This is a genomic window from Pseudomonas sp. TAE6080, from assembly GCF_018732265.1.
GTDB classification, from domain to species: domain Bacteria; phylum Pseudomonadota; class Gammaproteobacteria; order Pseudomonadales; family Pseudomonadaceae; genus Aquipseudomonas; species Aquipseudomonas brenneri.
In genome coordinates, this window is record NZ_JAHIDY010000019.1 from 56,852 (window position 1) to 113,917 (window position 57,066).

General features: G+C 59.3%; 52 protein-coding genes and 6 pseudogenes (2 of these 58 only partly in view). 24 read left to right on the top strand and 34 right to left on the bottom strand.

What is annotated here, in order from left to right; genetic code table 11:
• A protein-coding gene (locus tag KL786_RS15730) for a response regulator transcription factor (protein ID WP_215518220.1) crosses the window boundary here: on the bottom strand, window positions 1-496 show its 5' portion. Its footprint begins 203 nt before the window's first position; 496 of the gene's 699 nt are visible here — the first part of the coding sequence; it begins with the start codon at window positions 494-496; its stop codon lies off the left edge, out of view.
• A 301-nt stretch (window positions 497-797) separates the two neighbouring features.
• Here KL786_RS15730 and KL786_RS15735 point away from each other — a divergent pair, with 301 nt between their 5' ends.
• Window positions 798-1,871 (top strand): L-dopachrome tautomerase-related protein, encoded by a 1,074-nt coding sequence (locus tag KL786_RS15735; RefSeq protein WP_252193749.1) that lies wholly within the window; start codon window positions 798-800, stop codon window positions 1,869-1,871.
• A 344-nt stretch (window positions 1,872-2,215) separates the two neighbouring features.
• Window positions 2,216-3,841, top strand: coding sequence for a hypothetical protein (locus KL786_RS15740; protein ID WP_215518222.1), 1,626 nt, complete (start codon window positions 2,216-2,218; stop codon window positions 3,839-3,841).
• An 89-nt stretch (window positions 3,842-3,930) separates the two neighbouring features.
• On the opposite strand, the gene KL786_RS15745 is transcribed toward KL786_RS15740, so the two are convergent.
• The 10 genes from KL786_RS15745 to KL786_RS15790 all read right to left on the bottom strand — a co-directional run bounded on the left by KL786_RS15745 (window position 3,931) and on the right by KL786_RS15790 (window position 12,717).
• Window positions 3,931-5,208, bottom strand: coding sequence for an OprD family porin (locus KL786_RS15745; RefSeq protein ID WP_215518223.1), 1,278 nt, complete (start codon window positions 5,206-5,208; stop codon window positions 3,931-3,933).
• A gap of 163 nt (window positions 5,209-5,371) precedes the next feature.
• Window positions 5,372-5,872 (bottom strand): flavin reductase, encoded by a 501-nt coding sequence (locus KL786_RS15750; protein WP_005787271.1) that lies wholly within the window; start codon window positions 5,870-5,872, stop codon window positions 5,372-5,374.
• A gap of 19 nt (window positions 5,873-5,891) precedes the next feature.
• The gene (locus KL786_RS15755; protein WP_215518224.1) at window positions 5,892-6,854 is read right to left on the bottom strand and encodes a PDR/VanB family oxidoreductase; all 963 of its coding nucleotides are present in this window, start codon (window positions 6,852-6,854) and stop codon (window positions 5,892-5,894) included.
• Between the two features lie 60 nt (window positions 6,855-6,914).
• Window positions 6,915-7,655: an SDR family NAD(P)-dependent oxidoreductase gene (locus tag KL786_RS15760; protein WP_215518225.1), complete on the bottom strand. Its 741-nt coding sequence runs from the start codon at window positions 7,653-7,655 to the stop codon at window positions 6,915-6,917.
• 10 nt (window positions 7,656-7,665) lie between these two features.
• Window positions 7,666-8,142: an aromatic-ring-hydroxylating dioxygenase subunit beta gene (locus KL786_RS15765; RefSeq protein WP_032863795.1), complete on the bottom strand. Its 477-nt coding sequence runs from the start codon at window positions 8,140-8,142 to the stop codon at window positions 7,666-7,668.
• 2 nt (window positions 8,143-8,144) lie between these two features.
• Window positions 8,145-9,431, bottom strand: a complete 1,287-nt coding sequence (locus KL786_RS15770; RefSeq protein WP_161904326.1) for an aromatic ring-hydroxylating oxygenase subunit alpha — start codon at window positions 9,429-9,431, stop codon at window positions 8,145-8,147.
• A 47-nt stretch (window positions 9,432-9,478) separates the two neighbouring features.
• Window positions 9,479-10,003 carry a nuclear transport factor 2 family protein gene (locus tag KL786_RS15775; protein ID WP_215518226.1) on the bottom strand — a complete coding sequence of 175 codons (525 nt, stop codon included), beginning with the start codon at window positions 10,001-10,003 and terminating at the stop codon, window positions 9,479-9,481.
• A gap of 9 nt (window positions 10,004-10,012) precedes the next feature.
• Window positions 10,013-10,372 (bottom strand): hypothetical protein, encoded by a 360-nt coding sequence (locus KL786_RS15780; RefSeq protein WP_005787259.1) that lies wholly within the window; start codon window positions 10,370-10,372, stop codon window positions 10,013-10,015.
• 31 nt (window positions 10,373-10,403) lie between these two features.
• Window positions 10,404-11,576, bottom strand: coding sequence for an acyl-CoA dehydrogenase family protein (locus tag KL786_RS15785; RefSeq protein WP_005787257.1), 1,173 nt, complete (start codon window positions 11,574-11,576; stop codon window positions 10,404-10,406).
• A 28-nt stretch (window positions 11,577-11,604) separates the two neighbouring features.
• Window positions 11,605-12,717 (bottom strand): amidase, encoded by a 1,113-nt coding sequence (locus tag KL786_RS15790; protein ID WP_215518227.1) that lies wholly within the window; start codon window positions 12,715-12,717, stop codon window positions 11,605-11,607.
• A gap of 705 nt (window positions 12,718-13,422) precedes the next feature.
• Between KL786_RS15790 and KL786_RS15795 the strand changes: the two genes are divergently transcribed.
• The 5 genes from KL786_RS15795 to KL786_RS15815 all read left to right on the top strand — a co-directional run bounded on the left by KL786_RS15795 (window position 13,423) and on the right by KL786_RS15815 (window position 18,835).
• Window positions 13,423-14,571 (top strand): ABC transporter substrate-binding protein, encoded by a 1,149-nt coding sequence (locus KL786_RS15795; protein ID WP_215518228.1) that lies wholly within the window; start codon window positions 13,423-13,425, stop codon window positions 14,569-14,571.
• 80 nt (window positions 14,572-14,651) lie between these two features.
• Window positions 14,652-15,689 carry a branched-chain amino acid ABC transporter permease gene (locus KL786_RS15800; protein ID WP_215518229.1) on the top strand — a complete coding sequence of 346 codons (1,038 nt, stop codon included), beginning with the start codon at window positions 14,652-14,654 and terminating at the stop codon, window positions 15,687-15,689.
• Entirely contained in the window at window positions 15,686-17,476 is a 1,791-nt protein-coding gene (locus KL786_RS15805; protein WP_032863776.1) for a branched-chain amino acid ABC transporter ATP-binding protein/permease, read from the top strand. The genes KL786_RS15800 and KL786_RS15805 overlap by 4 nt, the downstream gene beginning before the upstream one ends.
• Entirely contained in the window at window positions 17,473-18,249 is a 777-nt protein-coding gene (locus KL786_RS15810) for an ABC transporter ATP-binding protein (RefSeq protein ID WP_032863778.1), read from the top strand. Before KL786_RS15805 ends, KL786_RS15810 begins: the two co-directional genes overlap by 4 nt.
• Window positions 18,250-18,358: 109 nt before the next feature.
• Window positions 18,359-18,835, top strand: a complete 477-nt coding sequence (locus KL786_RS15815) for a MarR family winged helix-turn-helix transcriptional regulator (protein ID WP_032803452.1) — start codon at window positions 18,359-18,361, stop codon at window positions 18,833-18,835.
• A 112-nt stretch (window positions 18,836-18,947) separates the two neighbouring features.
• Here the strand turns inward: KL786_RS15815 and KL786_RS15820 are convergent, their stop codons facing one another.
• Both KL786_RS15820 and KL786_RS15825 read right to left on the bottom strand, forming a co-directional pair.
• Window positions 18,948-20,435, bottom strand: coding sequence for an aldehyde dehydrogenase family protein (locus KL786_RS15820; protein ID WP_215518230.1), 1,488 nt, complete (start codon window positions 20,433-20,435; stop codon window positions 18,948-18,950).
• Window positions 20,436-20,496: 61 nt separating this feature from the next.
• Window positions 20,497-21,843 carry an aminotransferase class III-fold pyridoxal phosphate-dependent enzyme gene (locus KL786_RS15825; protein ID WP_161904320.1) on the bottom strand — a complete coding sequence of 449 codons (1,347 nt, stop codon included), beginning with the start codon at window positions 21,841-21,843 and terminating at the stop codon, window positions 20,497-20,499.
• Window positions 21,844-22,042: 199 nt separating this feature from the next.
• Here KL786_RS15825 and KL786_RS15830 point away from each other — a divergent pair, with 199 nt between their 5' ends.
• The gene (locus KL786_RS15830; RefSeq protein ID WP_161904319.1) at window positions 22,043-22,972 is read left to right on the top strand and encodes a helix-turn-helix domain-containing protein; all 930 of its coding nucleotides are present in this window, start codon (window positions 22,043-22,045) and stop codon (window positions 22,970-22,972) included.
• Here the strand turns inward: KL786_RS15830 and KL786_RS15835 are convergent.
• Window positions 22,943-23,521, bottom strand: coding sequence for a TetR/AcrR family transcriptional regulator (locus KL786_RS15835; protein WP_032859638.1), 579 nt, complete (start codon window positions 23,519-23,521; stop codon window positions 22,943-22,945). The genes KL786_RS15830 and KL786_RS15835 overlap by 30 nt on opposite strands.
• Before the next feature lie 181 nt (window positions 23,522-23,702).
• Between KL786_RS15835 and KL786_RS15840 the strand changes: the two genes are divergently transcribed.
• Both KL786_RS15840 and KL786_RS15845 read left to right on the top strand, forming a co-directional pair.
• Window positions 23,703-24,854 carry an efflux RND transporter periplasmic adaptor subunit gene (locus KL786_RS15840; RefSeq protein ID WP_458730128.1) on the top strand — a complete coding sequence of 384 codons (1,152 nt, stop codon included), beginning with the start codon at window positions 23,703-23,705 and terminating at the stop codon, window positions 24,852-24,854.
• 30 nt (window positions 24,855-24,884) lie between these two features.
• A complete protein-coding gene (locus KL786_RS15845; RefSeq protein ID WP_215518232.1) occupies window positions 24,885-28,031 on the top strand; it encodes a multidrug efflux RND transporter permease subunit in 3,147 nt (1,048 codons plus the stop codon).
• 87 nt (window positions 28,032-28,118) lie between these two features.
• On the opposite strand, the gene KL786_RS15850 is transcribed toward KL786_RS15845, so the two are convergent.
• From KL786_RS15850 to KL786_RS15885, 8 genes are all read right to left on the bottom strand, one after another.
• Window positions 28,119-28,436: a hypothetical protein gene (locus KL786_RS15850; RefSeq protein WP_215518246.1), complete on the bottom strand. Its 318-nt coding sequence runs from the start codon at window positions 28,434-28,436 to the stop codon at window positions 28,119-28,121.
• Between the two features lie 5 nt (window positions 28,437-28,441).
• A complete protein-coding gene (locus tag KL786_RS15855; protein ID WP_167360817.1) occupies window positions 28,442-28,603 on the bottom strand; it encodes a hypothetical protein in 162 nt (53 codons plus the stop codon).
• 153 nt (window positions 28,604-28,756) lie between these two features.
• On the bottom strand, window positions 28,757-29,488 hold the full coding sequence (locus KL786_RS15860; RefSeq protein WP_215518233.1) for an SDR family oxidoreductase: 732 nt from the start codon (window positions 29,486-29,488) through the stop codon (window positions 28,757-28,759).
• Window positions 29,489-29,667: 179 nt separating this feature from the next.
• Window positions 29,668-30,636 (bottom strand): transaldolase, encoded by a 969-nt coding sequence (gene tal, locus KL786_RS15865; protein WP_215518234.1) that lies wholly within the window; start codon window positions 30,634-30,636, stop codon window positions 29,668-29,670.
• A gap of 66 nt (window positions 30,637-30,702) precedes the next feature.
• Window positions 30,703-32,244 (bottom strand): FGGY-family carbohydrate kinase, encoded by a 1,542-nt coding sequence (locus KL786_RS15870; RefSeq protein WP_215518235.1) that lies wholly within the window; start codon window positions 32,242-32,244, stop codon window positions 30,703-30,705.
• Window positions 32,245-32,351: 107 nt separating this feature from the next.
• Window positions 32,352-33,290, bottom strand: a complete 939-nt coding sequence (locus tag KL786_RS15875) for an ABC transporter permease (RefSeq protein WP_353844670.1) — start codon at window positions 33,288-33,290, stop codon at window positions 32,352-32,354.
• Window positions 33,291-33,321: 31 nt separating this feature from the next.
• Window positions 33,322-34,836: a sugar ABC transporter ATP-binding protein gene (locus tag KL786_RS15880; RefSeq protein WP_215518237.1), complete on the bottom strand. Its 1,515-nt coding sequence runs from the start codon at window positions 34,834-34,836 to the stop codon at window positions 33,322-33,324.
• A 74-nt stretch (window positions 34,837-34,910) separates the two neighbouring features.
• Entirely contained in the window at window positions 34,911-35,834 is a 924-nt protein-coding gene (locus KL786_RS15885) for an ABC transporter substrate-binding protein (RefSeq protein WP_215518238.1), read from the bottom strand.
• A gap of 260 nt (window positions 35,835-36,094) precedes the next feature.
• Between KL786_RS15885 and KL786_RS15890 the strand changes: the two genes are divergently transcribed.
• The 3 genes from KL786_RS15890 (at window position 36,095) to KL786_RS15900 (ending at window position 39,989) form a co-directional block, all read left to right on the top strand.
• Window positions 36,095-37,093 carry a LacI family DNA-binding transcriptional regulator gene (locus KL786_RS15890; RefSeq protein WP_215518239.1) on the top strand — a complete coding sequence of 333 codons (999 nt, stop codon included), beginning with the start codon at window positions 36,095-36,097 and terminating at the stop codon, window positions 37,091-37,093.
• Between the two features lie 200 nt (window positions 37,094-37,293).
• A complete protein-coding gene (locus KL786_RS15895; RefSeq protein ID WP_215518240.1) occupies window positions 37,294-38,022 on the top strand; it encodes an SDR family oxidoreductase in 729 nt (242 codons plus the stop codon).
• A gap of 512 nt (window positions 38,023-38,534) precedes the next feature.
• Window positions 38,535-39,989: a tyrosine-type recombinase/integrase gene (locus KL786_RS15900; RefSeq protein WP_032902046.1), complete on the top strand. Its 1,455-nt coding sequence runs from the start codon at window positions 38,535-38,537 to the stop codon at window positions 39,987-39,989.
• 8 nt (window positions 39,990-39,997) lie between these two features.
• Here KL786_RS15900 and KL786_RS15905 read toward each other — a convergent pair whose 3' ends face one another.
• Window positions 39,998-40,393, bottom strand: coding sequence for a cupin domain-containing protein (locus tag KL786_RS15905; protein WP_050587208.1), 396 nt, complete (start codon window positions 40,391-40,393; stop codon window positions 39,998-40,000).
• Between the two features lie 129 nt (window positions 40,394-40,522).
• Between KL786_RS15905 and KL786_RS15910 the strand changes: the two genes are divergently transcribed.
• Window positions 40,523-41,110, top strand: a complete 588-nt coding sequence (locus KL786_RS15910) for a TetR/AcrR family transcriptional regulator (RefSeq protein WP_077748055.1) — start codon at window positions 40,523-40,525, stop codon at window positions 41,108-41,110.
• On the opposite strand, the gene KL786_RS15915 is transcribed toward KL786_RS15910, so the two are convergent.
• Entirely contained in the window at window positions 41,107-41,682 is a 576-nt protein-coding gene (locus KL786_RS15915) for a TetR/AcrR family transcriptional regulator (protein WP_032902049.1), read from the bottom strand. The two genes, KL786_RS15910 and KL786_RS15915, sit on opposite strands and share 4 nt — an antisense overlap.
• A gap of 168 nt (window positions 41,683-41,850) precedes the next feature.
• On the opposite strand from KL786_RS15915, the gene KL786_RS15920 reads away from it, so the two are divergent.
• The 7 genes from KL786_RS15920 to KL786_RS15950 are packed head-to-tail and all read left to right on the top strand — an operon-like array spanning window position 41,851 to window position 49,119.
• Window positions 41,851-42,648 (top strand): crotonase/enoyl-CoA hydratase family protein, encoded by a 798-nt coding sequence (locus KL786_RS15920; protein WP_032902051.1) that lies wholly within the window; start codon window positions 41,851-41,853, stop codon window positions 42,646-42,648.
• Window positions 42,649-42,669: 21 nt separating this feature from the next.
• A complete protein-coding gene (locus tag KL786_RS15925) occupies window positions 42,670-44,445 on the top strand; it encodes an acyl-CoA dehydrogenase family protein (protein ID WP_050587209.1) in 1,776 nt (591 codons plus the stop codon).
• Window positions 44,446-44,457: 12 nt separating this feature from the next.
• Window positions 44,458-46,149 (top strand): AMP-binding protein, encoded by a 1,692-nt coding sequence (locus KL786_RS15930; protein WP_032902052.1) that lies wholly within the window; start codon window positions 44,458-44,460, stop codon window positions 46,147-46,149.
• On the top strand, window positions 46,146-47,066 hold the full coding sequence (locus KL786_RS15935; RefSeq protein WP_032902053.1) for an alpha/beta hydrolase family protein: 921 nt from the start codon (window positions 46,146-46,148) through the stop codon (window positions 47,064-47,066). Before KL786_RS15930 ends, KL786_RS15935 begins: the two co-directional genes overlap by 4 nt.
• On the top strand, window positions 47,066-47,800 hold the full coding sequence (locus KL786_RS15940; RefSeq protein ID WP_215518241.1) for a nitroreductase family protein: 735 nt from the start codon (window positions 47,066-47,068) through the stop codon (window positions 47,798-47,800). Before KL786_RS15935 ends, KL786_RS15940 begins: the two co-directional genes overlap by 1 nt.
• A 37-nt stretch (window positions 47,801-47,837) precedes the next feature.
• Window positions 47,838-48,671 (top strand): enoyl-CoA hydratase/isomerase family protein, encoded by an 834-nt coding sequence (locus KL786_RS15945; protein WP_215518242.1) that lies wholly within the window; start codon window positions 47,838-47,840, stop codon window positions 48,669-48,671.
• Between the two features lie 10 nt (window positions 48,672-48,681).
• A complete protein-coding gene (locus KL786_RS15950) occupies window positions 48,682-49,119 on the top strand; it encodes a hypothetical protein (protein ID WP_032902057.1) in 438 nt (145 codons plus the stop codon).
• A 347-nt stretch (window positions 49,120-49,466) separates the two neighbouring features.
• Here KL786_RS15950 and KL786_RS15955 read toward each other — a convergent pair.
• The 6 genes and pseudogenes from KL786_RS15955 to KL786_RS15980 form a co-directional block, all read right to left on the bottom strand.
• A pseudogene (locus KL786_RS15955) lies at window positions 49,467-49,631 on the bottom strand (PfkB family carbohydrate kinase); the annotation flags it as partial.
• A gap of 108 nt (window positions 49,632-49,739) precedes the next feature.
• Window positions 49,740-50,708, bottom strand: a complete 969-nt coding sequence (locus tag KL786_RS15960) for an LLM class oxidoreductase (protein WP_044275553.1) — start codon at window positions 50,706-50,708, stop codon at window positions 49,740-49,742.
• A 64-nt stretch (window positions 50,709-50,772) separates the two neighbouring features.
• Window positions 50,773-51,078, bottom strand: coding sequence for an ArsR/SmtB family transcription factor (locus KL786_RS15965; RefSeq protein WP_017735055.1), 306 nt, complete (start codon window positions 51,076-51,078; stop codon window positions 50,773-50,775).
• 106 nt (window positions 51,079-51,184) lie between these two features.
• The gene (locus KL786_RS15970; protein WP_032902060.1) at window positions 51,185-52,309 is read right to left on the bottom strand and encodes an alkene reductase; all 1,125 of its coding nucleotides are present in this window, start codon (window positions 52,307-52,309) and stop codon (window positions 51,185-51,187) included.
• A 166-nt stretch (window positions 52,310-52,475) separates the two neighbouring features.
• Window positions 52,476-52,778: a putative quinol monooxygenase gene (locus KL786_RS15975; RefSeq protein ID WP_032902063.1), complete on the bottom strand. Its 303-nt coding sequence runs from the start codon at window positions 52,776-52,778 to the stop codon at window positions 52,476-52,478.
• Between the two features lie 181 nt (window positions 52,779-52,959).
• Complete coding sequence (locus KL786_RS15980) at window positions 52,960-53,955, bottom strand: zinc-dependent alcohol dehydrogenase family protein (protein WP_032902064.1); 996 nt, start codon at window positions 53,953-53,955, stop codon at window positions 52,960-52,962.
• A gap of 289 nt (window positions 53,956-54,244) precedes the next feature.
• On the opposite strand from KL786_RS15980, the pseudogene KL786_RS29595 reads away from it, so the two are divergent.
• From KL786_RS29595 to KL786_RS29600, 3 pseudogenes are all read left to right on the top strand, one after another.
• A pseudogene (locus KL786_RS29595) lies at window positions 54,245-54,373 on the top strand (Na+/H+ antiporter NhaA); the annotation flags it as partial.
• A gap of 97 nt (window positions 54,374-54,470) precedes the next feature.
• Window positions 54,471-54,686, top strand: a pseudogene (locus tag KL786_RS15990) (chromate transporter); the annotation flags it as partial.
• A pseudogene (locus KL786_RS29600) lies at window positions 54,680-54,898 on the top strand (site-specific integrase); the annotation flags it as partial. The pseudogenes KL786_RS15990 and KL786_RS29600, both read left to right, overlap by 7 nt.
• A 46-nt stretch (window positions 54,899-54,944) precedes the next feature.
• On the opposite strand, the pseudogene KL786_RS15995 reads toward KL786_RS29600, so the two are convergent.
• The 4 genes and pseudogenes from KL786_RS15995 to ltrA form a co-directional block, all read right to left on the bottom strand.
• Window positions 54,945-55,182: pseudogene (locus KL786_RS15995) on the bottom strand (transposase); the annotation flags it as partial.
• A gap of 355 nt (window positions 55,183-55,537) precedes the next feature.
• A pseudogene (locus tag KL786_RS16000) lies at window positions 55,538-56,041 on the bottom strand (OprD family outer membrane porin); the annotation flags it as partial.
• Between the two features lie 146 nt (window positions 56,042-56,187).
• Window positions 56,188-56,808: an IS5 family transposase gene (locus KL786_RS16005; protein ID WP_498247407.1), complete on the bottom strand. Its 621-nt coding sequence runs from the start codon at window positions 56,806-56,808 to the stop codon at window positions 56,188-56,190.
• A protein-coding gene (ltrA, locus tag KL786_RS16010) for a group II intron reverse transcriptase/maturase (protein WP_010466266.1) crosses the window boundary here: on the bottom strand, window positions 56,718-57,066 show its 3' portion. It continues 920 nt past the right edge of the window; only the last 349 of its 1,269 coding nucleotides appear in the window; its start codon lies beyond the right edge, outside the window — the gene reads right to left on this strand; it ends in the stop codon at window positions 56,718-56,720. Before ltrA ends, KL786_RS16005 begins: the two co-directional genes overlap by 91 nt.

The following is a 57,066-nucleotide window of genomic DNA, read 5'->3' on the forward strand; positions in this document are numbered from 1 at the left end:
GGGTGGACAGCAAGCGGAACTCCGAAGCGGTCAGGCCTGCCGGGCAGCCGTTGAATAGAACATCACGGGCATTTACATCCAGGTCCAGCCATAGCGGCCTAGAGACAGGTGTACCGCGATCAAGCGCCACACGCCGCAGCAACGCGTCGATACGCACATCCAGCTCGGCGAGGCTGAAGGGCTTGGGCAAATAGTCATCCGCGCCCTGGCTGAAACCGGTGATGCGGTCCTGCTCGGCGCCCAGTGCCGACATCAGAATCACCGGTGTGCCCCGCTCGCTGCGCAAGCGCGCCAGCACATTCAGGCCGTTTTCGTTGGGCAGCATGATATCCAGCAGGATCAGCTCGACCGCTGGGTCCAGCGCCATGCTCAAGCCTTCATCACCGCGATGCGCGCTGCTCAAGGCGAAACCGCGTCGGCTCAAATGGGTACAAAGATGGGCGCACAGTTCAACGTCATCCTCGATGACCAGGATGCGTGCGGAAGAAGATGACATAGGCAGTGGATGATAACTGTTCACAATTAGACCAGTTTCTCACTCGGAGAAACATTGCGCAACGAACGTCGCGTGTTGTGATGCTCAAGTGCGGATTATCAATATTTTAAAGAAACTGAATGCGTTGAACTTGGGCTTTTTCAGGTAAACACTAACAATCAAGCTATCTCCTCGTTAGGTCATATACCGGATGCAGGAGAATCACCATGTCGAAAACCACCGTCAGCCAGTTCATGCACACCCTCCATCAACGCCTCACAGAGTTATGGGAAACCTGTGCCCGCGCCGGGGGCGCACGGCCATGACCCGCTTGCTGCTGGGCGCTACGATGCTGGCACTGCTTGTCGGGTGCAGCACCGTCAAACAGCCCGAGCTGGACGTCGCAGTCCAAAGCTCCGGGCAGATCTGGAATGCCGTGGCGCATTACAGCGGCCGCACGTTTCTCTCGGGGCCACGCTGGACCGGCACCCAGGGCCCGCAACTGACGGCTGTTGACCAGAATGGCCAGCACAGCGCCTATCCAAACAGCGCCTGGAACAACTGGGCGCCAGGATTGGATGCAACCAATGCCTTTGTGAACATCAATGCCCTGCGCTTGGAAGGCGACAAACTGTGGGTGGTGGATACCGGCTCGCCCGAGTTCGGCGGCAACCCCGTCAGCCAGGGCGCAAAGCTGGTGTGTATCGATCTGCCTACAAACAAGGTGGTTCGGACCTACTTCTTCGGGGCGGACATCGCCACAGCCGGCAGTTATGTGGATGACGTTCGCTTCAGCGCCGGCATGGCTTTGCTCACCGATGCGGGAAATGCCGGCATTATTGTGGTGGACCTGAAGACCGGCGCTGCCCGGCGTGTATTGAACCAACATGCATCGGTGGTCGCCCGGCCTGACCGGGACTTGATCCTCAGCAACCAGGTGGTCAAGGCTCCCGATGGTACCCCCCTGCGCGTCAACGCCGACCCGCTGGAAGTCAGCATTGATGGCATCTGGCTGTATTACGGCCCGCTGCAAGGTCCCTGGTCCAAGGTGCGTATCCAAGACCTTGCCAACCTGGCACTGAGCCCGCAACAACTGGCCGCGCGGGTTGAATTCTTTGCCGACATCCCCGCAACCGGTGGCTCGGTCATGGACGCACAGGGCAACCTGTACTTTTCCGACCTGGCCCATGATGCCATTCGCGTTCGCCGCACTGACGGGCAGATCGAAACCCTGATCGTGGACGAGCGATTGCATTGGGTTGACGCGCCGTTCCTGGACAAGGACGGAGTGCTGTGGCTGCCTACCCCACAAATGGACCGTGTTGCGCTGTTCAACAAAGGCAAATCCCTGGTGCGGTGGCCAGTGGGGGTTTATCGCTTATCGACACATCGCTGATCAGCACCCATGCAGATTGCTTGGCCCTTTCACATCCCTTTCACAGTCGGGCGCCTAGGGTGGCCCCAGCTCCTAGTGAAAACCTTTAAGCCCGCACTCCCCATCGCGGGCTTTTCTTTGCCTGCAATTTGGCTGCCGACACCTGCGCCCCCTCCTCTCTCATAACCGCGACAGGCTTTCACCAAGAAAGTTCCTGCTTTCGGCACCCTGCTGAGCAAATAACTGCCCAAATCAACGTATCAGCCCTGACACACGTCAGTGTTCGCTAGTAGAATCTCGCGCGATGTCATTTTGACACCCTGTTCAAATGAACATAAGGAAATTCTTCCAACATGGAGCCACGAATGCACGTCCGCTACAGAGATTCCTTCAGCAACAGCCGGGCGGGATCGGCCCTTGGCGTGATTGCCATGCTCATTCTCGCGGGAGCGGTTCTGACGCTCAGAAACCTCGAACCACTGACCAATTACTTTACCTACACCGAGGACGGAGTATGGTTGGGTTATGCCATGAGCAAAGGCTGGTGGTACACCATAGTTAACGCCAAAGCAGATTACTTCGTGTGGGGGAATCTACTGTTCGTTTATTTAGCGACCCTGGCATCTGATATATTTTGTGGCGACAAGCTAGTTTGTTACCCTCAGGCACTTTCCTTTTGGTCGTATTTTTTTTACTCGTCAGTGAGTGTCCTTTGCTATTACATAACGAAGGATTTACTTCCAGAAGCAATTCGATGGATTGTTTTCCTCGCCACTCTTATGATTCCTTTGGGTGACTCTTCGGGTGAGATATTCGGAAAGATATCCAACATCGGCTACTACTTTGTATTCATTACCACCCTGCTAGTTTTCGTAAAAAACAAAAAAAACACTGCCACACCACTCATCGACACCATACTGCTCTTATGCGCCGCAACAAACCCAGTCTGCTTAGTGCTGACTTTCGTGCTATCAACTTTCACTTTATTTGATCGTGACTACAAGAATTGGATTAAAAAATATGGGGCGGTCATATTTGGCTGCCTCGTCATTGGCGCACTGATTTTTTTCAGGATAGCTGCCTCCCCATCCAAAGGGGTGATTGGTAGCTTTAGGCTCGAAAGCCTAATCGAAGTAAGCCTCGCGAGAGCTTTCATTTATCCATTGGTCTTTCCTTTTTACAACCAGCTCTCCGACACCGTTGTTGTAATCCTCTCCCTGGCGCTCATGACCTTGCTAGGGGTATTACTGGCAAAGGAAAAATCGAGAGACGTCAAAACGCTTATATCGATGTGCACAATAGCTTATTTCATATACGCATTCTTTACAGTATATATGCGTAAAAGTCTGACAGAGGTTCTAGGTGGGTACGCCGGCACATTCCCCGACCGTTACTTTATGGGACTGAACATCATTGTTGTTTTTTCGCTCTTGGTGCTTGCTGGCTCAGCTCTGCGTGCAAGCAGGGCAGTTCGCATTATAGGTGCAGCAACACTGGCCTCTTTTACAACACTTTATATCGCCAATATCGCCTGGCTGATTGAAGGTGAAACAACAAGGATGCAATTTAGCGGAACTGTAAACTTTCAAGACCAGCTCTGCTCGGCCGCACTACAGCCAGCAGATACCGAGGGTAATGTCTCTGTTTCCTTATACCCTGCCGGCTGGTTCGCGACGATCCCTAAAGATAAGGTATCCGCAGCAACCGACAAAATTGAATGCGTAGCGGAAGACATCTCATTTTACGTTACCGACTCTAATTGGACAAAAGGCATCGCAAAAAAGTGGGCAGGATTTTATCTGCACAATACTCCAGAAAATTTAGCGACATTCAAGATCGGAAGCACTGTTCAATTCCCAGATAAGACAACACGAAAAATCATCAACATCACAACCAGCAACGAAACAATAAATGTATTTGTAGATGGCGATATACTTACAGCAAGAAAAGTAGGTTTCCCATTTAAGTTTATCGTGATAGAACAGATATAAATCCACGAAAAACCCCGGGCATCGCGGCCCGGGGGTTTCTTTTGGCTTAGCGCCAACTCAGCATGCCCATCACAAGATCTTAGACCTCCTCAAAACTTGAACACGTACGTCGTAATCAAGCGTGTCTCCGTATAATCCGGCCCCGCCGCGCTGCCGTTGCCATAACGGGTCTTGACGTCGTAACGGCGCCACTCCAACCCCAGGTTCTTGAAGGTCCCGGCCTGCACCACATAGCCAAGGGCCAGCCAGCGTTCGCTTTCCACGTTCTGGTCCAGGGCGTTATTGCCACGGTCGATGCCTGTCCCGCGGAAGTAGCGGGTCTTGAACTTCAACCCCGGGACGCCCATCGCTGCGAAGTTGTAGTCATAACTCACTGACCAGGAGCTTTCATTGGGCTTGACGTAAGACACCACGGACCAGTTCACCAGGTACGGCTGGGGTGCGTAGCCGTTGATGGTGGGGAAACCACTGTCACCGAGCATGCGCTGGTAGGCGACGCCAAAGGTATGGCCGCCCTTTTTCAAGGCGGTCATCAGGCCATAGGAGCGGTTGTCGATGTTTCCGTACAACGCCTTGCCATCTTCGCGGTTATCGAAATAACGCAGGTCGCTTTTCAAGGCATAGCCGCCGCCCAGGTCGAGGTCATGGCTCAAGCCGAAGTATTGCTGCTGGTAGATATCTTCCAACTGGCCATAGAAATACGTCGCCGATAACTGCGGGGTCAATGCATAAGTGGCACCGGCAAAGTTCAGGCCGTCGCTGCGGCGTTTTATATCCGGGCCATTAAACAGGTACATTTTTTCGCGGCCGGATGATTCCCGTGAACTGATCTGGTTGAAACGCCCGGCGGTCAATGTCCACTTATCAATGTCCTTGGACTCGATACTGACCCCATTAAATGTGGTCACCAGTTGCCGAGTATCGTCGTAATACGCCACCGGCAAGGTCGGGCGGTGCTCGCCCAACTTCAATTCGGTTTTCGAATAGCGGACTTTCGCCGCGAACGCCCCCCGGCCGTAGTCCTGCACCGGTTCGCCACGGCTGTCGTCGTACGGGATCACCGAGTCCGGCCCACGCCCGCCACCGCCGTCCAGGCGGTACGCATACTGCCCGTAGAGATCAAGGGCGAACTGCACAGGGCCTTCGGTGTAGCCTGAGGCGGCCTTGAAGTCGAAACCCTGGGTCCAACTGCCGACCCGGGACTTGGGTGCATCCGTCTGGTGAAAGTCCCGGTCCAGGTAGAAGTTACGCAGGCCCAGACTGATTTGACGGTCGTTGATAAAGTCGGCGTGGGCAAATAGCGGCGTCAGGCAGCCCAGCAGGCCGACGAACACGCAGTCGCGGGCCATTCTATTTTCAAGAGGCATCGGTGGTTCCTTTATATGCGCGCAAAACATTTGAGTGGGGCAGATCACTAATGGGCAGTTAATCCGCAGTCTTGTTTTTATAACCACTTGCTGCAAAAAGACGCATGCGTGCGGGGCACGCTTATTGTTGTTTTAGAGAACCGGACAAGTTAGTTGGCAACGATCAAGAAGCGGCCTTCGATGCGTCCCCCAGGCGATGATAGGCACGGTTGAAATACACCAGGCCTTCCTGGCTTTCGCCATTGCAGATACCCAGCACCTCACAGTAGAAAATCGTATGGGAGCCCACCTCATGGGCCTGGGCGATGCGACAATCGAAACTCACCAGTGACTCCTGCAAAATCGGCGCGCCACTTTCCAGGGTCACCCACTGGGCACAGGCAAAACGCTGCTCGGTGTTCATGTCACGGTTGGCAAACACCCCGGAAATCGCCTGGTGATCGGCGGTCAGTACGTTGACACTCAACACACCGTTGCTCTTGAAGTTGATATTGGACGTCGACGCCCGGTTCATGCACACCAGCAGGGTCGGCGGCTGATCCGTCACGCTGCATACCGCCGAGGCCGTAAAGCCGAAGCGCCCGGCTGCGCCATCGGTGGCGATCACCGAGACGGCGCCGCCGAGCAATGCCATTGCATTGCGAAAACCTGTTGTATCTACCATGGTCTTGCCCTCCGCCAATTCAGATGTCCAGCACCAGTTTTTTCGATTTGGCCCGCGAGCAACACACCAGGATCTGGTCATTGGCGGCCTTTTCGTCGTCGGTGAGGTAGACATCCCGATGGTCGGGCTCACCTTCCAGCACATCGCACAGACACGTCCCGCACACCCCCTGCTCGCAGGAGATTTCAATCTTGATACCGACACTGGCCAGGGCATCGAGGATGCTTTGGCCTTCTTGCACCTGCACCTGCTTGCCGCTGCGCGCGGCGACCACTTCAAAGCCCTGGCCGCTGCTATCGACCTCGACCTGGAAGTACTCACGATGGATATGGTCCTGGGCATGACCGGCCTTGGCCGCCTCACTGATGACCCAATCCATGAAGCCGGCCGGCCCGCAGACGTAGACATGAACCCCAGCGCCCGGCACCCCGAGCACCGCTTGCAGATCAAGCCGTTGCCCCTGGTCTTCGTCATCGAAATGGGTGTGTACCCGCGACGCGAATGACGCGTGCTGCAGCTCGTCAATAAAGCCGCAGAGGCTGCGTGACCGCGCGCAATAGTGCAGCTGGAATTCCCGCTCCAGGGCCTGCAAGGCATACGCCATGGCCACCATGGGCGTGATGCCGATACCACCGCCGATCAGGATCGAGCGTTGCGCATCGGCCGCCAGGGGAAACAGGTTGCGCGGCGCGCTGATCTGTACCACCTGGCCTTCGAGCAGTTGCTCGTGTACCGCCAGGGAGCCGCCGCGCGAGCCCGGATCTTTCAACACACCCAGGCGATAGACCCGGGAATTGGCCGGGTCGCCACACAGCGAGTACTGGCGGACCAGGCCCGCTTGCAGGTGAATGTCCACATGGGCCCCGGCCTCGAAGGCCGGCAACGCCTGGCCATCAGGGTCGGCCAGGTCGAGGACCACCACCCCCTGGCCCTGTTCCTGGCGTTTTTGCACCACCACTTTCAATAATGTTTGCACGCTCATATCGGCTCGTTCCGCTGGTTATTATTGGCCAAGGCCGATCACGGTCGGCCCGTTGTCGCATCAGCGCATGAATAGCCCGCCGTTGACGTCCCAAGTCGCTCCTGTGACGAAATAGGCATCCTGTTCCGCCAGTTGCACCACCAGGCGACCGATGTAATCGGCACTGCCCAGGCGCTTGACCGGGATCGCTTCGAGCAGTTGCTCCATGCGCTCGGGCGCGACCACGGCATGCACTGCCGGCGAGTCGATCGGCCCCGGGGCGATGGCATTGACCGTCACCCCGCGTGCCGCCAGTTCCTTGGCGAAGATCTTGGTCAGGGTGATGATCGCGCCCTTGGACGCCGCGTAATGCGCGCCGGTAGCAGTCCCGCCGTTCTGCCCGGCCAGGGACGCCATGTTGATGATTCGCCCATAGCCCTGGTCAGCCAGGTAAGCCCCCAATACCTGACAACCAATAAAGGTGCCGCGCTGGTTGATGTTGGTGACCCGCTCGAACTCCTCTGGGCTGATCTGCATCAACGGCGTTGCCAGGGTCATGGCCGCATTGTTGACCAACACATGCAGGGCACCGAAACGCTCGAGGGTCGCCGCCAGTGCCTGCTCGAAATCGGCCTTGCAGCCCACGTCTAGACGTAGCGCCAACACGCGCTCGCCGCTCGGGTCCAGGCGCCGGGCACTGGCGTTTGCCGCCGCCAGGGAAAGGTCGCTGAGCACCACCGCATACCCCGCCGCGTACAACTGGGCGGCGATGGCGTACCCCAGGCCCTGGGCAGCGCCCGTCACTAAGGCTATGTATGTCATGCCGGCGCCCTCACAGGATGTAACCGATACCGGCGAGGGTGTCGGTGGAGTTGATCAGGTGGATCAGCTTGCGCTGGATCTTGAAACTGTCGCCGTCACGCAGCAGCTCGAACGTGATATCGGCGGTGTAGTGCTTGAGCACGTCCTTGCGGCATTCGCGCAGGTTCTGTGCGCAGCGCACGGTGACGGTTTTGCCGTCATCGGCGAGCAGGCGAAACCGTGACAGCGTGCGCACGGTGCGCGCCCGTGGCGTGGTGGAAATCGACTCGCCGCTGGTCAGGCGTGTGACCCGCAACTGGCGCATGTGATGGTCGTCATAGGCATAGTTGAGGGTGTTCTCAAAGTCGGTTTCCAGCGGGTCGATGGGGATGATGTAGGTCGCATCCTGGGTCCAGAGCGCCAGCCATGATTCAAACTCACCGTGATCGAGCATGTCCGCTTCTTGCCAGATAAAGGCGCTGGCCTGGTTGAGCAGTTGTAGGTTGATCATTACTGGGTCTCCTGGGCCGACATCATTTTTTTCCACTGCTGATAGCCGGCGCGCATGCCGGTTTCGGCGCTGACATCACTGACCAGGCCATCGGCGCTGGCCTGCTCGCCCGCCAGGCCGCGATTGAGCATGACCCACAGGTCGGTGCCGGCGCTGGCGCCCTTCTGCACCCGCTCCCACGCCTCGGAGTCGTCTGGCGTGCCAAAGCCCATCGGCCCCTGGAAGTGCTCATGCAGGCGCAAGCGGTAGCGGTTGGCGACCGCCGGGCCGCCGTCCATAGTGATCACTGCGTGGTGGATCTCGGTCTCGTCCACGGCAATCGGTTGCAGCACCCGGAAGAACGCCATCGAGCACGCGATGTTGGGGAACAGATTGAGGTTGAACCCCGAGCCGCCCACGGCGCGGACGATGCGCCGCACTGCTTGCTCGTCATGCCCTTCTTCGCGCAGTTGCCCGGCCAGTTCTTCGAAACGCGCCGGGATCGGCAACTCAAGGTTGGCTTCCAGGTCGATCAGGTCGGGGATCATCACCATCACGCTATGGCCGTTGCCCAGGTCCTCGACATAACCGCTGCCGCCGACAAAATTGAGCATTTCTTCGGTCTGCTTATCCACCGACGACAGGAACGACTTGTGCACCAACGGGAAGTGGTAGGCGTCAGTGGTGTTTTCCAGCTGGATTTTCCAGTTGCCGGGGAAGCGGAAGCGGTGTTCACCGGCGACCTTGATCGGATAGCCACCGCCCTGTTTCATAAACAGGTCCATCCATTTTTTCGCCGCGCCGAGAAAGTCTTCCAACGGCTCGATGGCGTCGTTGAAGGTGGCGAAAATCATCCCCGCGTATTGCTCGACCCGCAGGCTCACCAAGGGGTGCTCGCCCTTGTCCAGCATGTCGGCGTAACTCTCCGGATGGGGCACGCCACGCAGCGAACCGTCGAGGGCGTAGCTCCAGCCGTGGTAGGGGCAGACGAAGCTGTTGGTCTTGCCCTTCTTGTGCTCGCACACCGTCGCGGCGCGGTGGCGGCAACGGTTGAGCAGCACATGGATCGCCTGCTTGCGGTCACGCACCACAATCACCGGCTGCTTGCCGACGAAGGTGGTCTTGTAGCTGCCCGCGTCGGGAATTTCACTGACGTGGCCGACCCAGATCCAGGTCTTGTAGAAAATCTTCTCCAGCTCCTGGTCGAAGACTTGCGCATCGGTGTACAGCGACGTGTGCACCCGGTCCGGCAGGACGCGTTCGGACGGGCAACTTTCAAGGTTCACGGCTTGAATCAGGTTATTCACGATGTCTCCTCGTCGACCCGCCGGGCCGACTCACTTGAATGCGGGTTTCACTCACCCGGCTTATGGGGCACCGGCAACCGGGCGCTGTGGTTCCACAGGCTCACGGGGCGGCTGAACAGGTTCTCGGTCTGGAAATGGGCGATCCGCCACTGGCCGTCCTCACACTCGAAGGTCACGCTCAGGCGTGCACTGTTCAAATGGGACGCGCCACTGGCAAAGGTCGAGGTCTGCAACATCACCCAGGCACCGCTGGCCTGCAGGCCCCGGACCTCAATCTGTTCGCTGGTCAGGAAGTGCACGTTGAGGGCAAAGTGCGCGGGCACGACCATGTAGGTGGCAAACATCCCGCGAATGGCCGCACGCCCGTGATAGCCACCAAAGGCCTCCTGGTACTTGCTGCCCTTGCCTTCCCAGATCGCGTTGGGGGTGAACAGGCCGGCCAGTTCGTCCAGGGGCGAGTGGGCGCCCAGGTCGTCGCACAGCTGCATGTAACGGTTCATGCAGGCACGGATGGCGCTGGCACTTTCCAGGGCGTCCAGGCGTTGTTCCAGGGCTTGGAGTGAGTCGTTCATGGCCGGGCCTCAGCGCTGGATAATCAGTTCGCGGCCGGTGCGGGCCTCGACCTTGCAGTACTTCCACAGCTTGTAGGTGCCGTCCCCCACCGGGGTGCTGCGAAACAGGTTGCAAGCCGCATGCACGCTGGCGATATCCGGCACGTCCGCCAGCAGGTAGGTGGTCCAGGGGTAGCCGGTGGACGGGCCGACCATGCTCTGGTCGTCATCCATGTTGCCGAACACCTTGACGCCCGGCAGGTCATGGATGCCATTCCACATCTGGCTGAACGCCGCCCAGACTTGCAGTTGCTCGTCCCGCGGGGCGTCGAAGAAATTCTGGTTGATGCCCATGCAAAACAGCACGCGCAAGGCTTTGGTATCGCTCATTGCAGTCACCTTTTTTCTTGAGAATTGAACGTCACAGGTAGCCGGGCAACGGCTTGTTGCCGAAGAAAATCGCACCGGCGCTTTGGTAAGTCATGTCGCCCATAAAGGCGTGCTGGGTGATGACCTGGGCGTCGTTGACGAAGCGCGACAGCGGGCTGCTGCGGTACACCCCGCTCATCCCCGAGAGCATCTGCGCGGTACGCGCCACATCAGCGGCCACGCGGGTGGCATGGGTCGACGACAGGCGCAGCAGGTTGGTTTGTTCCACCGACACCGGGTCGCCGGCGAGGATGCTGCTCCAGGCATCATCGATGGCCTGGTAGAACCAGGCCCGCGCCGAAAGCAAGGCCGCCTCGGCCTTGGCCACTTCCACCTGGGCCAGGGGGCGATCGGACAAGGACGGCGCGCCAGTCACCGAAATGCGCCCATTGGCCATGCCACTGAGTTCATCCAGTGCAGCACGCGCCACGCCCAGCCCGACCACCGACAACACCTGGGTGGCGAACGACAGCGACGGGTAGCGAAACAACGGCTCGGTCAGGCTCGACGGCCCGCCACGCACAAACGTCCACTCCTCCGGTACCACCACGCCCTCGACCACCAGGTCGTGGCTGCCGGTACCGATCAGCCCCGTCACGTCCCAGGTCTGCTCGATGCGCACCTTGTCCCTGGGCATTACGGCCATGCGTGGTAGGCCGAGCATGTCGCCATTTTTCGGGGCGATACCGACCCCGATCAACGAGGCGCCCATGCAGCCGCTGGAGAACTTCCAGCGCCCGTTGACCTCCAGGCCACCGTCGACAAACGCGGCCGGTTGCGGCGGGAAGATCCCTCCGGCGAACACCACATCCGGGCCGTTGGCGTAAACCTGCTCGATACTCGCCAGGGGCAAGGCCGAGAGGTACACCAGGCTCATGCCAAAACTCGCGACCCAGCCGGCGGAGCCGTCGGCATGGGCAATGTCTTCGACCATCTGGCAGAACTGCGCCGGCGAACACTCGTCCCCGCCAAAACGCTTGGGTACCAGGGCCCGATACACACCCAGGGTGCGGAAGCGCTCGATGATGTCCTGACTGATGTGTTTTTGCTGGTCGAACTCACCGCTACGCGCGCGCCGACGGATGTCATCCAACAGTTGCTGGAAGTCTTCACCGTCGATGATCGACAGGTCGGACCTCGGACTTTGTGCACGGAGTGCAGTCATGGAATACCTCCAAAAAGAATCAGGCTGGTTATTGTTCTAGGCGTTGCGAAATCATCAGGGCCACGGCGCACAACAACGCGTCCTGGCCTTTGCCGACGATCAGTTGCAGGCCCATTGGCAGGCCACTCGGACCTTGCAGCGGCAGGCTCAGGGCCGGGTGGCCGGTGAGGTTGAAGGGGCGCACCAGGCGGGTCATGCCGATGGCGGCGCGGGTGTCTGCCGCCTGTGCCACTTGCAGGGGGTAATCGGGCAGGGTGGGCAAGGCCAGGATCGGGTGCTGCGCCAGGGCCGCGTCCACCTCATGGGTGAACGCTTCGCGCACCTGTTCGGCCTGCTGCAGTGCTTCGTCGCTGGTCAAGGCCGCGGCTTGCAGGCGTGCTGCGATGTCCGCGCCCAGCAGGCCGCTGGGCAGCAGGTGGCCACAGGCGTTCCAGGTCTCACGATTGATCACGGCCAGGCCCGCGTTGTAGGCCGCCTCCATGCCAGGCAGCGGCGTTGGGTGCAGGGCAAAACCGCTGCGGGCCAATGCCGCGTCGAGGGTTTGCAGGATCTGCGGGTGCGCCGTGACGGGCACCACGCCGATGCTGAGATTGGGTGGGCAGGACTGGGCAATAAACCCAGGGTCAATGACCTGCATGGCCGCGATCAACAGTTCCATGCTGGCGGCAAAGGGGCCGACACAATCGAGGCTGGAGACGCCGGGCATCACCCCCGCACGGCTGATCCGGCCAAAGGTCGGCTTGAGGCCAAACACGCCACAACAGGCGGCCGGCACACGCACCGAGCCACCCGTATCGGTGCCCAGGGCGAAGTCCACCAGCCCTGCCGCAACCGCCGCCGCCGAACCACTGGAGGAGCCGCCAGGAATCAACCCGGGGTACAGCGGGTTGTCGGCGGTGCCGCTCCAGTGGTTGATCCCGGTGGTGCCAAAGGCCAACTCATGCAGGCTGGTCTTGCCGAGAATCCGACAGTTGCCCGCGAGCAGGGCCTCGACCACTTGGGCATGTTCCTGCGCCGCTGCTGCGTTCTCCAAAGCCTGGCTGCCAGCACGGGTTGCAAAGCCTGCGATGTCGATCGTGTCCTTGACCATCACCGACAGACCACTCCCCCCCAACGCCATATGCTCGACGACGATAGTCATGCCACCTCCCGCTCAATGTTGTGACGCCTGTGCGTCGCCTGCCAGTGGACTGGACAGATCAACCCCTGCCCAACGCTTAAATCTAAAATCATAATATTTACGTGAAATGTCAATTGAATTATCTATTTTAAAATATGGGTATTTTCGGTGCACATTTCCCACGAGACGCACCGGAGCCGTGCATTTCGGTAACACTCTTGAAAACGCAAAATCCAAACGAAAAATTATAATAAGTACTTGCATTTCAAATAGATAAAAGAAAACAACAACATCGACAACGCTTTACTTCTGTTTACCTGAAGCACAAAAAATCTTAAAAAATACGCAGAAACGAAAAGTTACCGATTGTTTTCTTGCAACAAAAACCATCGAAATAATTCTGATTTTTTGCATATTTTTTCGATTAAAAAACCATAAAAAACAGCGATAAAACCGCGAGCTAGCGCCTTCGCATAACGCTGGTTTGTCTCGCCACGGAACGACAAACACAACGTCCACTGCCCGGGATAAACCCTGCTTCACACCGCTGTCCCGAATTTTTCTGGCATGCAACCTGCTATCGCCCTACTCGCCCATCAACAACGGCTCGCGCCGTTGCGGCAACCGCCAAGGGCTCGCCTCCATCGCGCATCGCGACCGCTGTTCAAGCGGCGACGGGCCGAGGGACGGGCGCTTGCTTAGCCTTGCAATGCTTCGGAGAACTCCATGCTCTTGAAAAAAGCTGTGTCCACCTTGCTACTGAGTGCGGCCTGCGTATCCCTGGCCCAGGCGCAAGTCACGGTCGGCGTGATCACCTCGGCCGCAGGCCCGTTGGCCATGATCGGCGTGCCACAGAAAAACACCGTGGCGCTGCTGCCGACCCAGGTCGGGGACCAGGCCATCCGCTACATCGCGCTGGACGACGGCAGCGACCCGACGGCCACGGTCAAGGCCCTGAAGAAGCTGATCAGCGAAGACAACGTGGATGCGATCATCGGCCCAAGCGGCTCGCCCAATGCCATCGGAGTGATCTCGTTTGTCGCCCAGGCCCAGGTCCCGCTGCTGTCGCCCGTGGGCACCGCGGCGGTGATCCTGCCGATGACGGCAGAGAAGAAATGGGTGTTCAAGACCACCCAAAATGACGAACTGATCGCCAAGGCGCTGTTCGAACACATGGCCAGGCATCAGGTAAAAACCCTGGGCCTGATCGGCACCGCCGACCCGTATGGCGAGAACTGGGCCAAGGTAGCCACGGCGCTGGCGACCGAGCATGGGATCAAGATCGTCGCCAACGAACGCTTCCAGCGCCAGGACACCTCAATCACCGGGCAAAGCCTGAAAGTGCTCGCTGCACGCCCCGACGCGGTGCTGGTAGCCGCGCCTGGCAGCCCGGCCGTAATGCCCCAGGCCACGCTGTTCGACCAGGGCTACCGTGGCCAGGTCTACCAGACCCATGGCGCCGCGCTACCGGACTTCCTCAAGCTGGGTGGCAAGAAAGTCGAAGGGACGATCCTCGCCGCCAGCCTGATGCTGGTGCTCGATGAAATTCCCGACAGCAATCCGTCGAAAAAAATCGCTGCCGACTACACCGCCGCCTACGAAAAACTCTATGGCAGCAAGCCCGCCACCTTCGGCGCCAATACCTTCGATGCCGGCCTGCTGCTGCAAGCGGCAATCCCGCTGGCTGCCGCCAAGGCCGCGCCGGGCACCGTGGAGTTCCGCCGGGCGCTGCGTGACGCCCTGGAAAGCACCCACGAGTTGGCGGGCACCCAAGGGGTCTACAGCATGACCCCGGACGACCACAGTGGGTTCGATGAGCGAGGCCGGGAGTTGATCCAGGTGAAAAATGGCACCTGGACCCTGCTCAAAGACTGAGAGTGCCCCCAATCGCCCGCTCGGCCAGCCGTGTCCGACGGGCGCCGCAAGCCTGATGACCCCGTGCAAAGAGTTGCCCTATGAATGCCCAGATAGCCTTGCTGCTTGGCCAGGACGGCATCACCAATGGCGCCATTTATGCGCTGCTGGCCTTGTCGATTCTCCTGGTGTTTACCGTGACCCGGATCCTGTTGATCCCCCAGGGTGAGTTCGTCACCTATGGCGCCCTGACCATGGCCAGCCTGCAAGCGGGCCAGCCCACTGCACTGGTCTGGCTGCTGCTGGCCCTGACCCTGCTCGATGGCGCACTCGACCTGCTCGCCTCGATCCGCCGCCCCCACGCCTGGCGCTTGCCGCGCAAGAGCCTGGTAAAGATCGCCTACGCGGCGGCGATGGTGGGCCTGGTCAACAACCTGCCGCTGGCACAACTGCCCATGACATTGCAGGCCCTGCTGACCCTGGCGTTGGTCGTGCCGTTGGGGCCGTTGATCTATCGACTGGCCTTCCAACCCATCGCCTCGGCCAGCTCGCTGGTGTTGCTGATTGTCTCGATTGCAGTGCATGTAAGCCTGGTGGGCATGGGCCTGCTGTTGTTCGGCCCGGAAGGCGCGCGGACCCGGCCCTTCTCCGAACAAGGCCTGGAACTGGGCCCGGTGGCGCTCAACAGCCAGACGCTGTGGATTATCGCCGCGTCCCTGGGCCTGATCATCGGCTTGTTTGTGTTCTTTGAGCGCACCCTGTACGGCAAGGCCCTGCGCGCCACGGCAGTGAACCGCATGGGCGCACGCCTGATGGGCATTTCCCCGGAGATGGCCGGCAAGAGCACCTTCGTCCTGGCCGCCCTGATCGGCACCCTGTCCGGGATTCTGATCGCCCCCATCACCACCCTGTACTTCGACTCCGGTTTCATCATCAGCCTCAAGGGTTTTGTCGGTGCGATCATGGGTGGACTGGTCAGCTACCCCGTGGCAGCCCTGGGCGCCCTCGCGGTGGGCCTGATCGAAGCCTTCTCGATGTTCTGGGCCAGCGCCTACAAGGAAGTGATTGTCTTCACCCTGATCATTCCGCTCCTGCTGTGGCGCTCCCTCACCAGCCGTCACGTGGAGGAATACGAATGAAACCACGCTACCTGATCCTCGGACTGATTGCCCTGCTGGGCCTGGCGCCGCTGGTGCTCGCCCCCTACTACGTGACCTTGCTCAACTACATCGGCCTGTATGCCCTGGTGGTGCTTGGCCTGGTGCTGTTGACCGGGGTCGGCGGCATGACCAGCTTTGGCCAGGCCGCTTTTGTCGGCCTTGGGGCCTACACCACGGCATGGCTGACTACCGCCGAGCAGCTGCCGACCTGGCTGCAATGGGCGAGTGCCTCGCCGTGGCTGACTCTGCTGGTGGGCGTGGCCCTGACGGTGACAGTGGCGCTGATGCTGGGCGCCCTGACCCTGCGTCTGTCCGGGCACTACCTACCACTGGGCACCATCGCCTGGGGGCTTTCGCTCTACTATCTGTTCGGCACCCTGGAACCCCTGGGTGGCCATACCGGCGTCGGCGGGCTGCCAGCCATTTCCCTCGGCGGGATTTCCCTGGACCAGGGGGAAAAGATGTTCTACCTGATCTGGCTGGTGCTGGGCGCAGCGATGCTGATCACCCACAACCTGCTCGACTCCCGGGAAGGCCGCGCCATCCGTGCGCTCAAGGGCGGCCAGTTGATGGCTGAGTCCATGGGCGTCAACACCTTCCGTTCGAAGATGGTGATCTTTGTCATCGCCGCGCTGTTTGCCGCCGTATCGGGCTGGCTGTACGCCCATACCCAGCGCTTCGTCAATCCGACCCCGTTCGGCCTGGGCATGGGTATCGATTACCTGTTCATGGCGCTGATCGGCGGGGTGGCCAGTATCTGGGGCGCACTGTTGGGCGCCGGCATCCTCACCGTGCTCAAGGAATGGCTGCAAGATTGGCTGCCCCACCTGCTGGGCGACGGCGGCAACTACGAAACCATCGTCTTCGGCATCCTGATCGTGCTGCTGATGCACTGCGCGCCGGGCGGCCTGACGCCATGGCTGGGCAAGTGGTTCAAGGGCCGCACACGCACCGCGCCGTTGCCCCAGGCACAGGCCCTGCCGCGTCGCGCTGCGGTCGAACACGGCACCCGCATCCTGCAGGCCAACCAGGTGACCAAGCGCTACGGCGGCCTCGTCGCCAACAACCAGATGAACCTGCACATCGACGCCGGGGAAATCCTCGCCCTGATCGGTCCAAATGGAGCTGGCAAAAGCACCTTGTTCAACCTGTTGTCCGGGGTCGACAGGCCCACCTCAGGCGATATCCACTTCAAAGGCCTGCCCCTCAATGGCAAAACCTCACGACATGTCGCCCGCCTGGGCATGAGCCGTACCTTTCAGCACGTCAAGCTCCTGCCTGGGATGAGCGTGCTGGAGAACGCCGCCCTCGGCGCCCATTTGCGCGGGCACCAGGGGGTGATCGCCGCCAGCCTGAACCTGGACCGTGCCGAGGAGCAGCAGTTGCTGGCCGAAGCCCGTTATCAACTGGAACGGGTCGGCCTGGGTGACGCGTTGCAGGAGGACGCCGCGAGCCTGGCACTGGGGCAGCAACGTATCCTCGAAATCGCCCGCGCCCTGTGTGCCGATCCTTGCCTGTTGCTGCTGGACGAGCCCGCCGCCGGCCTGCGCCTCCAGGAGAAACAAGCCCTGGCCGCCCTGCTCAAACGCCTGCGCGCCGAAGGCATGGCGATCCTGCTGGTGGAGCACGACATGGACTTCGTCATGGGCCTGGTGGATCGCGTGGTGGTCATGGAGTTCGGCCAGCCCATCGCCCAGGGCCTGCCTGAAGAAGTGCAAAACAACCCCGCAGTGCTTGAAGCCTATTTGGGAGGCGCAGACGCATGAATATGCCAATGGAACCGTGCAACGCCGGCACCACCCTGCTGCAAATCGATAACCTGAGCGTGGCCTATGGCAAGGTTGAAGCCTTGAGCAACGCCAGCCTGCGCGTCGGCGAAGGGCAGATTGTCACGGTCATCGGCCCCAATGGGGCCGGCAAGACCACCCTGCTGTCGGCAATCATGGGCGTCCTGGGCTCCCGGGGCCAGGTCAACTTCGACGGCACTCTGCAAAGCGTGCCCGAGGTGGAAGTGATGGTGGGCCGGGGCCTGGGCCTGGTGCCGGAAAAACGCGAACTCTTCACCTCGATGAGCGTCGCGGACAACCTGCTGCTGGGGGCGTTCCAGCGTCACCGCCGGGGCGAGCGTGACCACGGCCAGACACTCAAGCAGGTATATGACCTGTTCCCGCGCCTGTGGGAGCGACGCGAGCAATTGGCCGCGACCTTGTCGGGCGGCGAGCGGCAGATGCTCGCCGTTGGCCGGGCGCTGATGGCCAAGCCACGCTTGCTGATGCTCGATGAGCCCAGCCTGGGCCTGGCGCCCCTGGTGACCCGCGAGATCTTCCGCATCATCAGCAGCCTGCGCGAGCAAGGGGTATCGATCCTGCTGGTGGAACAGAATGCACGGGCGGCGCTGCGGGTCGCCGACTACGCCTATGTCCTGGAAACCGGCCAGATCGCCATGCACGGCCCCGCCCGGCAACTGGCCGACGACCCTCGGGTGATCGAAGCCTACCTGGGCCTGAGCAGTAAGCATCAGGAAATGCTCGCGAGCTGATTGCCCTATCCCGTGTGGGGCCCGATGGCTCCCACACGGCGCGACAAGCGCGACGTCAATCACGTGAATATGCAACAATCGGCCGTTGTCCATTATTCGAAGCCCGAGCATGACCACCGCGAAAAAACGTGTGAATCGTCATAACCCTGCCAGCCAGGATTTCAAGAAAGAAGAGTTCCCCTTCTACTGGCTCGCCCGGGTCAACGGGCGCTATTCCATGGCGATGGAAAAGGCCCTGAAAAAAGTCGACATGGACATTCCGCGCTGGCGCATCCTCCTGATCCTCAAGGACAACGGCTCGTCGAGCATCTCGGAAATCTCCACCCACGCTATCGCCAAGCTGCCCACGGTGACCAAAATCGTCTACCGCATGAAAGCCGACGGCCTGGTGCAGACCAATGTCTGCGCCAACGATGGGCGCGTCACCCAGGTCTCCTTGACAGAGGCCGGGTACCAGACCATCGAGCAGAGCCACAAGGTCACGGCGGATATTTTCAAGACCAGTTTCAAGGGCCTGACGGACGCGCAACTCAACAAGCTCAACAGCTTGCTGGAAACCCTGTTCGACAACCTGCCCGAAGACTGACCCTCCCCCCTGTAGAAGCGAGCTTGCTCGCGAAAATCCCACAAGCGCCACGGGCTACCTGTTGGCGCTGCGTTATCGTTAACGTTTTTCGCGAGCAAGCTCGCTCCGACAACTAATAGCGGATCATCACCGACTTGAGCTCGGTATAGGCCTCTATAAACGCATCACCAAATTCCCTGCCCACACCCGACGCCTTGACCCCGCCAAACGGCAGTGCCGGGTCCAGAAAGGTGTGCATGTTGACCCATACCGTACCGGCCTCTATTTGCGGGATCAGGCGCAATGCCTTGGACAAGTTGTTGGTCCAGACACTGGCCGTGAGGCCGTAGGGCGAGTCGTTCATCAGGGTCACCAGCTCCTCCTCTGTGTCGTAGGGCAATACACAGAGTACCGGACCGAACGCCTCTTCCCGCAGCAAAGGGTCATCCGGGCCATTGGCCAGGATCAGCGTCGGCTCGACAAAGTAGCCCGGCCGGTCAATGGCCTTGGCACCGCAGATTACCGTGTTGTTCTGATTGGCCCTGGCGAAGAAGTCGAGGATCTTTTCCAGGTGCGCCTGGTTGGCCAGCGGGCCAAACTGGGTGCTTTCATCGAGGGGTGAGCCAATCTTCAAGGTACTCAGGGCCTGCCCGAGCTTTTCCAGGAACTCGCTGACCCGTGAGCGGTGTACATAGAGGCGTTCCGGCGCGGCGCACACCTGCCCCTGATGCACATAAGCCATCTGCACCATCCCGGCCACGGCCTGGTCCATATCGACATCGGCCAACAACGCCGCCGGGTTCTTGCCGCCCAGCTCCAGGGTCGCGCGCGTCAGGTCGGCGGCCATCGCCGCCTTGCCCACGGCGATCCCGGTCGGCACAGACCCGGTGAACGCGACTTTGCTGATTGCGGCATGGGCGATCAATTGCTGCCCCACCTGCCCTGTCCCGTTGACCACGTTAAATGCGCCGGCCGGAACGCCCGCCTCGAACGCCAGCTCAGCCACCCGCAACAACGTCAGGGGCGTGAACTCACTGGGCTTGATCACAATGGTGCAACCGGTGACCAGCGCGCTGGCAATCTTCCAGATGCCGATCATCACCGAGAAATTCCACGGCACAATCCCGGCGACCACGCCCACGGGTTCACGCAGGGTGTAGGCCAGGTACTGCTCGCCGCCCATGGACGGAATCGAGGGGCTCATGGTCTGGCCGTTGATCTTACTCGCCCAGCCCGCTAAGTAGCGCAGGAACACCACGCTCTGGGCCATTTCCAGGCCGCGTGACAGGTTGATCGACTTGCCCGAGCACAGGGTTTCCAACTGCGCCAACTCCTCGGCATGCGCCTCAAGCAAATCGGCAAATCGGTTAAGGACCACACCCCGGGCATAGGGCGAGGTGTCCGCCCACGCCCCCTTGAACGCCTTGCGCGCACTGGCGACGGCATGCTCGATGTCCTCGTCGCTGGCATCGAGGATATGGCTGATCACCTGGCCGGTCGCAGGGTTTCGCACGGCGATTCGCTGTGTGGACGTACTGGGCTGGTAAGCCCCTTCTATAAAGTTGGCCGGTGCGCGGGCAAGAAATTCGGTAACCGCAGGCAGCAAGGCAATGTCACTCATCAACAGGACTCCTGAAGGCAATCGTCAGTGCGGCGCCCAATGGGCGCCGTTCAAGGGGAGATCAGGTATTGGCCAGGCCGGTTTCCAGGGCATGGCAGATCAGGTCGGCTTCTTCGAGCGTCAGGGTCAGGGGCGGCGACAGGATGATCTTGGTGCCCACCGGACGTACCAGCACCCCTTCCAGGCGTACCCGTTCCGCCAGGCGCGAGGCGTAGCCCTCGGCCGGGTCGACGGGGGTGCGCAGACGCTTGTCGCTCACCAGGTCCAGGGCCAGCATCAGGCCTTTGCCCCGCACCTCGCCGACCACCTCGAAGCGTTCGCTCAGGGGCTTGAGCCGCTCCAGCAGATAGGCGCCGACCTTTGCCGCATTGCCCGACAGGTTCTCCTGCTCGACGATATCCAACACCGCCAGGGAGGCCGCGCAAGCCGTCGGATGGCCGCTGTAGGTGTAGCCGTGCATGATCACCTGGCCGAAGTTTTCAGCGGTTTCGATGGCCCGGGCAATGCGCCCATTGAACACCGTGGCGCCCAAGGGGATGTAGCCGGCGGAAATGCCCTTGGCCAGGCACAGAATGTCAGGCGCCACGCCCCAACCCCGCGATCCCAGCATCGAGCCGGTGCGGCCAAAACCGGTGACCACTTCATCGGCGATCAACAAAATGCCGTAGCGATCGCACACCGCACGCAACTGCGGCCAGTAGCCTGCAGGCGGGACAATCACCCCGCCCGCGCCCTGCACCGGCTCGGCGATGAACGCGGCAATCGTCTGCGGCCCTAGCGCGCGGATCTGCTCTTCCAATTGGCGAATGCAGTGGCCGGTCAGGGCCTGCGGGTCTTCGCAGTCCCACGGGTTGCGATAGGACCACGGAGCATCCAGCAACGTGCAGCCCGCCAGCAGCGGCCCATGGTTGAATTGATAGGCACTGATCCCACCGACCGAGGTGCCCCCCATGTGCACGCCGTGATAGCCGTTGCGCAACGACAGAAACCGTGTGCGCTCGGGCTCCCCGACGGCAATCCAATACTGGCGGCTCATTTTCAATGCAGTTTCAATGGCATCGGAGCCACCACTGGAAAACAGCACCCGCTGCATGTCTTCCTGGGCAAACATGCCGGTCAAGCGTTCAGCCAGGTCATACACCCTGGGATGGGCAATGCCGTCGAAGGTCTGGTAGTACGCCAGCTCATCCATCTGGCGGTGGATCGCCTGCTTGACGCTTTCACGGTTATGACCGACGTTGACGTTCCACAACCCGGCGATACCGTCGAGCATGCGCCAGCCATGGATATCGGTGACGTAGTTGCCATTGCCCCTGGCAATGATCAGGGTCTGTTCCCCCGCAACGGCCGCGGCCGCTCGCATCGGGTGCCAGAATTTTTTTTCGGCGTTCTGATAATGCGCGTACATGATTGCACTCCCTTCCAAAGAGGTGGGCCGAGAGGTTTCGGGCCAGCCTGGACTGTAGGGAGCGAGGTACCTGGGCCGTTATCCCAAATCGGCACACTTTTGCAGCGGTTGCAGGACCTGAGGCAACCGTGATGTATTGATGCCGCACCGCCAACGGACATTTCAATAACGGGCGGACACCCGCGCACCGGTGACGACCATGACGCAGATCGAAAGCCTTAGCTTTACCGACGCCAGCCAGCACGCGCGCTCGGTGCATGACTGGGAGCAGACCTACGACCAACTGTCCCCCGGCCTGTTTGCCAGCCACTTGCGGCAACTGTGTAGCGGGCACTTCCAGATATTCCACGAGCAATTGAACCGGCGCATCGTGCAATACGGCCAGTCACCCGCCGAGCGCATGTGCTTTTCGATTCCGCTGTGCACCGACAGCCACGGCACGCAGGACTGCCTGGCAATCCTGAACAACCACGAAGAGTTCATGTTCCATGCCCCGGAGAACACCCAGGTCTTTGCCGCGACCTTTGCCCGCCAGCAGGTCCTGGCACTGGCCGCGCTGAACCTGAGCCCCCGCAGCTACCGGCAGTTGACCGCCGCACCGTCGCTGCAGTCACCATGGCAGCGCACCCGTGAGGTGTACCAGCGTGTACGCCTGCAACTTGGCCAGGCACTGGATTGCCCGCCGCAACACTTCAATGAAGCCACGGCCAAACTCATGGAACATGGCTTGCTCAGTGGTTTCCTCGATCTGCTGGGGAGCGTCGAGAACCCTGAAAAACGTCGGCGGCCCAGCGCCCCCACGCGCCAGTACCTGGTAAAGATGAGCCAGCAGATCGCCCTCGAAAGCCACGACGAGCCCATCACCATTGTCGATCTGTGCGAACGCCTGCACGTCAGCCGGCGTGCCCTGCAATACAGCTTCCAGACCATCACCAGCACCAGCCCCGTGGACTACTTGCGCAGCGTGCGCCTGAATGCGGTGCGGCGCCGCCTGGTCATGTCGTCGCCGGCCGAATTGAGCATTGGCGACGCGGCGGCCCAATGGGGCTTTTACCACCTGAGCCACTTTGCCGGTCAGTACAAGGCGCTGTTTGGCGAGTTACCCTCGCAGACCCTGCGACAGCGCTGAGTGCGGCGGTGCAGCGCTCACTCCATGCAAGAACATCTGCTCCATCACCCAGGCCGTCCCCGCCGGTGCGGCCCGGCCCAGGCGCTCTGCCTCGACCAGGCCACACAGTAGCGATGTGAACAGCTCGGTCATGACCGCCGCTGTGATATCGATGCGAAACACTCCAGCCTGCTGCCCCCGCAGGAAGAAGCGGTCCAGGACGTTCAGGTACGGTTGCCAACCGTGATTGTTCAAGGTGTCCGGGCGGTACTGGAACACCATGAACAACACCCACTCACGGTGGGCCAAGTGCTTGTCGATCAAGCCACGCAAGACCTCGGCTGGCGCGTCGCGCTCAAGGTCTGCGTCATCGACCACCTGCTGCATGAGCTCGCGCGAGTACGCCAACAGCATCTCGATCAGGTGTTCCCGCGTGCCGCAGAAGCGGTGCAACGTGGCCTTGCTGATGCCTGCCGCACGCGCCAGCTCCTGGAGCGTGGCCCGGGGATGGTCAACGATGGCAACCGCCAGGGCCTTGAGAAGTTTTTCATTGGGGGCGGGCGAAGACATGGCAACAGGCTCATTGGTCGGACGTGAAGTGGAAGGCATTGTGCCGAAATTCCCCCCGACCTCAAGGGAAATGACATTTTTAAACACAAAAGAATCTTTTGAGACATTATTGTCTCAATAGATCCATGTATATATCATGCGCACCTTTCCAGACCTAGCCTCCAGGTGACACATGAACGCTTTGCGCGACCTGCGTATTTTCAGCTTTGCTGCGCTGGCCCTTGTCGGCCTCGCCGGCTGTGGTGCTCCCGATCAGCCCGAGGCTGCCCAGCAACCCCAGGAAGTGGAGACCGTGACTGTCGCTCCCGAAGCCTTCTCCCTGTCCGCAGAATTGCCGGGGCGTATCGAGCCGGTCCGGGTAGCTCAGGTACGGGCCCGGGTAGCCGGGATCGTGTTACGACGCAACTTCGAGGAAGGCGCCGAGATCAAGGCCGGCGACCTGTTGTTCCAGATCGACCCCGCCCCCCTCAAGGCCGCCGCATCACGGGCACAGGGCGAACTGGCACGTATCGAAGCGCAGTTGTTCGAGAACCAGGCCAAGGTCAAGCGCTATGAACAACTGGCCGACGTCGAAGCGATCAGTCGCCAGGACCTCGACACCGCCCGCGCCGCCCTGAAAAGCAGCCAGGCCGCCCAGCAATCGGCGCGCGCCGATCTGCAAACCGCGGGCCTGAACCTGGGCTACGCCACGGTCCGCGCGCCGATCTCCGGGCGCATCGGCCGCGCCCTCGTGACCGAAGGCGCCCTGGTTGGCCAGGGCGAAGCGACATTGATGGCAAGCATCCAGCAACTGGACCCGATCTATGCCGACTTCACCCAGCCGGTGGCGCAAGCGCTGAAACTGCGCCAGGCCCTCAAGCACGGCAGCTTGTCGGCCGGCGACTCATCACAGCTGTCGTTGCAGGTCGAAGGCACCGACTTCCACAGCCAGGGCACGCTGTTGTTCTCCGACGTTGCGGTGGACCGTGGCACCGGCCAGGTCTCGTTGCGCGGACGCTTCAGCAATCCTGAAGGGGTGTTGTTGCCAGGCATGTATGTGCGCGTGAAAGTGCCCCAGGGCACCGATCAACAAGCCTTGCTGGTGCCCCAGCGCGCCGTGCAGCGCGGCAGTGACGGCCAGGCCCAGGTGCTGGTGGTGAATGCCGACGACAGCGTCAGCCCACGCGCCGTACAAACCGGCGTCATGCAGGGCCAGCGCTGGCAGATCACCGAGGGCCTGGAGGCCGGTGACCGGGTCATCATCGGCGGCCAGAACGGCCTCGCTCCGGGTGACAAAGTGCTGGTGAAAGCGCCCCTCGCCCCCGCCGCCCAACAACAAGCAGCACGCCAGTAAGCCCGGCACCACCGCGTTCGAGGTCACTCCATGTCTGTGTTTTTTATCAAGCGCCCCAAGTTTGCCTGGGTCATTGCGTTGTTTATCTCCATGGCCGGGCTGCTGATCATCCCGGCCCTGCCGGTGGCCCAGTACCCAAGTGTCGCCCCGCCGCAAATCACCGTCACCGCCACCTATCCCGGGGCGTCGGCCAAGGTGCTGGTGGATTCGGTCACCAGCGTCATCGAAGAAGAACTCAATGGCGCCAAGGGCCTGCTCTACTTCGACTCCACCAGCAACTCCAACGGCATGGCGGAAATTGTCGTGACCTTCAAGCCCGGCACCCAGCCGGACATGGCCCAGGTCGAAGTGCAGAACCGCTTGAAAAAAGCCGAGGCGCGCATGCCCCAGGCGGTGCTCAACCAGGGCATCCAGGTGGAGCAGACCAGCGCCGGCTTTCTGCTGATCTACGCCCTGAGCTACAAGGAAGGCACGGCGACGCAGGATACGACCCTACTGGCCGACTATGCCGCGCGTAACGTCAACAATGAAATCCGTCGGGTCGAAGGTGTGGGCAAGCTGCAATTCTTTGCCTCGGAAGCCGCGATGCGTATCTGGCTCGATCCGCAAAGCCTGGTGGGCTACGGGTTGTCCATCGATGACGTAAGCCGGGCGATCAGCGCCCAGAACGTCCAGGTTCCCGCAGGCAGCTTCGGCAGCTCCCCGGGCGCAGTCGGCCAGGAGTTGACGGCGACCCTGGCGGTCAAGGGCACCCTGGACAACCCCGAAGAGTTCGGGCGCATTGTGCTGCGCGCCAATCAGGATGGTTCCAGGGTCACCCTCGCCGACGTGGCGCGAATCGAGGTCGGCAGCCAGGACTACAACTTCACCACGCGCCTCAATGGCAAGCCGGCAGTGGGTGCGGCAGTGCAACTGTCGCCGGGGGCGAACGCGCTGAAGACCGCCAGTGCCGTCAAGGAGCGCCTGCAGGAACTGTCGGTGAATTTTGCGCCAAACGTTGAATTCTCGGTGCCCTATGACACCTCGCGCTTTGTCGACGTGGCCATCGAAAAGGTGATCTATACCCTGATCGAAGCCATGGTCCTGGTGTTCCTGGTGATGTTCCTGTTCCTACAGAACGTACGCTACACCTTGATCCCCAGCATTGTGGTGCCGGTGTGTCTGTTAGGCACGTTGATGGTGATGTACCTGCTGGGTTTCTCGGTCAACATGATGACCATGTTCGGCATGGTGCTGGCCATCGGTATCCTGGTGGACGACGCCATTGTGGTGGTGGAAAACGTCGAGCGGATCATGGCCGATGAGGACCTGTCGCCGGTGGCCGCCACCGTCAAGGCCATGGGCCAGGTATCGGGGGCGATCATCGGCATTACCGTGGTGCTGTCGGCGGTATTCCTGCCCCTGGCTTTCATGGCCGGTTCGGTGGGAGTCATCTACCAGCAGTTTTCCCTGACCCTGGCGGTGTCGATTCTGTTCTCGGGGTTCCTGGCCCTGACCTTCACCCCGGCACTGTGTGCAACCCTGCTCAAGCCCGTGGCCGAGGGGCATCATGAAAAACGTGGGTTCTTTGGCGCCTTCAACCGCCTGTTCGGACGCCTGACCGATCGCTACAGCGCCCTCAATCACCACCTGGTAAAACGCGCAGGCCGAGTGATGCTGGTGTATCTGGGGCTGGTGGTCCTGTTGGGCTTTACCTACCTGCGCTTGCCAGAATCCTTCGTCCCGGTGGAAGACCAGGGTTATATGATCGTTGACGTGCAACTGCCGCCCGGCGCCTCGCGGGAGCGGACATCGGCGACCGGCCAGGAGCTGGAGCAGTTTCTCGCCTCCCGTGACGCGGTCGCCAGCACCTTCCTGGTCCTGGGCTTCAGCTTTTCCGGGATGGGCGAAAACGCCGGCTTGGCCTTTCCGACCCTAAAGGACTGGTCGTTGCGCGGCGACGAGCAATCTGCCGAAGCGCAAATCGCAGGGGTCAATCAACACTTTGCCAACCCCAGCGACGGCGCGATCATGGCGGTGAACCCTCCGCCCATCGACGGCATGGGCAACTCCGGTGGGTTCTCCCTGCGCCTGCAGGACCGCGCTGGGCTGGGCCGCGAAGCCTTGCTCGCTGCACGGGACCAGTTGCTGGGCCAGGCCAACGGCAATCCGAAAATCCTCTACGCGATGATGGAAGGCCTGGCCGAGGCCCCGCAATTGCGCCTGACCATCGATCGGGAAAAAGCCGAGGCCCTGGGCGTCGGGTTTGATGCAATCAACAACACCTTGTCGACCGCGTTCGGCTCGGCGGTGGTCAACGATTTTGCCAACGCCGGGCGCCAGCAACGGGTGGTGGTGCAAGCCGACCAGCGGGACCGGATGACGCCGGACAGCGTGCTCAAACTGTTCATCCCCAATAACCTCGGCGCCCTGGTGCCCATGAGTGCCTTTGTCAGCACCCAGTGGGAGCAAGGCCCGGTGCAAATCGCCCGCTATAACGGCTACCCGTCGATCCGTATCGCCGGCGATGCGCCGCCCGGCGTCAGCACCGGGGAAGCGATGGCCGAGATCGAACGCCTGGTGTCCACGCTGCCGGCAGGTATTGGCTATGAATGGACCGGTTTGTCGTACCAGGAAAAGATCGCCAGCGGCCAGGCCTTGCAACTGTTCGCGCTGGCGTTCGTGGTGGTGTTCCTGCTGCTGGTGGCGCTGTATGAAAGCTGGGCCATCCCCTTTGTGGTGATGCTAATCGTACCGGTGGGCGCCCTGGGGTCGGTGCTGGCCGTGACCAGCCTGGGCATGCCCAACGACGTATACTTCAAGGTCGGCCTGATCACCATCATCGGGCTGGCGGCCAAGAATGCGATCCTGATCGTCGAGTTTGCCAAGGACCTGTGGGCCCAGGGCTACTCCCTGCGTGACGCCGCCATCGAAGCCGCACGCCTGCGCTTTCGTCCCATCGTCATGACCTCCATGGCCTTTATCCTCGGCGTCGTGCCCCTGGCCATCGCCACCGGCGCGGGTGCTGCCAGCCAACGCGCCATCGGCACCGGCGTGGTTGGCGGGATGCTCAGCGCAACGATATTGGGGGTGGTGTTTGTGCCGGTTTTCTTTGTCTGGGTACTTTCAATGCTCAAGCACAAACCGGTTGTCAGCCCGGATGACAACACACTGCCAGCCGCGCGGATCGAGGAGTAAACCGCAGGTGTAGGAACAGTCGAGCCCGGCGAGGTGGGGTTCGACTGCTTCTACAGGCTTTACCTGTGTTTGTTAGATCGCTACCTGTTATAGCAACACCGTGGCCAGCATCCCCAGTGCACCCAGGCAAAAACCGATCAATGCACCGCGCCCGGGCGCCTCATGGAACAGCGCCCAGACCACAACAGGCTCCAGCAGCAGCAAGGACGTGACAGAGACCACGGTGACGATCCAGATATCACCAACAGCCACATACCCCAGCCAATAGGCGCCCAGCAGGCAAAACCCGGCAAAACACATCAGCGCCACCGGCATGATGAACGCCTGCCATGAACCATCGCCGGCATGGGCCAGCCTGGCGGTGACTACCTCGCTGTAGATCGCACAAAACTCACCGAGCACCATCAACCCTAGAGCAGAAACTCCGAGTAGTTCTTTGGACATATCAAAAACTCCTTCGCATTCAGCGCAATGTTTTTCAGCTCCCAGCGCGCGATGCCGCACTCCAGGGAGTTGTTGCAGTGATACGAAGCAGCCTTGAACAGGCCTGAATTACCGAAGTGCTTTTCCATGCTCATATCCTTGAATGGGTGTGAGGCTGCGCGCCCAAAAAAAGCGCGGGGCCTGATCATACGTTCCGCAAACCATTGTCGATCTCGACTGCAGTCTGCACCATAGCCCAAGGGCCTGGCTGGCCCCCAAAAAATGTCTCACGTGGGTGCATCTCAGCCGGCCGTGAAACCGCCATCAATCGGCAATACCACTCCGGAAATCATTGAAGACGCGGCGCTGAGTAAAAACAGAATCGGCCGCACGACCTCTTCAGGTTCGGCGAATCGTCCCAAGGGAATTCTGTCAAGCATGCCCTGGGCCTTGATTGGGTCACTCCAGCCCACTTTTGACATGGGGGTCAGCGTAACTGTCGGGTTCACACTGTTCACCCTGATCGCAAAGGGGCCAAGCTCGGCACAGAGCACACGAGTCATCGCATCCATGGCGGCTTTTGACGCTGAATACCCAAGGTGATCCTGCAGCGAAGCCAGCGCCGCTTGACTGGACACATTCACAATGGCCCCACCACGACCTTGTTGAATCATTCGACGGGCGACCATCTGACACATCAAAGCAGTGGCCCGTGCGTTGATGGCCATCATTCTGTCAAAGTCTGCGCCGAGCATCTCGGTTGCCGGGTCCAGGAGTGCAAGCCCTGCACAGTTGACCAGCCCGTCGACTTCCCTGAGTGCACTGTCGACCTTATCCAAGCCTTCCTGTTGTTCCAGGTCGGCCGCAATTATGTCGCAGCCCGTCTCATCCTGCAGAGTGCGCAGTTGCTCAGCATTGCGCCCTATAGCCACTACGTGGGCGCCTTCCACGCATAGTTCTCGTACGCAGTAGCGGCCAATACCGCTGCTGGCTCCGGTGACCAGAATGACTTTGTTTTTAAGATCACTGAACATTTCATTACTCCAGATTTGATGAGTCACATCCGCCCCGACCTGATAACGCCGAGGGGGTGTTGAATCCTGAAGGCAACACCCCTGACCCACTCGACCTCTAAGCCGCTAGCTCCCGGATGGCCGGAGTTCGCCTGTTGAACCGCATCCCTGCTCAGAGCAGCGAATGACGCCGTAATTTCTCAAGGCGCGCGACGTTCAAGCTTGTCTCGCAGGAGCGCCTCAAGCTTGCACTGATCGGCATCAAACCCTCGAATACCCTCGGCCAGCTTTTCCGTGGCCATCGCGTCGTCGTTAAGCTGCCAGCGAAACTTGCTTTCAGAGAGCGGCTCAGGCGGTTCTGCTCGTTCCAGGGACTCACCCATGCTGTACGCAAGCACACCTTCAGTAGTGGCCAGCGCGTCAAGCAATGCAGGGCTGATGGTCAGGCGATCACAACCGGCTAGCGCGAGGATTTCGCCGCTGTTGCGAAAGCTGGCGCCCATGACGACCGTCGAATAATTGTGCCGACGGAAATAACGATGAATCTCCTGAACCTGCAGCACGCCGGGCTCATGTGCCGGAGCGTAATCAATGTCAGGATTGGCTCGGCGATACCAGTCCAGAATACGGCCGACAAAAGGTGAGATCAGAAAGACACCCGCCTCTGCACAGGCCTGCGCCTGGGCGAAGCTGAAAATCAACGTCAGGTTGCATTGGATACCCTCACGCTCCAGTACCTGCGCAGCGCGAATACCTTCCCACGTGGCGGCCAGCTTGATCAGGATGCGATCGCGGCTGACGCCGGATGCTTGATAGAGCGACACGAGTTTGCGTGCCTTGGTGATGCTTGCTTGCGTGTCAAAGGACAGCCGAGCATTGACCTCGGTTGATACGCGACCTGGCACGTGCCGCAGAATCAGGCAGCCCATGGCAACGACCAGGCGATCACTGGCCTCGTCTACCGCGTCGTCGAGGGTTCCCTCAAGCTCACCGACGACCGCAACTGTCTCGTCGATGAGGGCGTTGTACTGTCCGGACTGCGCAGCCTTGAGGATCAAGGATGGGTTGGTGGTGGCATCTTGGGGGGCGAAGCGGCGGATAGCATCGAGGTCGCCGGTATCGGCGACTACGGTGCTCAGTTTTCTCAATTGCGCAAGCAAAGTGGACATGATGTCTCCCGTTTTCTGTAAGCGTGAACCCGTGCGGGTTCGAGGCCTCGCACTGGCAACCTTTCGTTATTGGCTGAGCTGGGCCAGGGCATGCATGCTGGGTTTCAACGCCTGGTAGAGGTTGCAATACTGTTCGAACATCAGGTCGTAGGTGGCCTTGTTCCGAGCATCCGGTTGCGCACGCGGCCGCAAGGTTCGCCAGTCGCGAGCTTGGGCCAGATTGTCGATCTCACCCACGGCCAACGCTGCCAACATGGCGCCCCCCAAAGGGGCCTCGACTTCCTGCTCGATGGTCAGGACGGGATAACCGGTGATGTCGGCGATGATTTGCATCCATAGATCGGATGCGGCAGCACCACCGACCACGATCAACTCAGGATCCAGGCGCACCGCGCCTTGCTGACCTCGCTCCATGTTGTGACGCAAGGCAAAAGCCAGGCCTTCGAGCACCGCCCGGTACATGTGCGCCTTGGTATGAAATAACGACAGGCCGATATAGGCACCGGACGCCTTCGCATCCCAAACCGGACTGCGCTCGCCCATCAGGTAAGGCAAGAACACTAACGCTTGCGCTCCAGCGGGGGTTTTCGCGGCCTCAAGTTCCATCAACTCGTGAACGTCGACCCCTTGCAGCAGCGCTGCCGCTTGTTTTTCCTGGGCGCAGAATTGATCGCGAAACCAACTGACCGAAGCGCCAGCGGCGATAGCACCCCCAAAGATGTAGAGGTCTTCGGTCGCGTTATGCACGTAGGGCATGCTGATCAAACCATGGTCGGCATCGGTGCGTTGATTGATGTAGCCCCAGCACATGCTGGTGCCAATCATCGCCACATGGTTGCCAGGTTCAAGGACGCCAGCGGCGAGGGTCGCCATGGCGGCGTCGACACCACCTGCAATCACAGGTGTGCCAGGGTCGAGCCCCAGGCGCCGGGCGGCATCGGGCAGCAGGTTACCGACAACTTCACTAGACTCCACCAGGCGCTGCGGCATCAACTCAGGGGCGATGCCCAGCGCTTCGAGCAGCGGTACCGACCAACGACGTGCGTTGATATCGTAGACGCCGCCAATATTACCGGCCGAGCTGTGATCGACGGTCAATGCACCGGTGAGGTGAAACTGCACATAGCTGTTGGGCGGCAGCAGATAGCGGGTTTTTGCCCAGACCTCTGGCTTGTTGCGCTTGATCCACAGCATCTTGGTGAAGCCGTAGTAGCTGTCGACACCATTGCCGCTGACACGCTTGAGCATTTCGATATCAATGTTCTGGCGTACCCACTCCACCTCGTTGTGCGCCCGGCGGTCCATCCAGATAAGGCAAGGGTGCAGCGGCTTGATATCACTGTCGACCGGGATACCCGAGCCACCGTATAAGCTGCTGACACAGATGGCCTTGATCTCGCTGGCCGGCACCTGGCTTTGCGCAACCGCCGCCGCGACAGACTCATACACCGCCTCAAGCCAGACATCGGGCCACTGCTGTGCCCAGAGCGGACGCGGTTGCTCGACTTTGTAACTCACCGTCGCCTGGGCAACGATAGCGCCTTGGATCGACATCAACAGCGCCTTGGTACTTTGTGTACCGATATCAACTCCGATCACGTAACTCATGACCCTGCTCCTCAGCGTGCTGACCGTGTTTTTGAGCCAAGCCTTGCCGCACTGCGCCCTGGATGGACGCTGCGTGAGCGAGGCAAAAAGGTAGTCCTGTCGTTAAATTACTTGCCGCGAGTGCGGCCGATATAGATCGCGAGCAGGATAATTGCGCCCTTGATGATGTTCTGGATGTAGGGAGAAACCCCCATCAGATTGAGCCCGTTGTTGAGCACACCGAGCATCATGGCGCCGATCAGCGTGCCGATAATTGCACCGCGCCCCCCTGCAATGGCCGCACCACCCAGTACGACGGCAGCGATGGCATCCAATTCAAAACCGACGCCCGCGTTGGGTTGCCCGCTCATCAAGCGCGAGGTCAGCACGATACCCGCCACTGCGGCTGTCAACCCGCTGATCATGTACGCCAGCAGTTTGTAGCGCGCAACGCGCACCCCACTCAGGCGCGCTGCTTCTTCATTGCCCCCGATGGCATAGATGTAGCGACCAATTGGCGTCTTGTTCAACAGGACGTAGGCCAGGATATACACCACCGCCATCACCAGAATCGGGACCTGGAGCCCGAAGACTTCACCGCGCCCCAAAAACGAGAAGCCTTGCGGTAGATCAGAGATCGGGTAGCCGCCGGTGTAAATCAATGCAAGGCCCCGGGCAATGCCCATCGTCGCCAACGTCACGATGATGGGCGGCATCTTGGCGTAGGCCACAAACACACCATTACCGGCACCGAACAAGGCGCCAACGGCCAAGCCTGCCAGTATCGCAAGCTCAGGTGGCAAGCCGGCGACCATCAAGCCTGCGGTCAGGGTGCCAGACAACGCCATTACCGGCCCCACGGAAAGATCAATCCCGCCGGTCAGGATTGCGCACGTCATGCCCACAGCAATGATGGCAATAATCGAGACCTGGCGTAGCACGTTGCTTAAATTGCTTGCCGTGAGAAAGTTGTCATTGGCCAGGGCCATCGCGACAAAAATCACGATAAAGCCGATCAGAGGATAGAAAATAGGTGACTTGCGCCACTTGTTCAGTTGCACAGTCATCTTCGAGTGCTCCTGGTTGCGAACATTGGTTTCAGTGGCGTTGCTCATCGATAGTCCCTCCTGTGGCATGCAGCATGATTTCGTTGGCGTTCACCGCGTCACCCGAGAGCGTGGTGACAATCCGGCCCTGGCGAAACACTGCAACACGATCACTGACACCGACGATTTCCGGCAGCTCGGAAGAAACCATGATGATCGACACACCCAGCTCCGTCAGCGCACGCATCAGGCGATAAATTTCAGCTTTGGCCCCGACATCGATACCGCGTGTGGGCTCGTCGAAAATCAGGACCTTGCACTCATGATTAAGCCAGCGAGCGATCACCACTTTCTGCTGATTGCCGCCACTGAGGTTACCCACCGGACTGTTATGGTCAGGCGCTTTTACCCGCACTTTGCGCATCAACTCATCGACTACCTGGCCCTCGTCACTGCGATCAATCAGCCCAAGTTTGCCGCAGTGTTTGGCGAGGTTGTTCAGGGTGATATTTTCACGGATCGAAAAGGACAGAATCAGGCCCTCGGTCTTGCGATTTTCCGGGAGCAGTCCGATTCCACAGTTAAGTGCCTCGGCAGGAGACTTGAGCGATTCAGGTCGGCCACTGACCAGTACCTCTTTATGATGGACTGATCTGGCGCCCAGCAACCCCATGACCAGCTCGGTACGACCAGAACCTACCAGCCCGGCGAAGCCGAGTATCTCGCCTTTGTACAACTTGAAACTATTGACTGCAGCCCGTGGGTCGAGCTGCAGTCCACGCACTTCAATGACGATTTCCTGGCAATCGCCATGGCTGGATTTAAGCGGGAATGCCTGGTCGATCTTGCGACCCACCATCATTTCTATCAGGTCATCGATTGCGGTGGTGCTGACCTCGCACTCACCCACCATGCACCCATCGCGCAACACGGTGATGCGGTCACATATTTGATAAATCTCATCCATGTGATGGGAGATGAAAATCATCCCGACACCCTGGGTTTTCAGCTCGCGCATGATCCTGAACAAATGATCCGCTTCACCGGGTGTCAGGGTGGCCGTCGGCTCATCGAGCACCAGAATGCGGGCATTGAGGGACAGCGCCTTGGCGATCTCAACAAACTGCTGCTCAGCGACACTAAGGCCTTCGATGGGCACTGTCAGGTCAATCAGCACCCCCAGGCGCTGAAAAATGGCCAGGGCTTGCTCGCGCATGCTAGCCGTGTCGAGCAGGCCGAAACGGTTGGTAAGCTCTCGGCCAAGGAAGATGTTCTCGGTGGCGGTGAGATAGGGAATCAGGCTGAATTCCTGAAAAATGATGCCGACCCCGGCATTGATCGCATCGTGATAGCTGTGGAACTGCATCTGTTGGCCATCAATGGCGATCGAACCCGTATCAGGTGTGTAGATACCGCACAGGATCTTCATCAAGGTCGACTTGCCTGCACCGTTTTCGCCGAGCAGTGCATGAACCTCCCCTTCGCGCAGTTGGAAACTGATATCGGTCAGGGCTTTGACGCCCGGAAAGCTTTTTGAAATATGTTCGAGTGCAAGGAGACTGGACATGACGCATGACCTCAACGATCGAGAGAGCTGCCCCACGGGAACCTAGCGTTCCCATGGAGCCGACAGGAAGCCGCTTACCAACTAAAGCTGGAAGCCTTTGCCCTGTCGATCAAAGCAACGTCAACGGGAACGGAAGCAGGAACGTTGGCGCCCCAGTGCTTGGCCAACGCGATCCCCAAGGCCAAGCGGACTTGATCTCGCGGGAACTGCGCAGAAGTCGCCAGGAATTTGGAGTCGGCCTTCTGGATAGCCTTGATCGCCTCTGGAGCACCGTCAACGCTTACCAGCTTGACGTCATGGCCGCTGGACTCGATGGCGGTCAATGCACCGAGGGCACCGGTGTCGTTGACACTGAAGATCCCCACCAGCTTGGGGTTGGCTTGCAGGATGTTCTCGGTCACGGTGAGCGCCGTATCCCGCTCTTGTTTGCCGTTTTGCTTGGCCACGATAGTCAGTCCCTTGGACTCCTTGACCGCGGCTTCACAGCCGCGCACGCGCTCAAGAATCGGCACGACCGGGATGCCGTCAAGTATGGCAATGTCACCTTTGCTACCGACTTTTTCTGCGAGGTATTTACAGGCCAGATAGCCCGCATCGTAGTTCTTGGAACCCACGAAGGAATCCAGCGGGCCCTGTGCCTGAGCATCGATAGCGACCACCACCACTCCCGCCTCATGTGCAGAAACAACCGCAGACTGGACGCCTACAGAGTCGGTCGGGTTGAGCAGCAAGATATCGATGTCACGCTGGACCATGTCCTCGACATCACTGATCTGCTTGGAAACGTCATGGCGAGCGTCAGTGATGATCACCTGGGCGCCGATGGTTTTAGCGGCCTCCTCCAGCGCCTCCTTCATGGTCACGAAGTAAGGATTGTTGAGCTCCTGGAAGGAAATGCCGATTTTCAGCGGATCAGCATGGGCCGAGGCGGCGAGTACCGAGCTGCAGAAGAGGCCTGCGACGAGACGAGCGAGGTTGCTTTTCTTGAAGACATTCATGGCGTTTACCTTTGATTATTTTTATATGGCGTCCAATGTACACGTTAACATTTTCCTTGATGACAACATCCGGATCGAACAGAAAAGGAGGTCGAGGTTCCTCTTTCATCCTGTACCGGAGGGAAATGTTAACGTGTACATTTATTTCAAGCTAGCATATGGAATTTGGCTTTACAATAGTTTGCATATTCAGTTTTGGGCTGCCCTGACCAAGAAAAACAACTGAAACAGGGCGCCCGTCAGCGTGGACAGAAAACCTAATGACAAGACCAGGCAAAGCCACCATCACGGACATCGCCAGACGCGTCAACATGACGACCGTCACCGTTTCGCGTGCGCTCAATCAGCCAGAAAAGGTGAAAAAAGAGACACTGGCGCAAATCTTGAAAGTGGCCCGCGAACTTAACTACGTACCCAACGCATTTGCGCGCAACCTCAAAAGCCGCGAGAGCCGGCTCTTCGGCCTGATCACCGCGAGCCTGGACAACCCCTTTTACGGTGAGACCATCAAGGCGATCACCCGCGAAGCGAAGAAACGGGATTATTCACTGCTGCTGTTCGATACGGACGGCTCGCCGGAGCTTGAGGCTCGGGCGGTGGATACGCTGCTGGGTTACCAGGTTGCCGGGATCATTTTGTCGGTGATTTCCGATGACGATAATTACCACCCTGCGTACCTGCCAAAACTGGAAATGGCAGACATTCCTGTCGTCCAGATCGACCGAAAACTGGCAGGTGCTCCCTTCGCCGGGGTCTACCTGGACAACCAGGAAAGCGGGTACCAGGGCGCCCGTGCGCTCCTGGAGCAAGGGCATCGACACTTCCTGGTCGTGGGCGGGCCGGAAAGGTCCAATATCACCCTATCCCGGATCGAAGGCATCCGCCGTGCGCTGACGGAGTATGGCGAGGCGACAACCCTGGAGGTTTTGCACGGTGATTACACACAAGAACCCGCCAGAGTGGCCGTCAGTGCGTATCTCAACAGCGGCAAGCGTCCCGACGCGATCTTCGGGCTCAACATACTGATCACCCTCGGCTCTTTGGAAGCCATGCGTCATCACGGCTTGAATCGATCGGATATCGAGCTTTTCAGTATCGACCAAGTGCCCTATGCCGGCTTCTTCGGCGACCCCATCCCGTGCATCAGCCATAACACTTATGAGCTTGGCTTGACTGCCATCAACATGCTCATGGACAAAATCGACAACCGGCTGCATGTGTCGGCGGACGTGACTGTCAAAGGTGAATTGCGGCGCTGATTGGACCCAGAAAAACGTGCTGCACCCGCGCAAGATTCAACGTAAAAGGTGCAGTCCGATGAAAATATGTAGACGTTGACATTTCTCAAGCCCGCCCTATACATTCTCTTCGTAGGCGTTTAACTGAATAAAAATGTAAACGTTTACATTACTCCAACAACAAGAGGATCTCCGTGGCGGGATCCAAAAGGAGAGAACTGATGGCTTACGCACTTGAAGGCAAGGTCGCTGCGGTAACAGGCGCAGCATCGGGTATAGGCTTGGCAACGGTCGAAGCCATGATTACAGCCGGCGCACGCGTTGTTTTGATTGATCGGGACGAACCGGCCCTCAAGGCAGCCTGTGAGCGTCTTGGCGACGCGGCAATGCCATTGGTCATTGACCTGCTGGATCCACAGAGTTGCGCAACGTTGCTCTCCGGTGTACTGGAAAAAGCCGGGCAACTCGACATCCTCTACGCCAATGCTGGCAGCTACATTGGCGGCGACCTGATTGAAGCCGATTCGGCGGGCATCGACCGCATGCTCAATCTCAACATCAATGCCGTCATGAAGAACGTTCACGATGTGTTGCCCTACATGATTGAGCGCGGGACCGGCGACATCGTGGTGACCGGCTCGGTCGCTGGCCACTTTCCAGTTTCGTGGGAACCTGTCTATGCCGCGTCCAAGTGGGCGATCAACTGTTTCGTGCAGACCGTGCGCCGGCAAGTCAATAAACAGGGGATCCGAGTCTCTGCGGTCTCCCCTGGCCCGGTAATCAGTGCCCTGCTTGCCGATTGGCCCGAAGAAAACCTGAGAAAGGCCAAGGAGAGCGGCAGCCTGATCGAGCCCTGTGAAGTGGCTGATGCGGTGATGTACATACTGACACGCCCACGCCATGTCACCATTCGGGACATGATCGTTTTGCCCTCCGCCTTCGATATGTAAGCATCCACAGCTGCTATTTCTACCCGACCCTAACGTTTATACCCCATCAGCACCCAGGTGCTGATGGGGTAATTAAGTTGGCCCAGAAGGCCATCCATAGGGTCGTTCCCGCCGACGCTTTGGCTTTGCTGTCGGCAAGTACTGCTCTTGGACTTGAACCAAGGGCGATGCCGTGTGGGTAACGCAGTGTGTCGGCTAAACCTCCAATGCCAGTGACAACCTAGAGAAGTCCTGCAAATCCCCCGAGCATGAAAAAGCCCAACTCGCTAAAGTTGGGCTAAGTCATTGAAAAATATGGTCGGGACGGAGTGATTCGAACACTCTACCCCTAGCACCCCATTCAGTTATGCATTATGCATCCCTGGTTCGCGCTGCGCCCCTATAGAATCCTCAAACCCAGTAAAACAAGGCCTTTGAGCGCTTCACTCTTCCAACGACCTCTATCCTGATCTACCCTTAGCTGACGAATTAGTGGGAGTAAATGTGGGAGTAAACTTATCAGGAGGTTGATTATAGCCAAGCTCACTGCCAAGGAATTGGAAGCACTGACCGAGCAGGATGTCGGCATCATCATACGCGACGAAGGCAGCCTCGCGGGCAGGGTTTCACTCCGCAAAAAAGGTATCGCCATCCCCTTTTACTTCCAGTTTCGCTGGGAAAGGATTTACACCCGCTTCTCGTGTGGTACCTGGCCAAACAAGTCGTTGACCGAAATCCGCAAGGAGCGCAACGAAGCACGAGACCTTGTAGCAAAAGGGATCAATCCTAATGAGAACAAGCGCGCAGGGAAGGTCAGACTGAAAGCGGAGCTGGCTGCACAACTCGCAGAAGCCGATCAGCAAAAATCTATGGAGCTAACGCTGCTAGACCTAGCGGGAGAATGGCTTCGCGATGGTGTGGCACGAAAGGATGGTAATGCCGAGCTACGGAGAAAATTCGCGAAAGATCTTTACCCCGCCGTTGGCTCAAAAGTCATCAGTACAGTCAGTGAGCATGACCTGCGGGGTCTGGTGCGTTCCGTCATGGCTCGCGGCGCTACTCGCCAAGCCATTAGTCTTTTTTCGGATATCGTTCAGATGTTTGGATGGGCCCAGAAACGACAGCCATGGCGAACACTGCTGATCGACGGAAATCCAGCAGACTTGGTCGAAATCGATAAGCTTGTACCCAGTGACTACCAAGAGGAACGTACTCGGACCCTCTCCTCCACCGAACTTCAAGAATTACACCAACGCTTTCAGAAAATGACTACCGACTATGCAGCGCTACCTGCCGGCGAGAAGTACGGTGGAATTCGCCCCCTGAAACCAGAGTCCCAACTTGCGCTTTGGATCTGTTTGGGAACGTTATGCCGGATCGGTGAACTGCTTCAGGCCGAATGGAAGAATGTCGATCTGGAGAACCATACCTGGTTCATCCCGAGCGGGAACGTCAAAGGCAGCCGGCGCAAAAAACAAGACCATTATGTTTTCCTCTCACCCTTTGCCCTGCACTTCTTTCAGGAACTCAAGACCATGACGGGCGATACTCAATGGTGCTTTCCGAACAAGCAGGATGATGGGCATGTGGACGTGAAAGTGGTGAGTAAGCAGGTGGGTGACCGCCAGGCCCGATTCAAAAACCGCAAAGCCCTCTCCAGACGTCGCCATGACGATACACTGGTGCTTGCCGACGGCCAGAATGGCGACTGGACACCGCATGACCTACGCCGCACAGGTGCGACCATGATGCAGGCCTTGGGGGTCAGCCTGGACGTCATTGATCGATGTCAGAACCATGTGCTTGCCGGCTCCCGGGTGAGGCGACACTATCTGCATCACGATTATGCCGAAGAGAAGAAACGCGCCTGGAATCTGTTGGGTGATCGACTCGGTGCCGTGTTGTCCTCAACCTACGAACACCCACCGACCGAGTCGATGATGTCTTTTCCAGCGTACGCGGCTACAGAGACATGGTCACCTTCATAGGTCTACCGTTAATCAGCGATTCCACTGGTAACCACGGTGAATTTCCGGCTGAACTCGAAGACCTCGCAGACCCCCGTGTGCCCAGCCGGAATCGATACGGCATCCCCCGCAACCATTTCGAACCTCTCACCAGTGTCCATAGTGATTGCGATACGACCTTCGATCAGCACAAAAGCCTCATCGTTTTCGAAGCGCCAATGAAACTTCGCAGGACGAGAGGTGAAGAACGCCACGGACTTGTGCGGGGTTTTCACGCCAACGGTTCGCAAGAGCTTCATCCGAGTGTCCGGATTGCCCTCGATCACATCATTGCCCAGCGGGTACTCAAGCCATCCATCGGGAGTGTCCAACGATGCCAGAACTACAGAATCGATCGGATTGGGGAGCTTAGGACGAGCAGTCATCTTTTCGGTGCCTCGTAGCGGAATAGGTGGATGTACGACTATGACAAGTGGCATAGTCGAGCCTGAGGCTACACCATAATATGACAGATGGCATAATTTATTAAGATGACTACTTCCACTCGTGACCGAATGATCGTCGGCGCTGCGGATCTACTGCGCCGCAAGGGGATGACTGCAACCAGCATGCGCGAGGTCGTGCGCCACTCGAACACGCCACGCGGCTCCATCACCCACCACTTCCCTGGCGGTAAGCGCCAACTGCTCGAAGCAGCCGTGGAGCACGCCGGCCGGGAAGTCAGCGAGCCGCTGGCACAGCTGCTGAGCAAACATGGCCCTGTGAAAGGCATGGAGCTCTTCGTTGCCTTGTGGCGAAAAACGCTTGAAGAGACAGCCTTCCAAGCCGGCTGTGCAGTGCTGGCCGTGGCGGTTGAGCAGTACTCTTCCGACCAGCGCGGCGAGCCTGAACCGGAGCTCGAAGCTCAGATCCAGCTGCAGTTACTGGATCAAGCCAACGCTATCTTTGGTGAGTGGCAGGAGATTGTCGGCCGGTCGCTGCAGGAGGCCGGAGTGACCGACGTTCGCTCACGCAGCCTGGCGCTGCTGGCCATTGCCTCTATCGAGGGCTCTGTTGCCCTGTGCCGAGCCGCGCGCAGCGCGGCACCGCTCGACCTTATCTGGCAGGAAGTGAAACGGAGTTTTGCACGGGAACTGGCCTAGCCACCAGCACCCGCGGGCTCCAGCTGCCGCAGTCCACGCTCAGTGACCGCATCTATGTATCTCGGATCGCCATAGATACGAGCCAGCAGAATAGCCCCTTCGAAATCAGCCACCAGCTGTCGCGCCAGATTCTGCGCGTCCTCCTGGCTGTGCCCGACGCTGTAGAGCTTGAAGAATGCGGCGGCCCAGTCATCCATGAAGTGCCGAATCGGCTTCATGAGATCGACCTTCCCATAAGCGGCATCGACTGCCACAACACCCATCAAGCATCCAATCGAGTCGTCCTGGAAGAGTTTCTTTGCCTTGCGCCCCATGCTTGTGAGTCGCTCCTGAGGAGTCAGGCTTTCATCGAAAGCGATGGAGAACAGCGATTGCTTCAAGCGCCCATGGGTCCACTCCAGCACATCCCTCAGAAGCGACTCCTTGTTGGGATAGTGATGGTAGAAGGACGCCTTGGTCAGCCCGCAAGCAACCGACAAGGCATCCATGGTGGTGCCGTGGTAGCCGAGACGCTTAAAAGTGTTGGCGCAGCGCTGCAGCAGTTCATCGCGGGATACTTTCAATGGGCGCACGGGGTAAACCTGCTCTCGATAATCCTCGCTGATTCTACGTCATAAGCCTTGCTGCAACAATTTGACGGTTACCGAATGTTTGTTTAGTTTCAGCTAACCGAACATTCGGTAAGTATCTTCAGCTTGGAAAAAACCAGGCAGCCCCTCATAAAGTCAGGAGAAGCTCTCATGAGCGAAGCAAACAGCGGTCCGGGTCGCGTCACTCGAGAGCAGCGTGGTCATCTGTTCCTTATCGGCCTCGACCGGGCCGGCAAACGCAATGCTTTCGACAGCGCCATGCTCAATGACTTGGCCCTGGCCATGGGTGAATTCGAGCGCAACGATGAAATGCGCTGCGCCGTCGTGTTCGCCCACGGCGACCATTTCACGGCAGGCCTTGATCTAATGGAGCTGACGCCGAAGCTGGCTTCGGGCGGCTTCAAGTACCCGGACGAGGGTATCGACCCGTGGGGTGTCTCGAAGCCGCGCCGCACCAAACCAGTGGTCCTCGCCGTGCAAGGCACCTGCTGGACCGCGGGCATCGAGCTGGTGCTCAACGCCGACATCGCAATCGCCGCCAGCAACACCCGCTTCGCTCACCTGGAAGTACTGCGCGGCATTCCGCCATCTGGCGGTTCCACCGTGCGCTTTACCCAAGCTGCCGGCTGGACCGATGCCATGCGCTACATGCTGACCGGTGAAGAGTTCGGTGCTGACGATGCTCTGCGTATGCGTCTGCTGACAGAGGTCGTTGAGTCCGGCCAAGAGCTGGTGCGCGCCATCGAGTACGCCGAGCGCATCGCCAAAGCCGCACCGCTGGCCATCAAGGCCACCCTGCAGTCTGCCTTCCAGGCGCGCGACGAGGGTGACGATGCTGCGCTCTCCAAGCTCAACGAACTGCTGTTCACGCTGATCAAGAGCGAAGACGTGCGTGAAGGCGTCATGGCGATGATGCAGAAGCGCGAACCGGTGTTCAAAGGTCGTTAACCAATAAGGCAGGGGCAAGAGATGCTGCAGTACCAAGCACCACTGGAGGAGTTCAACTTCCTCGCTCACAAGGTTCTTCGACTTTCAGAGCTGTTGCCTCTGCTGCCAGAGCACCACCATATCGACGCCGACCTGTTCAGGGCCACTCTGGAGGTCGGTGCCGAGCTCACCCAAGAGCAACTGCTGCCCTTGAACGGCAGCGGCGATGCCGAGGGTTGCAGGCTTGAACAGGGTGGGGTCAAAACCCCACAGGGCTTCAAGTCAGCTTACCGCCTGTTTCAGGAGAACGGCTGGCCTGCTCTGACGGTCCCACTGTCCATTGGGGGGCAAGGTTTCCCAGGAACGGCAGGTGTCTTTTTTGACGAGATGCTCGCCTCCACCAACCTGTCTTTCAGCATTTTCGCCAACGTGCGCGAAGGTGTTCTCCGTTGTGTCGACCGATTCGGCGATGAGCGGGTTCGATCCCTGTTTTCCGACAAGCTAGCCAGTGGCGAATGGCTTGGCACCATGTGCCTTACCGAGCCTCAGGCTGGCAGCGATCTTGGTTTGATTCGCACGACTGCAGTCACACAGTCGGACGGCTCCTACCTCCTGAGTGGAACCAAGATATTCATCTCGAACGGCGATCACGACCTGACCGAGAACATCGTTCACCTGGTGCTCGCCAGAACGGAAGGGGCCCCGGCAGGTACTGGCGGCCTCAGCCTATTCGTCGTGCCGAAATACCAATTGGAGGTTCCTGCCTCAGCCAACGGGGTGTCGGTCATCGCGCTTGAGCACAAGCATGGCATTCGTGCCAACGCCACATGCGCCCTGGCATTCGAGAATGCCAGGGGCTACCGCGTCGGCGAATTGAACCGTGGCCTTGCCTGCATGTTCCTGCTGATGAACAGCGCACGGCTCGCCGTCGGTGTCCAAACCGTAGGTTTGACCGAGGTCGCTTACCAGAACGCGCTGCGCTACACCCAGGAGCGCTTGCAAGGCCGCGCGCTGAATGGTGCCACGCACCCCGATCAACCCGCTGACCCTCTGTTAAGTCATATTGGCGTCAAGTCGAGCCTTGTTCAGCAGCGGCTGTTTATTGAGCCAGCACGCTTGCTCTGCGCCTGGGTCGGCACCCTGCTTGATGAAGCGCGTTGCCACCCGGATGACGCGCGACGTAAGCAGGCCTCACAGCTGGCAGAGTTGTTGACCCCCATCGTCAAGGGCTACCTGTCTCAGCACGCGGGTACACATATCTCGTCCGCTCTCCAGCTGTTCGGTGGGCACGGTTACATCGTCGAAACCGGCATGGAGCAGCTGCTGCGCGATGCGGCCATCTGTCCGATCTATGAAGGCACAAACTACATCCAGTCTCTGGACTTGCTGGGGCGCAAGACCCTGAGCGATCAGGGACAGCGCTTGGGGATCTTCCTCAGCCACATCCCCGCGCTAGCCGAGCGTCTGCGCCAGCGTCCAGGACTGGAAGGGGTCGTCACGACCTTGGCGTCATGGGGGGCCGAGTTCGAACCATTGGTTCAGCAACTATCGGTCGATACGGTTTTCAACCGGGACGTTGTGGGTTTGGTTGCGCCGGACTTCCTTGAACTGCTGGGTACCGTTGTTTTTGGCTATTTGTGGGCATGGATCGCGGATGCCGCCGCGCCGTCAACTTCTGATGAAAAATTCCTCAGAAGCAAACCTGCCCTGGCCCGTCTGTATTTTTCCGAAGCCGAAGTACGTGTTCCTTCACTTATCGAAAAGCTGAAGCGCAATGCATCGCGTCTTGGGCTGCTCGAACAGATCCAACTCTGCTAGGGCGGACCACAGATGAATCGTTCAAATAAAAAAGATAATGAGAAACTGAAGTTAGTCAGTACCCGGCAGAGTGGCAGCGAGCTTGCTGACCTTGGGGTTTGCACCATAGAAGAGCTGCTGCAGCGTAGCGCTATGAAAACGCCTAAAGCCCCGGCCGTGTCGGCAATGGGTGCCAACATAAGCTACGAGCGATTACAGAATCTGAGTGCTGCGGTAGCGACCTGGTTGATCAACCAGGGGCTGCAACCGGGAGCTCGGGTTGCAGTCGCTTTGCCGAACATGCTCGCCCATCCGGTGGCGTGCCTGGGAATAATCCGGGCGGGTTTGATCGCCGTCTGTGTGAACCCTTTGTATACGCCGCAGGAGCTGGCGCAGGTTTTCAAGGACAGTGAAGTCAAAGCTGTATTTCTCTTCGAACCCATGGGCCAGGGTGTCCAGCAGGCCATGCTCAAGGCCGGTGTAAGTATTGCTGTGCAAGTCGCCCCAGGTGATCAACTAGGCTGGCGACGGACATTGGTTAATTGGGTAGCTCATCGACGCTTGGGTAGTAAGTTCACCCGCATAGAAGGAGCCGTCGACTGGCGCAAGGTCGTAGCGACTCGTGCGACCAAACTAAGTCAACGCGCGCCCATTACAGCCGAGCAGACGGCCTTCATAATCTATAGCGGTGGCACTACAGGGCAGCCCAAAGGAGTGCCCATCAGTCATCGGGCTTTGCTGTTCAACGTTGGCCAACAGCATTCGGCTCTGCGTCCGCATCTTTTAGGCAGGGCCGAGCCGGATTACGTGTTGCTGCTCGCGGTGCCGCTCTACCACATTCTCGGCCTGGGCAATCTGCTCTTCACCCTGACCAAAGGCGGTAAAGCGGTATTGGTGATGAATCCACGCGATACCACGGCGTTTGTCAAAGAGTGGTCCCGGCACCGCATAAGCAGTTTCCCCGGCGTCAACACCCTCTACAACTCGCTCCTGGAGAACGAAGAATTTCACTCGCAGGACTTCACGGACCTCGCTCTCTGCCTCGGTGCGGGCATGCCGGTCAGCGAGTCCACGGCCAAGTTCTGGCACCGGATCACTGGCTGCCATATCACCGAAGCCTACGGTATGACTGAAACCGGACTGATTTCCTGCAACCCGGCCGGACGCTCCCGCCCCGGCTCGGTAGGTTTGCCAGTAGCGGGAATTGAAATTTCCCTACGAAGCGAGAATGACGACGAGGTCACCGTCGGTGCCGGCGAGATATGTGTGCGCAGCCCCGCCATCATGGCCGGTTACTGGCGACGGCCCGAAGAAAACGCGTCTGCATTCACCAGCGATGGCTTCTTCCGCACGGGGGACATCGGTCTCTTCGACCCGGACGGCTATCTGCGCCTGGTCGACCGCAAAAAGGAAATGATCATTTCCTCGGGATTCAAAGTCTTCCCTTCGGAGATCGAGCGAGTTCTGAATGCTCACCCCGGGGTGATGGAGTCGGCGGTCGTGCCGGCTCCTGACGAGAAGGCCGGAGAAATACCCATCGCCTACGTCGTTCGTCGCCAACCCTATCTGGATGAGGCCCACGTGATCGCACACTGCGAAAAGTATCTAGTCAGCTACAAGCGTCCCCGCCGCATCATCTTCCGAGACGACTTGCCCAAGAGCAATGTGGGCAAGATTCTCCGAAAAGAACTGGTTGGCGCAGAACAGCAGGAGTGCTCTGAATGACTCTGCCTAATTCAGCCGCCACCTTCTCGGTGATTGATCAACTGACGCTAGTGGCCGACGACGGCTACCGCCTCGCCGCCACCCGCTATTCAGCACAGGGCAATCTGAAGGGCAACCTGATCATGGCCGGTGCGACCGGTGTGCAACAGCGTTTCTACCGCCGCTTCGCCGAGCATGCCAGTAAACAAGGCTTCAACGTCCTGACTGTCGATTACCGAGGTATCGGAGAGTCCAGGCCCACATCCCTGAAAGGTTTCGAGATGTCCTACCTGGACTGGGGCTTTCGCGATCTGGCAGCAGCCGTTGAGCACATGGACGATGGCAGGACTCCGCTGTTCTGGGTCGGCCACTCCTTTGGTGGGCATGCTCTGGGCTTGCTGCCCAATCATCACAAGATCACTTCTGCCTATTGCTTCGGTACTGGCGCCGGATGGGCCGGGTGGATGCCCAGGCTTGAAGCCTTCAAGGTTCGCCTGCTGTGGTCTTGTGTTCTGCCGCTGATCGTCGCGTACAAGGGCTACATGGCCTGGAGCATGCTGGGGATGGGCGATGACCTGCCGCTGGGTGTCTACAAAGACTGGCGGCGCTGGTGTGCCCACCCCCATTACTTCTTCGACGATCCCTCAATGGCTCCGGTCGCCAGCCTTTATGCAGAAGTCCGCATGCCCTGCGTCTTCGCCAATGCGGTGGATGACCCATGGGCGCCTCCTGCCTCGCGAGACGCCTTCCTCAAGGGTTATCGCAATGCTCCGTTGCTGACGCGTGATCTCCATCCCGAGACGAAAAAGCACCCCATCGGTCACATGGGGTATTTCCGGGCTTCAGCTACGGATGCCTGGGACGAGGTGCTCAACTGGTTTGCGGCGCAGAGCAACAGTACAACGACGCAAAGTCGCGCTGGCACGGGATGCCGCTGATGAGCACCACCGCGCCACGCACAGAGTTTTCTGCATCCGCCAAGGTATTCCGCTCACTGGTCGAAAGTCGGCGCGCAGTGCGACGTTTCACGGCCGAAGCGGTGCCCAAGGCGGTTATCCAGGATTGCCTGGAGCTGGCAATGCTGGCACCTAGCTCATGCAATCTGCAGCCTTGGTCTTTTCATGTCGTACGCAATCCCGATCTCCTGCAACAACTGCAGCCTGTGTGTTTGGGCCAGAGCGCTGCGAAAGCACCGCTGATCATTGCCGTGTTCGCACATTCGAACACCTGGGAACAGGCATGTGCCGATGTACTCAGGCTTTGGCCAGAACCCGCTGTGCCCAAGGCGATTGAGCATTTCTACAAGAACAGCGCCCCATTCCAGTACAACCAGGGCTGGTTGGGTTGGCGCGGTTTGCTCAAACGACAGATGGTCAGGCTGATGGGCTTCAGGCGCCCCGTCATGCGCACGCCCAATAGCCTGGAACAGATGCGACTCTGGGCCGTGAAGTCGACAGCGCTGGCGGCGCAGAACCTGATGCTGGCGTTCCAGAGCCACGGCTACAGCACCTGCCCCATGGAGGGCTTCGATGAGAAGCGTCTGAAGCAGGTGCTGCCCGTTCCGAAAGGCGCAATCCCAGTCATGCTGCTGGCGGTCGGGATGCCGGGAGAACGCGCGGTCTACAACCCACGGTTGCGCTTCCCGCTCAATCAGCGCGTGGCGTGGCATTGATCATCCGCACAGAACAATAACAAGAGGGCTAGCTGCTATGGCTTTTACCCAAATCGACTACGAGACACACGGCCCTATCAGGGTCATCCGTTTCAATCGCCCAGACAAGCGCAACTGCATTGGGCCAACCACCCACTTGGAGCTGGTGGAGGCCTGGACACGTTTCCGGGATGACCAGAGTGCTCTGGTTGCGATCATCACTGGTGCCGGCGACAAAGCTTTCTGTACCGGTGGAGACCTTGAGGCAGGATTTGACCTGGTGCCTTCCACCGCGGACGAGATTGCTGCGCACGACCGCGGCGAGCGCCCGGGTATTCTCGGACCCAGCCGTTGGACGGACATCTACAAGCCCGTGATCGCTGCTGTGAATGGCGCTGCCTACGCCGGCGGCCTGGAATGGGCCTGCTTCGCAGACATGCGCATCGCCGAGGAGCACGCCTCCTTCGGTGTGACCTGTCGCCGCTGGAACATTGGCCTGGCCGATGGCGGCAGCCAACGCCTGCCGCGCATCGTGGGGTTGGGCAGGGCAATGGAGCTGATCCTGACAGGCAAGATCATCTCGGCCTCTGAAGCCCTCTCCATTGGCTTGGCCAATGAAGTGGTCCCCAAAGGGCGCTCACTGGAGCGTGCGATGGAGCTGGCCAAATTCCTCTGTGCCCTCCCTCAACCCGCCATGTGCGCGGACAAGGAGGCCGCGATCCGCGGCTATGGTCAACCCCTGGCTGAGGGCTTGCGCATCGAGGCGGAGTGCTTCAACCGTTCCATCCATCAACCCGAGACCCGCGAGGGGCTGCGTCGCTTTCTTGAGCGCGATCATCCCGACAGACGCTCCGATGCACCAACTAAGACGCCAGGTTTGATCAGGGACTGAGGAGAACACCATGCGATTTAACCTTTTGCTTCAACTACATCTTTTCGCCGTGGCCTTCTGGCTGGGCGTCGTAGCGGTCGAGTACCTGCTTGAACGCACCCGAGCACAGAGTCGGAGTCAGGGCTTCACAGTCGCCAGGCTGCACAGCCAGATCGATCTGTTCTTCGAGATGCCCGCCTTCAGCGTGGTGCTGGTGACCGGATTGCTGCTCATCGAGCCTGCGCGCTTCGACGGCATTTATGCCCTAAAAGTTGTGGCAGGAGGCATCGCTGTTCTCGGCAATGCACTGTGCCTTGTGCCCGTACTGAAGCGACGTGCATCCGCAGAGACAGACGACCTCGCCGATGTCATTTATCAGTCCAAGCTGATCGACCGGATCTCCTTGCTGGCCATCCCGGCTGGGCTAATGGCACTCGCCTGCGGTGTCTATTTGATGGTACTTCGCTGACCCTTTGATAGGTCACGTGGGCTGCGGAGGGTTGGTCACCGACCTCTGATAGACGAGTGACATCTGCACCAGCAGAGCCATGATGGGCTATTCGCGCGTCGGTTCCCAATTGCTATTACGTACTTTACGCACCTGGTCATTCGAGGGTTTTGCCGACGCCGGTTCGACCGGTTTACTATTGTTCGGGTTGCTTCGCAATCGCGGTATGAGGGTGCTTCTTTCGGGATGAATGGGTCAGGCAGTTGCCCGATCCGGTTGATTATCAGTGCCGTTGCGTAGCATCGCCTACCAGCTTCACCGCGACGTTACCTGAGCCATTCCGGCCGGAGTCAAACGGCTACATGTTGTCAATCCGGCATCACCTCCCTTGCAATCAATGCCCCCGGATACTGAATCACCCGCCCGGCCAGCCTATGGCCTTCGGCAGCTGCATGTTGTGGAGTGCCGCCGTCCAGCCTGCTGGCGAGATAACCCGCGTTGAACGAATCGCCAGCGGCCGTGGTATCAACCAAGCTCAGTCACACGAGCAGAGAACCCCTGCTGGTCCTTGTTAAGCAATACTGCCTTGAAACTCATGAGCAATCCCCACGGATAATGATTTGATGCCTCACCACGCCGGCTTATGCTGACATGACGAAGTCAGGTAGAACGAACTGACCGAGTTCCTCAATGACCTCACCTGCGGGGCGTTGGCCGTATTTCAAATTGATGATCACATGGTTAACGCCGATCTCCTGCAAGCTGTGCAGCAGCGGGATCAGGTGATGTCGCCCCAGTTGATAGCCCAGGTGGATCGGCCGAGGTGGTGTCTGCGGGTTATCTGTCAGGTCGATGTATAGCGACTGGGTGAAGGGTTTGAACAGTTCACCACATTCGGCACGAACCGCCTTGCGCCAGTCCTCGACAATCAGCTGCTGAGTCTTCGGTGCACGCGGATAGCTGATCCAGCCATGACTGCAGCGGGCGATCCACTCCAGCGTCTGGCGGCTATGGCCGGTGACGAAGAAAGGAATTTCCGCCGTCGTCGGCTTGGGAATCAGATCGGCCCCCTCAAGCGTGCCGCCGGACCAGGTCAAAGGCACGAAACTGCTGCGCTGAACCTCGCGAAATACCTTGAGGTATTCGCGGAACAGGCTGTCGCGTTGCTCCGGGTCGACACCGAATGCCGGAAACTCTACTGGACGGTCACCGGAAGCCACGCCGAGTAACAGGCGGCCACCGCTGAGCTGATCGACACTAGTTGCGGCCTTGGCGGTGTGTAGGGGATTGCGGATTGGCAGGATGACCGACGCGGTGCCCAGCGCAATCGAGCGAGTGTGTGCCGCCATAAAACCCAGGTAGACCCAGGGATCGAAGACCTGGCCCGAATCACCGAAGCTGGGGTCGCGTAACGGCACGTCGCGAAACCAGAGGGCAGAGAAACCCAGCTTCTCGGCGCGTTGGGCCAGGTTCACTTGGTCGAGCATACTCGGCGTATCGCCGGTAAAGGCTTCGAGGGGGAAGAAAAGACCTAGGCTCAGGCGGCCTTGGCGGTAGGTGTGCTGAAAGCCAGGTTGTTGCTGATAGGGAATGGAATTCGGAGTTAACATCTTCTCTCCTACATATTTCAAAATATAGATTTTGAAGGGCTGAAAAAACGCCTGCGAGCAGGCATCAAATCAGCGCTTTCAAGGCCACCTGGAACGCCGCGATGTTCTGCTCATGGCGTTTGTAATAAGTCCAGGGACCGATGCGTTGTGAGGTCACCAGTTGCGCCCGCTGCAAGGCAGCGAGATACAGCGAGACGGTCGACTGCGACAGGCCTACCCGATCCTGGATGATGCTCACGCAGACACCGACCTGCTCAGGATCCACCTCCTGCTCGGGGAAATGATGACGCGGATCCTTCAGCCAACTGAGGATGTTCAGGCGTGTTGGGTTGTCTAGCGCCTTCAGCGCTTCGCTTACGTCGATACTCATAGGTCACGCACGATAACTATTTTTTGCTATATTACGATATGCCCGCTCAACCGACAATGCGCCGGCCCCCGAACCGTATCGCTCGGGGGCCGGCACCTCGAGCGGACTATCCGCCATAGGTCGGATAGTCGGTGTAGCCGACAGCGGTTCCGCCGTACATGCTGGCCGGATCGACCGGGTTCAGCGGCCAGCCATTGGCAATCCGCTTGGGCAGGTCCGGGTTGGCGATGAACGGACGGCCGAAGGCGACCAGATCGCCCCAGCCCGCCTCGAGCACACGCTTGCCTCGCTCGGCGGTGTATTTGCCGGCATAGAGGATGCGCCCGCTGAAGACCTCGCGCACCGCGCTGCGGAAGCTTTCCGGCAGCTCCGGTGCGTTTTCCCAATCCGCCTCGGCCAGCGACAGGTAAGCGATGCCGACTTCTTCCAGCACCTTGACCGCTTCGACATAGGTCTCGTGTGGGTTTTCTTCGACCAGGCCGAGATATACGCGGGCCTCGTCGGTGCTGGCGAACAACGGGGCGAAACGCACGCCGAGCCGGTCTTTACCGACCACCGCGGCCACCGCCTGGGTCACCTCACGGAGGAAGCGCAGGCGATTTTGCAACGAGCTGCCGTACTCGTCGTCGCGCTGATTGCTGTGCGCGGAAATGAACTGGTTGATCAGATAACCGTTGGCGGAGTGGATTTCCACGCCGTCGAAACCGGCGTCGAGGGCGTTGCGAGCGGCCTGTGCATAGAGCTGTACCAGCTCCTTGACCTCGGCGGTGGTCAGTGCACGTGGCATCGAAGGCGGCGCCAGGGCGCCGGTGCCGGGACCTGTCTCGATGAATACGCTGACGCCCTCGGCCGGGATCGCCGATGGCGCCACCGGGGCTTCGCCATTGGGTTGCAACGAGGTGTGCGAGACCCGGCCGACATGCCAGAGCTGAGCGAAGATGGTGCCGCCCTCGGCGTGTACCGCATCGGTCACTTTGCGCCAGCCGAGGATCTGTTCGGCACTGTGGATGCCCGGGGTCCAGGCGTAGCCCTGGCCGCGCGGCTCGATCTGGGTGCCCTCGGTGACCATGAAGCCGGCACCGGTACGCTGGCGGTAGTAGGTCGCCATCAGGTCATTGGGAATGTTGCCTGGCTGCGAGCTACGCGAACGGGTCAGCGGCGGCAGGACGATGCGGTTTTTCAGGCTGTAGGGGCCCAGCGTGGTGCTTTCGAAAAGAATGGAATCTTTCATGTGTAACTACCTATATATTTGCGTTTGTAGATAAATAGATGCTAGTGCCTGGACAGGCACCTCTCGAGCGCTCCGTTTAGAACAGGCCGGTGGACGTCCAAGCCCAGTCGCGTCCCTGCCGCCGCAAAGCGGCAGGGACGCGACTGGAGCGTCTTGTTGGGTTTGCTTAGCCGGGTAGCTTGGCCGCCAGGACGTCAACCTTCTCGATTGACGGCGGTTTGGCAAACAGCTCGGCAGCCTTTGCCATAAGCGCCGCTGCGACCTTGCCCGAAAGATGAGCCTGCCGACCTGCTTCATCCGGGAAGGCGTCAAAGATGCCAAAGGTGGACGGCCCCAAGCGGATTCCGAACCACGCCGTAGTGGCTGGCTCTTCCTCCACTATTGGAAGGCCATCCAAGAGAAAGTTCTCTACCTCTTTCTCTTTCCCAGGCTTTGCTTCCAGACGAACGAACAACGCTACTTTGACCATGACGTACCTCCTGTTGTTACGACGACATCACCATGCGTGACGTATTCCAGTAAGCCCAACGCGATATTCGCCGATTTGCCGCCCAGCTCCAGCGTGGCGGGGATGAAGGGGCAGCGTCGAGTCATTTCCGCAGTCGCGGGAAAGGCGACTCTGCCCTCTCCTGGTCTTTCACGAACTGCCTCTACCGAGATACCGTGACGACGATCTTGCCGAACTGCTGGTTCGATTCCATGTAACGGTGCGCTTCGACGATCTGCTCGAAGGGGAAGGTCTTGGCAATGATCGGCTTCAGCTGTCCGGCCTCGAGGCCGCGCGTGATAAAGGCTTGCGCAGGCGCCAAGCGTTGCGGATCACCGGTCAGTTCGAACAGCGTGTAGCCGCGCACGCTCAGGGCCTTGTTCATCGCTACCAAGGCCGGGAACGGCGTCTCCTGACCGCTGAGATTGCCATAGATGAAAAGCAGGCCCTGCTGACTCATCGCTTGCGCCAGTGTTTCGACTTGCGGCCCCGCGACCGGGTCGAAGGCGATGCGCGCGCCGCGGCCGTCGGTGATCCGCATTACCTCCGCGACCAGGTCCTGCTCCTCGGTGGCGATCACATGCGCCGCCCCCGCCTCGCGTAGCGCCGCCTCCTTCGCGCGCGTCCGGGTCGTCGCGATCGGAATGGCGCCGACGCTGTTGGCGATCTGGATCGCGGCCAAGCCGACGCTGCTCGAAGCCGCCGTGATGATCACCGCATCACCGCGCTTGAGTTGGGCAATCTCGATCAGTGCGCCATAGGCGGTCAGATACTGCATCCAGATCGCCGCCCCCTTCACCGCGCCGACGCCCGCCGGCCGCTTCAGAACCCCCGTGGCCGGCACGATCGCCTGCTCGGCATAGACGCCAAACTTGTTCATGGAAAAAGCCGGAATCACGCTGACCGCTTCGCCAACCTCGAAGCCGTGAACGCCGCTGCCCAGCGCCTCGACGATGCCGGAAGCTTCGTAGCCGAGCCGGGCCGGCAGATGCGTCGGCTCCAGGTACACACCCGAGCGGAACATGGCTTCCGCGCGATTCAGGCCGATCGCCTCGACGCGGATGCGCAGCTCGCCGGAGCCCGGAGCGCCAACTTCGAGCTCTTCGATCTGCAAGACTTCGGGGCCGCCGATCTGATGAAAACGGACAACACGGGTCATTTTGGGTCTCCTTCTATTGAGGGATGGGAGCAGCGAGCCAGCCCTTGGCTGGCGCAGGTTAGCCGCCCCGCGCGTTACAACGTCGCTTCGGTCTGTGTGTCCGGTGCGTGGCTACTTCACGGACATGCAAATGCTATTCGCCATATATAGATTTGTAAATATGTAATTTTAATAATTTTATGCCCGTCCCTGCTCCCCCTATCTACGCTGCCTATGAACTCTCCCTGTCGAAAAAAATGCTGCCATCCGCTAAGTGCGCCACGGCGTGGTTCGCTCTTCGCCGGTCATCTGGGTCGCCTATGTAATCATGCCGTTATTTGCGCTCGCCAATGCCGGCGTAAGCCTTGATGGCGTCAATCTGGCCAATGAAGGCTCTTTGACGGTCATGCTCGGTGTGTCGTTGGCACTGCTCCTGGGCGCAAGAGCGCCAGCTATTCAGCCCAGCAGGTTTGCCTCACTCGGACGGCCGGGTACCTGGCAAACCTTCGGCTACTTTCATGCACGAAGGCAAACGCATGACAAACACCCACACTGACCACCACAGCCCGTGGTCTGTCTTTCTCATCTTTCTGCGCCTTGGACTGAGCTCCTTCGGCGGCCCCATCGTGCACTTAGGCTATTTCCGTGACGAGTTCGTCACACGACGGCGCTGGTTGTCCGAACGCAGTTATGCAGACTTGTTGGCACTGTGCCAATTCCTGCCAGGGCCTGCAAGCAGTCAGATCTGGATGTTATCGATCGGTGCCAAAACCATGTACTGGCCGGATCTCGGGTGAGACGTCACTACCTGTATCATGATTACGCCGAAGAAAAGAAGCGCGCTTGGAACCTGCTGGGTGATCGACCCAGTGCAGTTTTGTCCTCCACTTACGATCATCAACCGACCGAATCAATGATGTCTTTTCCAGCGTACGCCGCCACTGGATCACTACCACTTTCATAAGCCGGCATCATTAGTGCTGAGTTCTCATAGATTCGTAGATTACGTCCATGCAGCGACCCAGCACTTCATTAAACAACCAGCGAAAGAGATCGCTGTCGCGAAAACGGCCGTGTGGATTTTTAAAACGTCGAATGATTGGGTATTTCATCTTCAAGGCTCAACCGGCAGAACCAGCGATACGCCATATTCAATGGGCCTTCGCACAATCGCGGCTCTGAGCGAATGCCGTAGCAATAGCCCACGTCCAGCATGCAGATCATCAGTTCAAGATCAATCGACGGACGGACGGCCTATCTAGCTATAGAAATCCGCGAGAAGCGGACATCTAGCGTGAAATCCACGACTGCCATTCTTGGGTCGTGTTTCCCCCGGAACTCGTACCAGAGCCAGTCAAAACTTTGTGGGATAACACATCCAGACAGTGCTCACAGTTTCCTTGGGTGTCCCAGGATCGCGCGTGGATATCGACTGTACTGACCGTGCTAACAAGCAAGGTCAAGCTCCTGCAAAACCTTCCCCCCACTAAGTAGTGGGGTGCAGCCGCGAGGGGGGGGGGCTGAGCAGAAGACCCACAGTGACCGCGCACGGGTCCTGGGGTTAAGCCTGATGTTGGCACGCAGGGCTGGGGCGAACGCAACGCTATAGGAGCTTCCAGGTATAACTGAGGACGACGCGATACTCGTCAATATCAGTTCTGTAATTAGACCGCGCTACCGCGTCGCGAAGCCTGATGCCGAATCCCTTGACAGGCCCGCTCTGGAAAACATAAGACATATCGATATCGCGTTCGCTGTCTTTACCTTCATAGCCGCGCCCTGTCTCAACGTTGTTCCCCACGACGTATCTAGTCGAAAACAGCAGGCCCGGTACCCCCACCGCCGCAAAGTCATAGTCGTAACGCACCTGATAAGACACCTCGTCTTGTGATGAAAAGTCATAAGTGGGCAGTTCATTGGCCAAGGGCGCAATATTGGCGAACACCCGGGGGAACGCGGTGTCACCGTACATTCTTTGGTACCCTACGGTCACAGCATGCCCGGACCTTGCCACCCCGAGTGTGCCATACAGAGCGCGGTTATCGACCTTCCCGATTAGGTGATCACCATCTTCAACAGCATCATACTGTGCCAACGTACCGCTTAGGGATGGTCTGAAGTAGTTGTGTATTTCTGGCTGACTTCAGCCCCTGCCGATTTTAAAAGCGGCAAATCGATCAAAAACGCTCAGATCACCCGCTTATTTCTGTGTTTTTAGCCGCCGCGAGCACCTCGCGGCAGCCATTTTCCACATTACAGGCGCACCTCTCCTGCATTCGCCAGTAAATGTCGGCGCGCCATCCACAGGTTCGACAGCGCGAACAGCGTCATCAGTTGCGCCGTGTTCTTCGCCAGACCACGGAAGCGCACCTTCACATAACCGAACTGGCGCTTGATCACCCGGAACGGATGCTCGACCTTGGCTCGTACCTGAGCCTTGGCCTTCTCAATCTTGCGCTTGGCTTTGTACAAAGCACTGCGCTTATCAAGCTTCTTGTAAGTACTACGGCGGGCGGCGATCTGCCAGATGACCCCCCGGCCTTCATGTTCAGGGCGTTTCTCGACGCCGGTGTAACCCGCGTCGGCACCGACCATGTTCTCATCGCCGTGCAGCAGCTTATCGACCTGGGTGACATCGGCCACGTTGGCCGCCGTGCCCACCACGCTGTGCACCAAGCCCGACTCATCATCGACACCGATGTGCGCCTTCATGCCGAAGTGGTGAGTCGGCCGCGGGAACTGCCCCCGCAGCCGCTCGCAGAACCGTACGTGACACTCTCGCGTCATACGGCTCCCGTTATCCAACCTTGCTGCCCGGTCACTCGCCAGTGATGAAACAGCCGGGGTACCACAGTCCGCATCTTGTCCAGCCATTGGCTAATGCGCCGCTTGCGCCTATGAAGAGCCTTGTATTTTCGTCGGGCCCAGCGTTCAAGCGCGCGGTCAATGTGCTGGAAGATGCCAAGCATGGCTGTCCGATAGAACGAGCCATAGTATTGCGACCACCCCTGTATCACTGGATTGTAGAGCCGAGCCACGTCGACCAGCGTCACGTGGGTTTGGCGATTGAGTCGCCACCTGCGTACCGCTTGCCGCATCCGCTTTAAGGCATCCGCACTCGCTCCCGGAAGG

Bases quoted from the DNA above. Each gene is read 5' to 3' on its own strand.
- KL786_RS15735 (WP_252193749.1), top strand. From the start codon at position 798: ATGACCCGCTTGCTGCTGGGCGCTACGATGCTGGCACTGCTTGTCGGG.
- KL786_RS15740 (WP_215518222.1), top strand. From the start codon at position 2,216: ATGCACGTCCGCTACAGAGATTCCTTCAGCAACAGCCGGGCGGGATCG.
- KL786_RS15745 (WP_215518223.1), bottom strand. From the start codon at position 5,208: ATGCCTCTTGAAAATAGAATGGCCCGCGACTGCGTGTTCGTCGGCCTG.
- KL786_RS15750 (WP_005787271.1), bottom strand. From the start codon at position 5,872: ATGGTAGATACAACAGGTTTTCGCAATGCAATGGCATTGCTCGGCGGC.
- KL786_RS15755 (WP_215518224.1), bottom strand. From the start codon at position 6,854: ATGAGCGTGCAAACATTATTGAAAGTGGTGGTGCAAAAACGCCAGGAA.
- KL786_RS15760 (WP_215518225.1), bottom strand. From the start codon at position 7,655: ATGACATACATAGCCTTAGTGACGGGCGCTGCCCAGGGCCTGGGGTAC.
- KL786_RS15775 (WP_215518226.1), bottom strand. From the start codon at position 10,003: ATGAACGACTCACTCCAAGCCCTGGAACAACGCCTGGACGCCCTGGAA.
- KL786_RS15780 (WP_005787259.1), bottom strand. From the start codon at position 10,372: ATGAGCGATACCAAAGCCTTGCGCGTGCTGTTTTGCATGGGCATCAAC.
- KL786_RS15785 (WP_005787257.1), bottom strand. From the start codon at position 11,576: ATGACTGCACTCCGTGCACAAAGTCCGAGGTCCGACCTGTCGATCATC.
- KL786_RS15790 (WP_215518227.1), bottom strand. From the start codon at position 12,717: ATGACTATCGTCGTCGAGCATATGGCGTTGGGGGGGAGTGGTCTGTCG.
- KL786_RS15795 (WP_215518228.1), top strand. From the start codon at position 13,423: ATGCTCTTGAAAAAAGCTGTGTCCACCTTGCTACTGAGTGCGGCCTGC.
- KL786_RS15800 (WP_215518229.1), top strand. From the start codon at position 14,652: ATGAATGCCCAGATAGCCTTGCTGCTTGGCCAGGACGGCATCACCAAT.
- KL786_RS15805 (WP_032863776.1), top strand. From the start codon at position 15,686: ATGAAACCACGCTACCTGATCCTCGGACTGATTGCCCTGCTGGGCCTG.
- KL786_RS15810 (WP_032863778.1), top strand. From the start codon at position 17,473: ATGAATATGCCAATGGAACCGTGCAACGCCGGCACCACCCTGCTGCAA.
- KL786_RS15815 (WP_032803452.1), top strand. From the start codon at position 18,359: ATGACCACCGCGAAAAAACGTGTGAATCGTCATAACCCTGCCAGCCAG.
- KL786_RS15820 (WP_215518230.1), bottom strand. From the start codon at position 20,435: ATGAGTGACATTGCCTTGCTGCCTGCGGTTACCGAATTTCTTGCCCGC.
- KL786_RS15825 (WP_161904320.1), bottom strand. From the start codon at position 21,843: ATGTACGCGCATTATCAGAACGCCGAAAAAAAATTCTGGCACCCGATG.
- KL786_RS15830 (WP_161904319.1), top strand. From the start codon at position 22,043: ATGACGCAGATCGAAAGCCTTAGCTTTACCGACGCCAGCCAGCACGCG.
- KL786_RS15835 (WP_032859638.1), bottom strand. From the start codon at position 23,521: ATGTCTTCGCCCGCCCCCAATGAAAAACTTCTCAAGGCCCTGGCGGTT.
- KL786_RS15845 (WP_215518232.1), top strand. From the start codon at position 24,885: ATGTCTGTGTTTTTTATCAAGCGCCCCAAGTTTGCCTGGGTCATTGCG.
- KL786_RS15850 (WP_215518246.1), bottom strand. From the start codon at position 28,436: ATGGTGCTCGGTGAGTTTTGTGCGATCTACAGCGAGGTAGTCACCGCC.
- KL786_RS15855 (WP_167360817.1), bottom strand. From the start codon at position 28,603: ATGGAAAAGCACTTCGGTAATTCAGGCCTGTTCAAGGCTGCTTCGTAT.
- KL786_RS15860 (WP_215518233.1), bottom strand. From the start codon at position 29,488: ATGTTCAGTGATCTTAAAAACAAAGTCATTCTGGTCACCGGAGCCAGC.
- tal (WP_215518234.1), bottom strand. From the start codon at position 30,636: ATGTCCACTTTGCTTGCGCAATTGAGAAAACTGAGCACCGTAGTCGCC.
- KL786_RS15870 (WP_215518235.1), bottom strand. From the start codon at position 32,244: ATGAGTTACGTGATCGGAGTTGATATCGGTACACAAAGTACCAAGGCG.
- KL786_RS15875 (WP_353844670.1), bottom strand. From the start codon at position 33,290: ATGACTGTGCAACTGAACAAGTGGCGCAAGTCACCTATTTTCTATCCT.
- KL786_RS15880 (WP_215518237.1), bottom strand. From the start codon at position 34,836: ATGTCCAGTCTCCTTGCACTCGAACATATTTCAAAAAGCTTTCCGGGC.
- KL786_RS15885 (WP_215518238.1), bottom strand. From the start codon at position 35,834: ATGAATGTCTTCAAGAAAAGCAACCTCGCTCGTCTCGTCGCAGGCCTC.
- KL786_RS15890 (WP_215518239.1), top strand. From the start codon at position 36,095: ATGACAAGACCAGGCAAAGCCACCATCACGGACATCGCCAGACGCGTC.
- KL786_RS15895 (WP_215518240.1), top strand. From the start codon at position 37,294: ATGGCTTACGCACTTGAAGGCAAGGTCGCTGCGGTAACAGGCGCAGCA.
- KL786_RS15905 (WP_050587208.1), bottom strand. From the start codon at position 40,393: ATGACTGCTCGTCCTAAGCTCCCCAATCCGATCGATTCTGTAGTTCTG.
- KL786_RS15910 (WP_077748055.1), top strand. From the start codon at position 40,523: ATGATCGTCGGCGCTGCGGATCTACTGCGCCGCAAGGGGATGACTGCA.
- KL786_RS15920 (WP_032902051.1), top strand. From the start codon at position 41,851: ATGAGCGAAGCAAACAGCGGTCCGGGTCGCGTCACTCGAGAGCAGCGT.
- KL786_RS15925 (WP_050587209.1), top strand. From the start codon at position 42,670: ATGCTGCAGTACCAAGCACCACTGGAGGAGTTCAACTTCCTCGCTCAC.
- KL786_RS15930 (WP_032902052.1), top strand. From the start codon at position 44,458: ATGAATCGTTCAAATAAAAAAGATAATGAGAAACTGAAGTTAGTCAGT.
- KL786_RS15935 (WP_032902053.1), top strand. From the start codon at position 46,146: ATGACTCTGCCTAATTCAGCCGCCACCTTCTCGGTGATTGATCAACTG.
- KL786_RS15940 (WP_215518241.1), top strand. From the start codon at position 47,066: ATGAGCACCACCGCGCCACGCACAGAGTTTTCTGCATCCGCCAAGGTA.
- KL786_RS15945 (WP_215518242.1), top strand. From the start codon at position 47,838: ATGGCTTTTACCCAAATCGACTACGAGACACACGGCCCTATCAGGGTC.
- KL786_RS15950 (WP_032902057.1), top strand. From the start codon at position 48,682: ATGCGATTTAACCTTTTGCTTCAACTACATCTTTTCGCCGTGGCCTTC.
- KL786_RS15960 (WP_044275553.1), bottom strand. From the start codon at position 50,708: ATGTTAACTCCGAATTCCATTCCCTATCAGCAACAACCTGGCTTTCAG.
- KL786_RS15965 (WP_017735055.1), bottom strand. From the start codon at position 51,078: ATGAGTATCGACGTAAGCGAAGCGCTGAAGGCGCTAGACAACCCAACA.
- KL786_RS15970 (WP_032902060.1), bottom strand. From the start codon at position 52,309: ATGAAAGATTCCATTCTTTTCGAAAGCACCACGCTGGGCCCCTACAGC.
- KL786_RS15975 (WP_032902063.1), bottom strand. From the start codon at position 52,778: ATGGTCAAAGTAGCGTTGTTCGTTCGTCTGGAAGCAAAGCCTGGGAAA.
- KL786_RS15980 (WP_032902064.1), bottom strand. From the start codon at position 53,955: ATGACCCGTGTTGTCCGTTTTCATCAGATCGGCGGCCCCGAAGTCTTG.
- KL786_RS16005 (WP_498247407.1), bottom strand. From the start codon at position 56,808: ATGGCTGGACAAGATGCGGACTGTGGTACCCCGGCTGTTTCATCACTG.